This is a genomic window from Phenylobacterium sp., from assembly GCF_022402485.1.
Lineage (GTDB): Bacteria > Pseudomonadota > Alphaproteobacteria > Caulobacterales > Caulobacteraceae > Phenylobacterium.
Genome location: NZ_JAKRSA010000018.1, coordinates 166,707 through 209,476 on the forward strand (window position 1 = coordinate 166,707; position 42,770 = coordinate 209,476).

Here is a 42,770-nt window from a genome sequence, read left to right on the forward strand (position 1 = left end):
AGGAGGCGGGGCTGCTGCTGGCGCGCCGCGCAGACGGTCGCCCCCTGGAGATTGAGCCTGCGCCCCTGGCGCTTCGTCAGTCGGTAGACCGGGGGGAAACGCCCTTCATTGATGTGGTGCGCGCGGCGGGTGTCCAGTTGGACCTGTCAGCCCTGACCGTGTTCGCTCGATGGATCACGCCGCCGGTGACCCCAAAGCGCTTCGACACTTGGTTCTACCTGGCCCATGCCCCGGCAGATCAGCTGGCGGTGTGTGATGGGCGCGAGACGGTGGATGCCTGCTGGTACGCGCCCGAGGCGGCCCTTGGCGCGGCTGAACGCGGTGAGCGGAAGGTGGTGTTTCCCACCCGAATGAACCTCGGCAGGTTGGCGCGCTCAACCAGCGCTGCAACAGCCATTGCCGAGGCCGAAACACGACCGGTGGTCACTGTTCAGCCCGAGATCCATGACGGCCCTGACGGCAGGCGACTCGTGCTGCCTGAGGCCGCCGGATACGGGGCGGTCAGCGAGCCATTCCTGCCAGGGATGTAGGGCCTAGACGAGGCCGGAGGCCGAGACCCGTCGCTCAAGTTCCTCGACCAGGATCTTGCCGACCGGGTGGCTGTCGGTCTTGATGCCGTCGCGGACCGCAGCCTTGATGCCGTCGATGTGTGCATCGATCAGGACCATGGGCGCTTCCATGCGCTTGTCCTTGTCGTCGATCAGCTTGCACAAGGAGCCGGCCATGCGGGTGATCAGCGGGAACTCATAGGTCGTGCCCAATCCCTTCAGGTCATGGACCCGAAGATAGAGAGTCTCCAGAGTCTCGGGCGTGGCACCCTCTGTCCTGACCACCTGACGGGCGGCTTCCAGTTTGGTGACTTCGTCCTGCAGCCAAGCGGCGAAGTTCCCTGAGAGGCTTTTAATCGCAGCTTCAGCCTTGGCGATCGCGCTGGCGTCGACGGCACCAAAACGCCCTCCGACCTTCATGCGAAGCGTATTGGGAACCTGGATCACTTGACCCGTACTCTGCTGACTCACTGCCATCTCCTCTTGGGATGAGTGCAACCGATTCTAGTCAGGACACCTTAACAACGCATGAGGCGGAGTCTCAGGCTGAAAACTGTTCTGCCAGGACCCGCTCTTCCAGGCTGCGGCCGGCGTCGAACAGCATGACTAGGCTGATGTCGCGGTTCTCAGCGACGTGCACTTCCAGAACATCGCGGACCTCGAAATTGTCAGCGACGGCGCTCACCGGCCGTTTATCGGCTTCCATGACCTCGAAACTGACCCGGGCGGCATGGGAAAGCAGTGCGCCGCGCCAGCGCCGGGGCCTGAACGCGCTGATCGGCGTCAGGGCCATGACCTTGGCGTCCAGGGGAATGATCGGTCCGTGCGCTGAGAGATTATAGGCCGTCGAACCGGCGGGCGTCGCCACCAGGGCCCCGTCGCAGGACAGTTCCCCAAGGCGCACCTTACCGTCCACCGAGATCCGCAGCTTGGCGGTCTGGCGGGTCTGGCGCAGCAGCGACACTTCATTGATCGCCAGCGCCCGATGCTGCCGGCGGCGGGAATCCACGGCCACCATGCTCAAGGGGTGGATTAGGGCGCGTTCAGCGGCGTTGATCCGGTCAAGCAGGTCATCGGGGCTGTATTCGTTCATCAGGAAACCCACCGAGCCCCGGTTCATCCCATAGATCGGCTTAGGTGCGCCCATGTTCCCATGCAGGGTCTCCAGCATGAAGCCATCCCCCCCCAGGGCGACGATGACCTGGGCCTGATCCTGCGGCACCTGGCCGTAGCGGGCAGTCAGGATCTGGAGGGCGTCCTGCGCCTCTGGCCGGTCGCTGGCGGCGAAAGCAATGCGGGTCACGAAGGGCTCAGCTCTGAACATGGGCGGTCAAAAGCCGACAGGGCGTCCCGGTTGTCAAACGCCGATCGCACAAGGCTCGCCGTCGGGCGTTCAGGTGCCCCGTGGCGCCAAGGCACTGCGGAAGGCCCGGGCCGCCAGATCCGGCGCGAAGGGGCCAAAGGCGGCCATGGCCCGTCGGTCGCCTTCGGCTCCGCCACCGGGCTTGCCGCCATTGAGATTGCGCACGAGCTCGAGGATGGTGGGAAAGGCGCTGCGATCGAAGTTTACCGCAGCGCAGGCCAGGGCCAGGTGCTCTGGCTGTTCACTGTCCATGGCCTTGCGGACCATGGCTTCAGGGAAATCACCCAGGGTGGCCAGGGCGCCCACAAATAGTGACAGTCTGCCCTCCTGGAGCGCGCGGAGCAGATAGCCCGGCCGCAACTGCCCAGCCCCCACCAGCTTGGCGATGAGCCTTTGCTCCATCTCCTCGCGTTCGCCGTCCTGCTGCCAGACGATGGCGTCGGCAAAGCGGCCGGTGCCTTTGTGGCCGGCATGGGCCTCGGCCACAGCGGCGCCGAGGGTTGAGTCCAGGGCTTCGGTGTCCAGTCGGAAGCGGCTGGCGATGGCCTGCCGCAGGGCCTGGCCGACCCAGACATAGAGTTGCAGCGCCAGGTCCTCGGTGAGTTCCGGGCGGCGCACCAGTGGCGATCGCAAAGCCGCCACCCTTCGGGCGGCCGTAACCAGCTCCCCCACATGCTCAGCGCTGAGGTGGGTCTGCACATTGCCGGCCAGGGCCGTCATGACGGCGGGCTCGCCTTGCTTCAGAATTTCCGAGACCACCGGACTTGTCAGGCCAGGCCGGCGGGCCACTTCGATCTGATGCTCCACCGTAGCTTCGATAAGAAGCCGGATCAGTTCATGGTCATCGAGCAGCGGGCTGGAGGCGATGATCGGGCGGGCGATCTCGATGTCGTCCAGGGCCAGGACATTGATCAGTGCAATCGGCGCCCAGTCGACAGGGGCCAGCTTTTCGGCCAAGCGACGCCGGATGTCCCGCTCGGCCTCAACCACCAGGCTCATGAAAATGGAGTTCAGCAGGTCCTGCACCGCCGGGGCGGACATGATTTCCACGCTGTCGGCGGCACCGCAAAGGTCAGCTACGGCCAGAAGCAGTCGCTCTCGATCGCCAGGTGTCCGACTCCTGGCGAGACTGAGGATCTCTTCTGTTCGCGCAACCACGCTCAAGGCGATCTCCAGAATCGACGCTTACTGCAGGCTAGACTGACCCTGGCACATGAAAACATGCTTAAACGCCGTTGACCCACATTGTCGCAGGTGTCGCCTCGGGGCGTCAGGAGGAGATTGAGATGTCAGCCCCCCTAATCCTCGCCCTGGACCAGGGTACGACGAGCACCCGGGCCATTCTGTTTGATCTGGCGGGTAAGGCCCTGGGCGAGGCGGCCGAACCCCTGGCGCAACACTATCCCGCCGATGGCTGGGTCGAACACGACGCGACAGAGATATTCCAGGCCGCGCTTAAGGTCATGAGGCGGGCCGTGGCCGCGGCCGGTCATAGCCTTGAGGATGTGGCCACCATCGGGATCACCAACCAGCGCGAGACCATTGTCCTCTGGGACCGGACGACGGGGGAGCCGGTTCACAGGGCGGTGGTCTGGCAGGATCGCCGCACCGCTGCGGTTTGTGAGGGCCTCCGCGCTCAGGGGGCAGAAGACCGCGTCACCGACATCACGGGCCTCCTGATCGATCCCTACTTCAGTGGCACAAAGCTGGCTTGGCTGCTGGACCACGTCCCCGACGCAAGACGGCGTGCAGAGGCCGGCGAGCTTCTGGCCGGCACCATAGACACCTGGCTCATCTGGAAGCTGACCGGCGGTGCGTCCCATGTGACCGACGCCACCAATGCCTCGCGCACCCTGCTCTTTGACATCCATGCCCAGACCTGGTCGGCGCCCATGCTGGAGCTGTTCCAGGTCCCCCGCGCGGTCCTGCCGGAGGTTCGCGATTGTGCGGGGCTGTTTGGCCAAACAGTTCCAGAGTTGCTGGGGCGATCCATCCCGATCTGCGGCGTGGCCGGTGACCAGCAGGCCGCGCTGATGGGGCAGGGCTGTATCGCGCCTGGCCAGATGAAGGCCACCTACGGCACAGGCTGCTTCTTGCTGGTCAATACGGGGGCCGCTGCCCCGCGGTCGCGGGCCAGGCTGCTGACGACGGTGGCCGCCCGGATCAATGGTCAGACCACCTATGCCTTGGAAGGTGCGATCTTCATTGCCGGTGCCGCCATTGGCTGGCTGGTGGAGGGGCTGGGCGTCGAGGGGCCAGCCCAGGCCGAGGCCCTGGCCCGGCAGGCCCGGCCGGGGAACGGCGTGGTCCTGGTGCCGGCCTTTACAGGCTTAGGTGCCCCCTGGTGGGACGCCGAGGCGCGCGGTGCGCTGATGGGCCTGACCCGGGATGCCGGCCTCGCCGAGATCGCCCTGGCCGCCTATGACGCCTGCGCCTACCAGACCGCCGACCTGATCGAGGCCATGATGTCCGACGCGCCGGAGGCCTTTGGCGCAGGATCTGAGTTGCGTATCGACGGGGGCATGTCCCGCAGCCCCTGGTTTGCCCAGCGGCTGGCCGACCTCACCGGACAAAGAGTGGCCCGCGCCAGCTACGAGGAGACCACCGCCCTGGGCGCGGCCCTGTTTGCCGGCGTGGGCGCAGGCCTCTATGCCGATGTGGCCGCCGCCGCCGCCGCGCGTCCCACGACTGAAGCCGCCGACCCGACGCTGGTACCGGCAGAGCGGCAAGTTGGACAAAGTCGCTGGCGGGACGCGGTACGCCGGGTCCTGAGCCACGCCTGAAGGCCGCAGCCCTTGACGATCGTCGACGCTGGGGAGAGTTTATCCCCGAAAAACAAGAACCAAGGGAGGCCGCCATGGCCGATGGATCAGCAGGCGTTATCACATCGCTTCAGGGCAAGGTCAGCGCCGAGGAGTGGCAGGCTCGGGTTGAGCTGGCCGCCCTCTACCGTCTGGTCGCCCTGCATGGCTGGGATGACCTGATCTACACCCACATTTCGGCGCGGATTCCCGGCCCGGAACACCACTTTCTGATCAATCCCTACGGAATGCTGTTCGAGGAGATCACCGCCTCGTCTCTGGTCAAGATCGACCTGTCGGGCAACATCCTCCAGGACACCCCTTACTTCATCAATCCGGCGGGCTTCACCATCCACTCGGCCATCCATGAGGCCCGGGAGGACGCCAAGTTCGTGATGCACCTGCATTCGGATCAGGGGGTTGCGGTCGCCGCCCAGAAAGAGGGCCTGCTGCCCCTGTCGCAGCATGCCCTGATCGTTCTGCCGCGGCTGGCCTATCATGACTATGAGGGGATTGCCCTGAACCTGGACGAGCGTGAGCGTCTGGTGGCTGACATCGGCGACAAGACCCTGATGCTGCTGCGTAATCACGGCACCCTGTCGGTGGGGGATTCCGCTGCCGACTGCTGGATTGGCATGTTCTACCTCGAGCGCGCCTGCAAGCAGCAGGTGATGGCCCTGTCGGCTGGTCGGGAGAATGTGCTGTTCGCCCCCGAAGCCGCCCAGGCCGAGGTGAAGTCCCAGGTGGCCCGCGGTATTGGCGGTAAGCTCGCCTGGCCGGGCTGCCTGCGGCGCCTGGATCGTGAGTCGCCGGGTTACGACGGCTGAGGTCCAGGACAGGCGCTGGTGTGAGCGCCAGCGCCCCAGTCCGCCAATTTCATGGGCGACGGGGTGCATCTTTTGCGGCACCGCGCCCGAATATCCAACCAGAGGGCCATACGTTTCCGCTGCGCAACGTATGGCCATCGTTGCGTCATGAGACTCGGCCTATCCCTTACGGCTGAGATTCTGTGCCCATGTTCCTCCTTTTCACGCTCCCCCCGCCGGAGCGACGGAGCCCGCTTTGCTGAGACGCCATTTTTTCCTCGTCAGCGCGCTCGTCGTGCTGGGTCTCATGGTCATTGTCGGGGGCGTGATCATGGGCTTTGGTGGCAGTGAAGCCAAAGGCGGGGGGCCTGGTGGTCCAGGGGGGCGCGGTGGCCCAGGCGGTCCAGGGGGTGGCGGCGTTCCCGTGGCGGCGACCCTTGTTCAAACCTGGACGTTCAATGACGCGGTGGAGCTCATCGGGGTCGCCAAGGGCCGGCAGTCGGTCACCCTGACGGCAGCGGCCACGCAGCTTGTGGACCGTGTCCGGTTCACCGATGGCCAGTATGTGGCCCAGGGCGCGATCCTTGTGGAACTCAAGGACGCCGAACAGAACGCTGGCGTCGAGCAGGCGCGGGCGCGACTGGCCCAGGCCGAACGGACCCTGGAGCGCTGGCGCACCCTGGCTGATCAGGGGTTCGCCTCCAAGGCCGCTGTAGATCAGCACGAGGCGGCATTTCTTACGGCCCAGGCCGATGTGTCTGCGGCTGAGGCCCGCCGCGGGGATCGGCTGATCCGCGCCCCGTTTGCGGGCGTGGTGGGCCTGACCGACATTGCCCCTGGTGCCCTGGTCAATCCTGGCTCGGCGATCGTCACCCTGGATGACCTGTCCTCGGTCCGTGTCGATTTCCAGGTGCCGGAACGCTACCTGTCTGGATTGTCAGCGGGCCAGACCCTCAGCGCTCGGACCGACGTCTATCCCGACCGCGTGATCATGGGCCGGATCGACACCCTCGACACGCGCGTAGATGAGGCCACCCGCGCCATCACTGCCCGGGCGATCTTCCCCAATCCGGACCGGCAGCTGAAGCCGGGTATGATGGTTCGCGTCACCTTGTCCCGCGGCAACCGTCAGGGCCTGGCGGTCCCGGAGGCGGCGATTTCGGTGCTAGGGTCGTCCTCCTCTGTGTTCGTGATCGCTCAGGAGGGCGGCGCAGCCCGGGCTGAACAGCGGCCTGTGGTGGTGGGGTCCCGTCAGGATGGTTTTGTTGAGGTCCGCGAGGGCCTCGCAGCCGGCGACCGGATCATCGCCAACGGCGTCAACAAGGTCACCGGTGGACAGCCAGTCAGGGTGGCTGAAACCCTCGACGCTGCCGATGTCGCCCGGGTCAAACCTGCGAGCGATCGGCCAGGCGCATGACCCTCTCAGACCTTTCCGTTCGCCGGCCCGTTTTCGCCGCCGTCGCCTCCATCATCCTCTGCGTGGTGGGGCTGGCCTCGTTCACCCAACTGACCGTCCGGGAGCTTCCGGCGGTTGATCCGCCGGTGATCTCGATCAGCACCGACTATCGGGGTGCCTCTTCTGAGGTGATCGAGGAGCGGATCACAGAGGTCATTGAGCGGCAGGTCGCCGGCATCGAGGGCGTCGATCGGATGACCTCAGGCTCCCGGGACGGCGCATCGCGGATCAATATTCAGTTCAAGCTCAGCCGCGACCTGGATGCAGCCGCCAATGATGTGCGCGACGCGGTGTCACGGGTCTCGGCGAACTTGCCCCTGCAGGCCGACCCGCCACAGATCCGCAAGGCCGATGCTGATGCTCAGCCGATCATTTTCCTGGCCCTGTCGTCGACCACCCTCAACCGCCTGCAACTGACCGACTATGCCAATCGCTATCTGGTGGAGCGGATCTCCACCGTGCCGGGGGTGGCCCAGGTCGGGGTCAGTGGGGCGCAGAACTATGCCATGCGCATCTGGCTCGATCCCCAGGCCATGGCGGCCCGGGGCATCACAGTCAACGATGTCGAGACTGCCCTCAACGCGCAGAATCTGGAACTTCCGGCCGGCTCACTGGAGGCGGCGGCCAAGGATTTCACCATCCGCGTGGCGCGGGGCTACAGCACGCCCGAGGAGTTTGCGGATCTGCCCGTGCGCACCAGCGGCCAGGGCGGGTACGTCACCCGGCTCGGCGATATCGCCCGGGTTTCCGAGGAGGCCGACGAGCGCCGGCGGCTGTTCCGTTCCAATGGCCGCGACCAGGTTGGCATTCCTGTCACCCGCCAGTCTCAGGCCAATGACCTCGAGATTTCCGACGGCATCCGCGCCATCCTGCCAGAGCTGAACCGCGGGCTGCCCGAGGGCACCCAGCTGGATGTGGCCGTGGACTTCACCATCTTCACCCGGCATGCCCTGGAGGAGGTCTGGTACACCATGGCCATCTGCCTGGCCGTGGTCGGGCTGGTGAACTTCATCTTCCTGGGCACCTGGCGGGCAGCGATCATTCCCACAGTGGTCGCCCCTATCTGTATCCTTTCAAGCTTCATCATCCTGGCCCCCCTGGGGTTCTCCTTGAACCTGCTGACCCTGCTGGCCCTGGTGCTGGCCATCGGTCTGGTGGTGGATGACGCCATTGTGGTGGTGGAAAATATTCAGAGGCGGATCGACGAGGGCGAGCCTGCGCCTGTGGCGGCCCAACGGGGAACGCGGCAGGTGTTCTTCGCCGTGGTGGCCACCACCATCGTGCTGATCTCGGTCTTTGCGCCGCTGATGTTCCTGCCGGGCTATATCGGCCGGCTGTTTGTGGAACTGGCAGTGGCCATCGCCGCAGCCGTGGCCTTCTCGTCTCTCCTGGCACTGAGCCTCTCGCCCATGCTGGCCTCCCTGCTGCTGCGTCCGGCCCGGGGCCAGGGGTGGATGGCGCGGACGGTGGACAATGCCATGGTCCGGCTGCGCAACTCCTACCACGCGTCCCTGGAGTTCTTGCTCGGGCGCCGCTTTGTGGGCTGGTTCACCGGCGGCCTGGTGGTGGTTCTAGCCTTCGCAGCCTTTGGATTGTTCCAATACCTGCCCAGCGAGCTGGTGCCGGAGGAGGATCGAGGTCGGGTCGATATCAATATCTCCGGACCTGAAGGCGCGGGTTACGACTACACATTTGAGGCGGCCCAGAAGATCGAAGCCCGGCTCATGGAGCTCTACGAAGAGGGCACGGTGTCCCGTTACCTGATCTCGATGCCGCGGTTTGGCAGCAGCCAGTTCAATACCGGCAGCGCCAATGTGAACGTGGCCGAGGGGCCTGACGCCATGGATTCCAACGCCCTGGCGGCCCAGCTCAACAGGGAGTTCTCCGGAATAACAGCGGTCAGGGCCACGGCCTTCGTTCGCCCGGCGCTGCGCGGTACGGAAGGCAACAGCGTTGATCTGGTGGCCATCGGGGCTGACTACGACCAGATCGCGGCCTGGCTGCGGCCGATCCAGGCCGCAGCGGAAAACAATCCGGGGCTAACCCGTGTGCGCGTCGACTATGAGCCGACCTCGCCGCGCCTGCTGGTGACCATCAACCGGGAGCAAGCGGCGGCGTTGGGGGTTTCAACCCAGGCCGTGGGGCGGGCCCTTGAGACCATGTTCGGATCTCGGCGGGTGACGACCTATATCCGTGAGGGGCGAGAGTACGATGTCATCCTTCAGACCGACCGCGAGCAACGGGAAAGTCAGGAAGACCTGAACAACCTCTATGTGCGTTCGGAGTCTGGTGCTGTGATCCCCCTGGCTTCGGTGGTGACGACCGAGGTGCGAGGCGATACGCCGGATCGGGAGCGGACAGATCGCTCCCGCTCGGTCGACCTCACCGCCCAGCTCAATCCGGGTTATACGATTGGCGAGGCCATAGCCTTCTTCGAGGCCGAGGTGGCCAAGCAGCCTGGCGGGGTCAGCGTCCTGTGGGGCGGCGGGGCGCGAGACTATCTGGAGGCCGGAGATGCCGTCGGCCTGGCGTTTGCCATGGCTCTTCTGCTGGTGTTCCTGGTTCTGGCGGCTCAGTTTGAAAGCTGGATCCATCCTGGGGTGATCATGCTCACCGTGCCGGTGGCGGCCGTCGGCGGGCTGTTTGGGCTATTGGTCGCGGACTCGACCATCAATACCTACAGTCAGATCGGATTGATCATCCTGGTGGGTATCGCCGCCAAGAACGGCATTCTGATCGTCGAGTTCGCCAATCAGCTTCGTGATCAGGGTCTATCGATCCGCGAGGCGGTGATCGAAGCCTCGACCTTGCGGCTGCGGCCGATCATCATGACCTCGATCTCTGCGGCGGCGGGGTCTGTGCCTCTGATCGTCTGGGGCGGGGCCGGAGGGGAGGCCAGGCAGACCATCGGCGTGGTCATCTTCTTCGGGGCGATCTTCGCCACCTTGCTGACCCTGTTCATCGTGCCGATTTTCTACAACCTGCTGGCCAGGTTCACGAAGTCACCAGACCACATGGCCCGTCGGATCGACGCCTTTGAGGAAGCTGAGCAGGCGCGGGTCGCCAACGCCGCCGAATAGGCGCTCGCCCCGCGCGGCAAAAGAAAGGCCTTCCTCCAGCTGGAGGAAGGCCCTTTCGCCTGAGTGTTGCGGGCTTCTCGCCGGGGCGGCTTGGCGATCAGAGGGTCGCTTCGCCGTCTGTTTGCGCCGCCGGTTCCCCAGCCGGCGTGGCCTCGGCCCCGGGCGCGCCTGAAAATCCGGACTCCACCTTGAGATAGGCGATCAGGTCCACGCGCTTCTGCGGGTCCGATAGCCCCGCAAAGGTCATCCGGTTGCCGGGCAGGTAGGTCTTGGGATTGGCGAGCCAGGCGTCCAGGCGCTCGGCGTTCCACATGAAACCCGCGGTCTTCAAGGCGTCAGAGTATCGATAGCCCTCAACAGCCCCCGCAGCCCGGCCAAACATGCCATGCAGGTTGGGACCGGTCAGGTTTGGCCCACCCTCGGCCACCGTGTGGCAGGACCGGCAAAGGCCAAACTGTCGGCGTCCATTCTCCAGGTCGCCGGTGTTGTACGGGGCGGGCAGGGAGGCCAGCAGGGCCTGGATCTCAGCCTCAGTGCGTTCTGGAACCGGAGCCTTGGCCGCTGGGGCTGGCGCTGAAGACTCGCCACCGCCGCCCGGCCCGCAGGCCGCAAGTCCAAGCAGGCAGGTGGCCGCCAGGGCCGTCTTGGTCCGGTTAAACATGTGGCTACGCAGGTCCCATTGAAAAGCTGCGGCAAGCTAGCCCAGTGGGCGCGCCATGCAATGGCGCCCGGGCCTCACCCGAACAAAAAAGGGCCGCCGATCCGTCCGATCAGACCCCGTTGCATAGATGGGACGGGACCTTGGGCCGCGCGGACTCTTCTTCCCGCATGGTAGTCTGTTCCATGATCAGATTTCCCAACCTCATCGTCTTGGCTTTGCTCCTGGTCGCAACACCAGCGTCAGCGACCGAACCCCTGACCAAGGCGGAAGCCAGTGCGGTTGTCGAGATGCTCCGAACGCGCCCTGAGCCCGCCTTGGAGTCTGCAATGGGCATGAGCTCTGAGCAGCTGGTCGCCGCACTCATGCTCCATGCCCGCCAGGAGAGCGGCCAGATCCTCCGGCCCGCCAGCCTCAACATGCTGTGGACCCTGACACCGGTGGCCCGTGACCTGGAGGCTGAGTGGACCACGGCCCGGGCCAGCGGGCAGGTCAAAGACTGGCTTGCCGGCCTGTCCCCCGCCGATCCCCGATATCAAAGTCTGGCCCTGGCCCGGCGTGACTATGCAGCCAGGGTCGAGGCGGGCGGCTGGCCGGTGCTGTCGACTGGAGCGGTTCTTCGTCCGGGCGATCAGTCCGCCGCCATCATCGCCCTGCGCCACCGGCTCGCCCTCGAGGGATTTCTGGCCACTCCGACCCAGACGCCGGAACTCTATGACGAGGATCTGGCCCAGGCTGTCTTGCGGTATCAGGGCTTGCGCGGCCTTGAGGCCGACGCCCTTGTGGGGCCGGCCACCCTGGCGGCCCTGAATGTCAGCGCCGCAGGTCGGCTGGCGCAGATCGAGGCCAATCTGGAGCGGTGGCGCTGGCTGCCCCGTCCTCTGCCGGCCACCCGCATCGAGGCTGACGCCGGGGCGGCGCGGGCAACCCTTTTTGTCAACGGCGCGCCGGTTCTGGACATGCGCATCATTGTCGGCGCGCCGGCCACCAAGACGCCCATGTTCGCCTCAGAGATCGAGACGGTGGTGCTCAATCCACCCTGGAATGTGCCGAGCTCCATCGCCAATGCCGAGATTCTGCCCCGGGCGGCGCGGGATAGCGGCTATCTCGCCCGCAACAACTTCACCTATCAGGAGGGGCGGTTGCAACAGCGGCCGGGGCCGACCAACGCCCTGGGGCAGGTGAAGTTCGACATGCCCAGCCCGTTCGGCATCTATCTGCATGATACGCCGGCACGCGCAGCCTTCGAGCGGCACCCCCGCACCCTCAGCCACGGCTGTGTCCGACTCGAGCGGCCCCGGGAATTGGCCGCCCTGCTGCTTGCCAGCCAGGGCTGGACCCAGGAGACCGTGGACGGGGTGATCGCCCAGGGCCTGACCCGCCGGGTGGACCTGACTGCACCGGTTCCCGTGCTGATCATCTACACGACCGCCTTTGTCGACGTGGCCGGCCTGCATCTATTGGCCGATCCCTATGGCTGGGACGCCCAGCTTGTGGCCGCCTTGAACAGCCGGGCTGTGGCCCAGCTGGACCGCGACATGGCGTCGCCGGAGAGCGAATGCGCCTCCAACCTCGGCTAAGTGCTGCTAGCCTCAGGGTATAGGAGACCAGATGTCGCTAAACCGACGCGCCCTGATCGGTGCCGCCCTGGCCTTGCCGCTGGCGTCCCCAGCCCTGGCCTCGAGCCTTACGCCACGCCGCCTCTCGGTGCTGAACCTGCACACCGGCGAGCGGCTGGCCACCACCTACTGGGAGGCCGGATCCTATGTGCCGGAGGCCCTTTCGGGGCTGGCCCGGGTGCTGCGCGATCATCGCACCGGCGAGACCCATGCCATGGCGCCGCAGCTGCTTGATCTTGTGGCGCGTCTGCAGTCTGACCTTGGAGCCAGCCAGCCGGTGCAGGTGATCTCCGGGTACCGCTCGCCGCGAACCAATGAGGCCCTGCGCCGGTCCGGTGGCGGCGGCGTGGCCAAACGCAGCCTGCACATGGACGGCCTGGCCATGGACATCCGCCTGCCAGGGATTGACCTCGCCAGGTTGCGCGACGCGGCCTGGGCGCAACAGGGCGGCGGCGTGGGCTATTATCCCGGCTCTGACTTCGTCCATGTGGACGTGGGTGCCGTCCGGCGCTGGAACGGCTGAGATCAACCTCGGCGCGGTTGCCGCCCGGCGGCCTTCCGCGATATGCCCCGTCCCGACAAGATATCCGGGAAAGGGACGCGACGATGACCACCGAAGAACTCATGGGTCAGGAGTTTGGGACCCTTTCGGCGCTGATCGCGGCTCAGGGCCGTGACCGCCCCGGCCATCCCGCCCTGGTGGATGGCGAACGCAGCCTGGATTACGCGGGGCTCAACACCCTGATGGACCGCATCGCTGTGGCCCTGCAGCGCGATGGGGTCGGCGCCCACGAGGCCGCCGCCATCTGCGCCACCACCTCACTGGAATATGCCGCGGTCTTCATGGGGGCCCTCAGGGCCGGTGCTGCGGCGGCGCCGCTGGCCCCGTCCTCGACGGCCGAAAGCCTGGTGATGATGCTCAACGACTGCGGGGCCAAGGTCTTCTTCCTGGACGAGGGCGTCGCCGCCCTGCTGGCACCGGTGGCCGATCAGATCACGGCCAGGCGGGTGGCCCTGGACGGATCTTCGGCCGGGGTGGCCTTCCAGGATTGGCTGGCACCGGAGGCCGCCAAGCCGCAGGCGGTCGAGGTTGGCCCCAATGACCCGTTCAACATCATCTATTCGTCGGGCACCACGGGCACGCCTAAGGGGATCGTTCAGCCCCACGCCATGCGCTGGGGTCAGGTGCGCCGGGGGATCTATTCGGTCGATGCCGTGACCATGATCTCCACGCCGCTCTATTCCAACACCACTCTGGTGAGTTTCCTGCCGACCTTGGGCAATGGCGGAACCGCTGTTCTGATGCCCAAGTTCGACGCCGAGAAGTTCCTCAAGCTGTCGGCCAGGCACCGGGCCACCCACGCCATGCTGGTGCCAGTCCAGTACCGCCGGATCATGGAGCGGGGGGATTTCGACACCTATGATCTGTCGAGCTTCGTGCTGAAGTTCTCCACCTCAGCGCCGTTCTCGCCGGAGGTGAAGGCCGATGTGCTGAAGCGCTGGCCCGGCGGCCTGATCGAGTTCTACGGCATGACCGAGGGCGGCGGCTCCTGCATGCTCGTGGCCCACGAGTATCCCGACAAACTGCACACCGTCGGCCAGCCGATGAACGGCCACGACATCCGGCTGATCGATGAGGACGGCAAGGAGGTCCCCCAGGGCCAGGTGGGCGAGGTGGTCGGCCGCTCCGGGGCCATGATGGTCGGCTACCATAACCAGCCGGGCAAAACCCGGGACGCCGAATGGTACAGCCCTGAGGGCCTGCGTTTCATCCGCACCGGCGATGTGGGGCGCTTTGATGAAGACGGCTTCCTGACGCTCATGGACCGCAAGAAGGACATGATCATTTCCGGCGGCTTCAACATTTATCCCAGCGACATGGAGCTGGAGCTGGCCAAGCACGAGGACGTGCTGGAGTCCGCCGTGGTCGGCGTGCCGTCCGACCGCTGGGGGGAAACACCGGTGGCCTACGTGACCCTGCGTCCGGGCAGGACGGCGACGCCGGAGGGCATCAAGACCTGGCTCAATGCCCGGGTGGGCAAGACCCAGCGCCTGGCTGATGTGGTGCTGATCGACCATCTGCCCCGCAGCCACATCGGCAAGGTCCTGAAGAAGGACCTGCGCGACAGCTATCAGGGGCCCGCGCTCTCCGCGTGAGCGCAGGTCGCCTGAGTGGGATCAGTCCCGGAGCTTGCGGGGCTTGCCGCCCTTGGGACCCTTGGGGGCTGCGGGGTCCCAGGGCTTCTTTGGACCCTTGGGGCCGGAGAAGCCGGCCCCTGGGGGGCCAGACCGCGGGCCCTTGAACGGCGGCCCCTCGGTGCGGGGACGATCCCGGGGCGGACCGCGGTCGGGCCGGGCATCGCCTGAGCCTTCCGGGCGAGGCCCAAAGTCGCGGCGCGGCGGGCGCGTGTCGCCGCCTTCAGGACGCCCTCGGGGCGGGCCGGGCCTGCGGGGCGGGGCTGCCCCAGGTGGTTCGCTGGCCTCGACCGGGATTTCCATGTTCGGACCGGCAGCCTTGATCGCCTCGCGGAAACGACCCTCGGCCTCCTTGGAGATCTCGAACTTGGTTTCCCGGTCAAAGATGCGGATCTGGCCGATGTCCTTCTTGGTCACGTGACCCAGGCGGCAGATCATCGGCAGGATCCACTTGGGATCGGCGTTCTTGCTGCGCCCGATGGGCATGCGGAACCAGATCCCGTCGCTGATCGCCTCGGGCCGCGGCCCCCGTTCAGGCCGGGCGGGCCTTGGCTCTGACGGCGAGCGGTCACGGACATCATCGAACAGCTCTTCCGGCGCGGGCATCCGGGCCCGGTGCAGGCGCACCAAGGCCGCAGCCACCGCCTCTGGACCCCGCTCAGACAGAATTTTCTGGGCCAGGGTCAGGTCTTCCCCGGTCAGGGGCTCGTTGAGCATCGGATCCGCCAGCAGACGTTCCTGATCGCGCAGGCGGATTTCCTCCCCCGATGGGGGGCCGACCCACTCGGCCTCGACCCCGGCCGAGGCCAGCAGCTGCTCGGCCTTGCGACGGCGGGTATAGGGCACCACCAGCACCGAGACGCCCTTGCGCCCGGCCCGGCCGGTTCGGCCGCTGCGGTGCAGGAGGCCGGCCTTGTTCACCGGCAGTTCGGCATGGATGACGAGGCCGAGGTCGGGCAGGTCCAGGCCCCGGGCGGCGACGTCGGTGGCCACACAGGCCCGGGCGTGGCCATCACGCAGGGCCTGCAGGGCGTCGGCCCGTTCCTTCTGGCTGAGTTCGCCCGACAGTTGCACGGCGGAGAAGCCCCGCTCACGCAGGGCGCCATAAAGGTGCCGCACCGCCTCGCGGGTGGCGCAGAAGATCAGGGCGCCGGGGGACTCGTAGTAGCGCAGCAGGTTGACGACGGCCTTCTCGACCTCGTTGGGGGCGACGCGGACCGCGCGATAGGCGATGTCCCCATGGGCCTCATCCCGCCGGGTGGTGTCGATCCGCGTGGCGTCCCGTTGATAGCGGCGGGCCAGGGTGACGATGTCCTTGGCGATGGTGGCCGAGAACAGCAGGGTCTGGCGCTCCACGGGGGTGGAATCCAGGATTTCCTCCAGGTCCTCCCGGAAGCCCAGGTCGAGCATTTCGTCGGCCTCATCCAGGACCGCGACCTTCAAGGACGAAAGGTCCAGATTGCCCCGTTCCAGGTGGTCCCGAAGACGGCCGGGCGTGCCCACCACGATGTGGCAGCCGGCGGCCAGGGCCCGCTGCTCGCGCCGGGCGTCCATGCCGCCGACACAGGTGACGACCCGGGCCTTGGCGTGGGCGTAGAGCCATTCCAGTTCCCGGCTGACCTGCAGGGCCAGTTCACGGGTCGGTGCGATGACCAGGGCGAGGGGGGCAGCGGCATATGCGAAGGTTTCGGCTTCACCCAGCAGGGTGCTGGCGGCGGCCAGGCCAAAGGCCACCGTCTTGCCAGAGCCGGTCTGGGCGGAGACCAGCAGGTCTTTGCCGTCGGGCGCGCCGAGAACGGCGGCCTGAACAGGAGTCGGGGTCGCATAGCCTTGCGCCTCGAGCGCCCGACTCAGGGCCGGGTGCGTGGCGGGAAATGACATCGGAATCCTCTTTCCGGTGGTGAGCCTGCGCCGGGCGGCGCGGGCGTCCTCTGTCTGATATCGCCTGGGGACGAAGAAATGGTGCCGGTTGCAGGACTCGAACCCGCGACCTTCGGTTTACAAAACCGCTGCTCTACCAGCTGAGCTAAACCGGCGAACCTAGCAATATCAAAGAGATCGCCGAGCGACCCCGCCCGTAGGCGTCCCCATTCAGATGGGCGACGCTACGAAAGACCAGACCACAAGACGTTTGTGCGGCGACCGATGCCACGTCGCCGCACCGGCGCCAAGGCCGAAACCCCAGCAAAGCTGCGTGGTTTGGTGCGGCCAATGACCCCGCCCGCCCTTGCGCTCAGCGGCAAGCGCTTGGCGCTGGGGCCGTTACTTGTATAATCAGACGGACAATTCAGAAGCGCCGCAAAGGCTGGAGGACGCGACCATGGTCTATATTTTGGGCGGCTGGCAGAGCGACTTTGCGGTCAATTGGGCGCGCCAGGGGGCTGATCTCGCCGACGCCTTCTCCGAGACGGTGGGGGCGGGTCTGGCGGCGGTGGACCTGGAGCCTAAGGATATTGAGGCGGGCCATGTGGGCAACTTCGTCGGCGATCTGTTTGCCGGACAGGGGCTGCTGGGTGGGTTCTTTGGCCTCGTACACCCCGACTTTGATGGACTGCCCACCGCCCGGCATGAGGCGGCCTGCGCCTCGGGCAGCGTCGCCATTCTGGCAGCCAGCGCGGAGATCGAAGCCGGACGCTATGATCTTGCCTGCGTCGTCGGCCTTGAGCAGATGCGCAATGTCTCCGGCCAGCAGGCGGCGCAGAACCTGGGAGCGGCTGCCTGGACCGGCCATGAGTTCCAGGACGCCACCTTCCTGTGGCCCAGGGCCTTTTCCGACCTCGCCGACGAATATGAGCGCCGCTATGGCCTCGATCCTGCCCACCTGATGCGGATCGCTGAGATCAATTTCAGCAACGCCAAGCGCAATCCCAACGCCCAGACCCGGCAATGGGCCTTTGGTCCAGAGAGCTTCACCCAGAATGACGAGGCCAATCCGGTGGTGGAGGGCCGCACCCGCAAGCAGGACTGCGGTCAGGTCACCGACGGTGCCGCCGTGGTCTTCCTGGCATCGGAGCGTAAGGCCGCCGAATACGCCGCCCGCCGGGGCGTCCCCCTGGAGAGCCTGGCGCAGATCAAGGGCTGGGGTCATCGTTCCGCGCCGATCTCCTACGAGGCCAAGGTTCGGGCGAGCGCCGATCAGCCCTACGTCTTCCCGCAGGTGCGCCGCGCTATTGAGGACGCCCGCCGGCGCGCTGGCGTGACCGCCCTGGATCAGATCGATGTGGTGGAGACCCACGACTGCTTCACCATCACCGAATACATGGCGCTGGATCACCTGGGCCTGACCGCGCCGGGCGAAGCCTGGAAGGCGGTGGAGTCCGGCATGATCGAGATCGGCGGCGCCTTGCCGGTCAATCCCTCCGGTGGGCTGATTGGCCTGGGCCATCCAGTGGGTGCCACCGGGGTCCGTATGGCGCTGGACGCCTGCAAGCAGGTGACGGGGCAGGCCGGCGACTATCAGGTCGAAGGCGCCCGGACCTGTCAGACCCTCAACATCGGCGGCTCCACCACCACTACGGTCAGCCTTGTGGTGGGGGTTTAGGCGCCCAAGGCCGCCTGAGCCCTTGTGACTGAGGCGGGCGTCCCGTAGCTTGCATAGAAAGACTGACCAGAGCCCTGAGCAACGGGGGCAGGGGGAAACATGCTTGATATCGTGACGCTGCTGGCTGTGAACGCCGGTGTGATCCTCATTCTCTTCATCCTGGCCTGGGCGGCCTGCTGGGCGATGCGTGATCCGACGCCGGTAGACAGCCTCTGGGCGCTGGGTATGGGGGTTGTGGCTGTTGCGACCTACTTCCAGACAGGGGGCGATACGGAACGTCGCCTGGTCCTGACCTTGATCTGCGCCGTTTGGGCCCTGCGCCTGGGGGGCTACCTGCTCTGGCGCTGGCGTGACCACGGCCCCGACCGCAGATATGTGCGGATGATGGAGAAGGCCAAGGCCGAGCGGGGCTGGAACTATGGCTACGCTTCGTTCCGGATGGTCTTCGCCCTGCAGATGCCGCTGCTCTGGCTGGTCTGCCTGCCCGTCCAGCTGGGCCAGGTGTCTGATGAACCGGCCAGCCTCGGGGTAATCGGCTATGTGGGGGCCGGGCTCGCCATCTTCGGCATCCTCTTTGAGACTATCGCCGACTGGCAGCTGGTGCGCTTCAAGAAAGACCCGGCCAATAACGGCCAGGTCCTGGACAAGGGCCTGTGGCGCTATACCCGCCATCCCAACTATTTTGGCGATGCCTGCGTGTGGTGGGGCCTGTGGCTGGTGGCGGCGGAAACCACGCCGGGTCTGTTCGCCATCGTCGGGCCGATCTACCTCGTCTACACCCTGACCCGCTGGAGCGGCATGCCCACGGTCGAGGGACGGATGCGCCGGCGCAAGCCTGCCTATGAAGATTATGTGCAGCGCACCTCGCCGTTCATTCCCTGGCCCCCGAAACCTGCGCGCCCGCTGGAAGAGGCCTGACCCAGCAGGCGGGACCGGTCTGCGCGGGTTGACATGGCCGGACGCGCCCTCAAGGGTCCGGCCGCCCCCAGAGCCGAGTGTCCATGCCCCGCCAACGTCTGAGTTCCCCCCTTGGCGTTCCCCCCGAGACCGTCCTGGTCCAGGCCAATTCAGCCACCCGGGCGCTCAACATCCTTGGGGATCGTTGGAGCCTGATGATCCTTTACCTCGCCTTCCAGCGGGTGCGGCGGTTTGAGGACTTTCAGGGGGGTATCGGGGTGGCCCGCAGCCTGCTCAGCGACCGGCTGCGTCGGCTGATCGCGGCAGGCGTTCTCAAGAAGGTCCGCTACCAGGAGCGCCCGGTCCGGGAGGCCTATCATCTCACGCCCATGGGCCGTGATCTCTACAGCCTGGCCCTGATGATCATCGGCTGGGAGAAGCGCTGGTTCTTCGACCCCACCCATCCGGCCCACCAGATCCGCCATGGCTGCGGCAAGACCTTCACACCTGAATACCGCTGCGGCTGCTGTGGGGAGGTGGTGACCGCCCGGGATGTCTATGTGATCGATGGCCCCGGAGCCGGGGTCGAGCCCAGCCAGCCCCCCAGGGCGCAGCGCCGCTCCATCGTGCCGACGGACGGGCTCAATCGCGGCAACCCCATGTTGGACCGCGCCTTCCAGGTGCTGGGGGACCGCTGGACCTCCCATGTGATCGCCTCAGCCTTCATGGGGCGTCGTCGGTTTGGCGACCTGCAAAGCGCCCTGGGGATCGCGCCCAACATCCTGTCAGACCGGCTCTCGCGGCTGGTGGAGCTAGGTGTGCTGCGGAAGGCCGCCTACCAGGACAAGCCCCAAAGGTGGGAGTACCGGCTCACCGATCAGGGCCGCGACCTCTATCCGCTGATCGCCGAGTTGAACCGGTGGGGCGACCGATGGCTGGACGGCGGCAAGGGGCCACCGCTGATCACCTATCACCGGCCCTGCGGCCAACCGCTGATCGCCAAGATCACCTGTGATCAGTGCGGCGAGCCAGCTGGCCTCGACAGCATGCTCTAGGCCGCGCCCTCAGTCTTGCGGCGGGCCTGGGCGGCCAGGGGCGCACCGGCGGCCGGATCGAGGTACTCGTCCAGCCGAATGATGCGGCCGTCCTTGGACTGGACCACTACGCAGGCATGCATGGCGAATGGCTGGCCGTCGGCCAGGACGCCCTCCAGCACATGCTGCTGAAAGAAGCCGTCAGGCAGGATTTCCCGCCGCAGGATTCGGTACTGCCGCTCTGGCAGCGCGCGGATCAGCCAGGCCAGAACCCGCAGGTTCTGGTCTACGGTCTGTTCGATCTCGTCATTGTTGTGCCAGAGCTTGGCGTCGGGGGCATAGATGGCCCGAACCGCCTCGACATCACCGGCTGCGAGGGCGGCAATGAACCGCTCGGCCAGGTCCTGATGATCCTGTGGGCTCATGCTGCGGCCACCCCATTGCGCAGGAACTCGCGGTCGGCCCAGACGCTGTGGGTGCCGCTGCAGATCTTGTGCGGCAGGGCGATCCGCACCACTGGCCCGTCTTCAATCCGCTGCGCGTCAATCAGCACGCACTCTGAACTTCCCCCGGCCTCATCGATGATGAAGCTGACCAGGTAACCGTCATCCTCGGCGGTAGCCCCGATGCGCGGCACGAAGGGGGCCTCGCTGGCGTACTGGCCTTCGGGCAGGGTGAAGGACCAGGACTCGCCGGTCTCCAGGTCGTGCTTGACGAACCCCTTGAACAGGAACCAGCCCGGCTTGGTGGTGGTGGAATAGACGTAGCGGTAGGGCTTGCCGGCATAGCGCTGGTTGAACATCCCGAACTCCAGGATGCGGTCATCCAGGTGATGTTCCTTGGTCTCGCCGGTCTTCATGTTGAAGCGCCAGCGATGCAGCTTGGGCTTGAAGCTGTGCTCGTCCAGATAGGCCATCATGTGCGCCAGACCCCTGGGCACGTCGGGCAGGGGGGCTGGGCAGGGGTCTTCCTGGAAGTAGCCGTCCATGACGATCTCGTCCCCGTCCTCATAGGCGTTCAGCCAGTGCAGGACATAGGTCGGTGCGGCCTCAAACCAGCGGATGTCAGCCTCGTTGCCATAACGGGGGATGACAGCGAAACGCGAGGGCAGGCCCTCATGCATACGCACCACATGGATATTCTGGGTCAGCAGGTTCTGGTCCCAGAACACCGGGAAATCATTGAGGATCGAGTAGTTGGCCGAGAACGCCATATCGTGCGGCAGCCTTGGTCCAGGCAGGGGGACCGGGGTGTAATGCACCCGCTTACCGTCCTTATCGACCACCCCATAGTGCATGTAGGGGGCCTGTTTGGAGTAGTTGAAGAACAACAGCTCGCCCGTGGCCTCATCGACCTTGGTGTGGGCTGAGACCCCGTCGAGGGGCCCCCAGCTGGCAACCCCGCCCTGTTCCAGGGTTTCAGGGTCGAGCCAATAGGCCTCGCCACACTGGTAGAAGGTCGAGACAATCTTGCCGCCATGAACCACCACGTCCGTGCTGGAGGAGTCCTTGAGGCTCCCGTGGGCCCCAAAGCCTGGGCGCAGGGAAACGCCCGGCCCATCGGCCAGACCGCCCCACAGGGACTGGCCCGCCTCCTGTTCGGCCTCAAAGCACCGGGTGCGCACAAAGCGGTTGCGATAGTCGGCCTTGCCGTTCTTGAAGCTGATCATGTGGACCATGCCGTCCCCGTCAAAGGGATGGTAGCGGCCCAGGGGCTGGTGCGCCTGGTTCTCGGTATTGCGCACATAGACCCCGTCAATATCGGTGGGGATGGTGCCTTCCAGGACCTGCAGATCCTCGGCGTTGACCTCCTCATGCAGCGGTGTCCAGGCCCCGTTCAGATAGGGATGGTTGCTCGGCTGCAGCGACGTCGTGACGGGGGCTAGACGCTCCAACTTCATGACCTGGGCTCCTCTAGATCGATCACCCCTCTTCGAGGGTTCGTCTCCAGCCTAGCAGCAGGGTCTTTTTACGCAAGCGACCCTGGGCAGCCCGGGGGTGACCGCGTCTCTCATCATCACCATGAGCAACAGACATGTCGGTTTGGCTTGAACGGGTCAGTGGCTGTGGTCTCATCGGTCTGCGGTCCGGGCCCCTCTGGCGACCTTAAAGGGTTGCGATGTCGGACTGCAGCGGGTGCGTCCGGCTGCGTGATGGGGTCAATGGTAGCCCCCAATCTCCAGACCCCAGCGTTGTCGGGCGCACCCTCAAACGTCGAGGAGCCCATGTCATGAACTACGTCCGAATGAACCGGCTGCGTAACGAGCACCGTTGGCTTGATCATGAGATCCGGCGGGAAGAACGCCGTGCCCATCCTGACATCGAACGCATCCGAGAGCTCAAGCGGCGCAAGCTATCGGTGAAGGACCAGCTGTTCTTCGCCGAGGTCGGACTCTCCACGGTCCGCGCCTGAGCCCGGCCGACCGGGGCCCGCCAGCCCCGGTCGGCCCCATGGGCCGCCTGGCTCTAAAAGTAGCCCCGCCGCTTTTTCGATTCCAGCGAGCTTCCTTCATCCCGGTCGATCATCCGGCCCTGTCGCTCAGAGCGGGGGTCAGCCAGGGTCTCCATGAGAATCTCAGAGGTGGTGACGGCCTCGGACTCGATCGCTCCGGTCACCGGCCAGCAGCCCACGGTGCGGAACCTGACAGTCCGGGTCACCAGCTCCTCGCCCGGAGCGAAGGGGAAGCGCTCATCTCCAATCACGAGCAGCATGTCGTCGCGAATGACCGTCGGGCGCAGGGCGGCGAAATAGAGCGGTGCCAGGGGCAGGCCCCGCACCAGGATGTAGGTCCAGATGTCGCTTTCGGTCCAGTTGGACAGGGGGAAGACCCGGGCGCTCTGACCTGGCCCCAGGCGGGTGTTGTAGAGGCTCCAGAGTTCAGGGCGCTGGGCCCTGGGCTCCCAGCCATGTCCCGGCTGGCGGATGGAGACCACCCTTTCCTTGGCCCGGGACTTTTCCTCGTCGCGGCGGGCCCCGCCGAAAATGATATCGGCCTTCAGCTCGTCCAGAGCCGCCTTCAGAGGCTCGGTCCGCATCACGTCGGTATAGACGGCTGAGCCGTGAGTGAAGGGACTGACCCCGGCCCGCAGTCCGTCTTCGTTGTGACGCACCAGGAGCTTGAATCCGTAGGCCTCGGCGAACTGGTCCCGAAAGGTCAGGGTTTCCTTGAACTCGAAGGTGGAGTCGATGTGCAGCAGGGGGGCTGGGGGCGGCGAGGGGTAAAAGGCCGCGGCGGCCAGGTGGGCCAGAACCGTGGAGTCCTTGCCCCCGGAGAACAGGATCACCGGCCGCTCAGCCCCGGCGATCGCCTCGCGGAAAATGTGGATCGCCTCGGCTTCCAGCCGTGCCAGATGTGGCGGCAGGTCGATGGACGGGTGGGTCGGTGTGGTGGGGGGCGTCATGGGCGCGCCCTACTGTCCCTGACCGAGGCTGAACCCTGGTTGGCCATCAAAGGCGCAGAGGTTCTCCGTCTTGATGAATTCCAGGCCAGCCTCAGCCGCCCGCAGGGTAAGGGCGGCGATGTCCCGCAGGGGAATGGCCGAGCCGCCGTTCATGAAGCGGCACCGCCAGTGATCGACACAGAAGGTCTCCGGCAGGCCTTCAGGCCAGACCTTGACCCCCCGATTGGTGATCATGCGCAGTTCAAGGGGCCCCTGTTCCAGGGTCTTGAGCCGGGCGGCGAGGCTGTTCACGTCCCCTTGCCAGTCGATGAACAGGTCGACACCAATGGTGGTCTTCTCGGCCCGGGGTGCCGGAGCGTGGTTGGAGATCGGCGCAGGCGGCGTCCGCCGTGGCGCGGCAGGCTGTAGCTGCTGCGGGGATTGTCCCATGCGGGCAATGAGCTCGGTGGCAAAGGCCTGGGTGCCCAAGGCCCCGTGGTCCCGCACCATGTCCGGGGTGCCGACGCCATCCTCGATGGCGCTGAGCCAGGCATTGTGGATCCGCGCGGCGGCTTCACCTTGGCCCACATGGTTCAGCATCATCAGACCCGCCAGCAGCAGGCCTGAAGGATTGGCCACATCCTGACCGGCGATGTCCGGGGCTGAGCCATGCACCGCCTCGAACATGGCGCAGCGGGTGCCGATATTGGCCGACGGCGCCAGGCCCACCGAGCCCGCCACCTGGGCGGCGATGTCGCTGATGATGTCCCCGTAGAGGTTGGGTGTCAGGATGACATCAAAGGCCTCGGGGCTATCGGCGATCCGGGCGGCACCGATATCGATGATCATGTGATCCTGAAGGATCTCTGGATAGTCCTGGCCGACCTCCTCGAACACCCTGCGGAACAGACCATCGGTCAACTTCATGATGTTGTCCTTGGTCATGCAGGTGATCCTCCGCCGCCCCTGGCTGCGGGCATATTCGAAGGCGTAGCGGGCGATCCGCTCGCAGCCGGGCCGGCTGACCAGCTTCAGGCACTGGACCACATCCTGGGTCTGCTGATGCTCGATGCCGGCATAGAGGTCTTCTTCGTTCTCCCGGATGATCACCAGGTCCATGGCCGGATGCCGGGTGGCGACAAAGGGCGCATAGGCCGTGCAGGGCCGCACATTGGCGTAGAGGCCCAGGCTCTTGCGGATCGTGACATTCAGCGACTTCATGCCGCCGCCCTGGGGGGTGGCCACGGGGGCCTTGTAGAATACCCCGGTCCGCCGCAGGCTTGCCCAACCCTCGGGCGTAATGCCGGCGCTGTGGCCGTCCCGCCAGACCGTCTCCCCCAAGGGGATGAACTCAGGTGCCAGGCGTGCGCCACCGGCCTCAAGGATGCGCAGGCAGGCCGACATGATCTCCGGGCCGACGCCGTCGCCGTGGGCGACAGTGATAGGGGTCAGAGTTAGGTCCATGTCTGGGTCCTCAAGTTCGGCTTCAACTCAGCCGGGTTTAAGGGCTCGCGGAGGATATCCGTCGTTGATTGTCGCCATACCCGTGATGAGGCTTGGCAATCATCTGGGGCTGGCCACGGGAAAAACCCGCCGCCCCCCTGGACGGCACCTGCGGCAATCAGGTTCAGTAGGGTCAGGCTGGCGACTTCGACCTGAGCATGGGGCGTTGGCTAAATGGGGGGGACGATGGCGGACTGGTCCAACTGGTCGGGAAGCGTGCGCGCGGCGCCGGCCCAATTCGAACAGCCCAAGACCGTGGCAGAACTACAGGCGCTGGTGCGCGGTGCCGCCAAGGTCCGGGTGGTGGGGGCCGGGCACTCCTTCACCCCGCTGTGTGAGACCGATGGTCTGCTGCTGAACCTGTCGGAGCTGGAGGGCGAACTGGTGATCGCCCCGGACCGAAAGACCGTGACGGCACCTGCCGGCTGGAGCCTGAAGCGCCTGACCAAGGCCCTCTGGGATGAGGGCCTGTCCCTGGCCAATCAGGGGGACGTCAATCCCCAGTCCCTGGCTGGAGCGCTCGGCACGGGCACCCACGGCACTGGCCGTGATCTGGGGAGCCTGTCGACCATGGTCCGGGGCTTCAGCTCTGTGATGGCCGATGGTGCCCTGGTGGAGACCAGCCGAACCCAGGACCCCGATCTATTCGAGGCTCAGCGCCTGTCTCTGGGCCTGTTCGGCGTGGCCGTGGCCGCCACGATCGATGTGCTCCCCGCCTACAAGCTGGAGGAGCGGGTCGAAAAGAAGCCCATGGCCTGGGTCTATGAGAACTTCGACGATCTGGCCCAACGCCACCGCCATGCGGAATTCTTCGTCTTTCCCTATGCGGATGACGCCATCGTCAAGACCCTGCATCCCATCGAGGCTGAGGATACGCCCCGGGGCAAACCCAGCAACGAGGAGGATACCTTCCGCTTCTGCTGTGACATGACCAAGGCCTTCCCGTTCCTGGCCGGTCCGATCCAGCGCTTTGTCACCGGTGCCTCGGGCGACGTGCACAAGGTAGGACCGGCCTATCGCATCTTCCCCTCGACCCGGAACATCCGCTTTGAGGAAATGGAGTACGAACTGCCGAGGGCGGCTGGCCTGCCCGCCCTGCGCGAAGCCATCACCTGGATCCGCAAAACCCGGCGTCCTGTGGCCTTTCCCTTCGAGTTCCGTTGGGCGGCGGGGGACGACATCTGGATCAGCCCGTTCAACAAGGGGCCGGGCGCTTCGATCTCCATGCACCAGTACGCCAAGATGCCCTGGCGCGACCTGTTCAGCCAAGCTGAGCCGATCTTCCGCGCCCATGGTGGGCGGCCCCATTGGGGTAAGCGCCACTTCCTGAGCCGCGGGGAGGTCGATATCCTCTACCCCCAGGCTGAGCGGTTCCGCGAGGTGCGCCGACGGACTGATCCCACCGGCAAGTTCCTCAATACCCACCTCGCCGACCTGTTCAGCTGACGAGAACGCCGATGTCCGCTCTTTCCGACGACCGTCGCCTGCATGGCCATCTGATCGGTCAGCAGGGGTCTCGCCGCGCCCTCAACACCCCGGTTCTGGTCCTCGACCTGGACGCCCTGGAGCGAAACATCGCAGCGATGGCGCAACTTGCGGCCAAGGCTGGGGTGCGACTGCGGCCACACGCCAAGACCCATAAGAGCGTCGATGTTGCCCGCCGGCAGGTGGCGGCCGGCGCCTTTGGCCTGTGCTGCGCCAAGCTGGGGGAGGCCGAGGCCCTGGCGGCAGGCGACATCGCCAATCTGCACATCACCTCGCCGGTGGTCTCAGCCCCAGCCATCGCCCGCCTGATGGCCCTGAATGCCCGCAGCCCCGGTCTGTCGGTGGTCGCCGACCATCCCGGCAACGTAGCGGCCCTGGCCGCTGCGGCGTCGCCAGATTGTCCGCTCGGGGTCTTCGTAGATATCGACCCGGGTATCCGCCGCACCGGGGTCGCCTCTGACGCCGCCGCCGTGGACCTCGCCCGCCAGATCGATGCCGCCCCGGGGCTGACCTATAAGGGGGTGCAGAAGTACTGCGGCCGTGAGCAGCACATCGAGTCCTACGCCGAACGCAAGGCTGCCATTGTCGCCCAGACCGAAGCCCTGGCGGCCACCCTTGCGGCGCTGACGGCGGCGGGCCTGCCGCCCCCCGTGGTCACCGGCAGCGGCACGGGCACCCATCGCATCGATCAGGAGCTCGGCGTGTTCACCGAATGGCAGGTGGGCTCCTATGTGTTCATGGATGACCAGTATTCAGCCTGCGCCCTGACCGAGGACGGCGTCTCGCCCTACGAGCGCAGCCTGTTCGTGGACGCCCGGGTCGTCAGCGCCAACAGCCCGATGCTGGTGACGGTGGATGCGGGCTTCAAGGCTTTCTCCACTGACGCTGCCCCGCCCCAGGTGGTGGCCGGGGCGCCTGAGGGCGCGCGTTTCGCCTTCATGGGCGATGAGCATGGGGCGGTGATCGCGCCGGGGATCTCCGAAGGGTTGAGCCTCGCCGACCTGGTGACTCTGGCGGTGCCGCACTGCGATCCCACGGTGAACCTCTATGACAGCTACCACGTGGTCCGGGCCGACACCCTGGCCGACATCTGGCCCGTCAGCGCCCGGGGCCGCAGCCGCTAGGTCCGAAACGCCACCAGGAGACGCCCCATGAGGTTCGAGGACTATCGCCGCCACGATATGACCGCCCTGGCCGGGCTCGTCGCCCGGCGGGAGGTTTCGGCCGCTGAGTTGCTGGAGACGGCCCTGGCGCGGACGGCGGCGGTCAATCCGCAGATCAATGCCATCACCCAGGACCTTTCTGACTTCGCCCGCGGCGAGCTGACCCGCGCGACCGAAGGGCCGTTCGCTGGCGTTCCGTTCCTGCTCAAGGACCTGGGTGCCCAGCTGGCCGGCACGGTGACCACCGGTGGGTCGCGGGCTTTCAAGGACGCCCGCGCCGAGGCCGACAGCGCCATCGTGGCGGCCTATCGCCGGGCGGGCCTGGTGATCTTCGGCAAGACCAATACGCCGGAGTTCGGCCTGGCGCCGGTTACAGAGCCCGCGCTGTTCGGCGCCAGCCGTAATCCCTGGAACCTGGACCATACGCCGGGGGGCTCGTCCGGCGGGGCTTCGGCGGCGGTGGCGGCGGGGATTGTGCCTGGTGCCCACGCCAGCGATGGCGGCGGCTCTATTCGCGTTCCAGCGGCGGCCTGCGGCCTGTTCGGCCTGAAGCCGTCGCGGGGACGGGTGTCCTTCGCCCCGGCAGGGGAGGGGTGGGCCGGCGCCTCCATGCAACATGCGCTCACCCGCTCGGTGCGCGACAGCGCCGCCCTGCTGGACGTGGTCTGTCAGCCCCAGGTGGGCGATCCCTACTTCCTGGCGCCGCCAGAGCGGCCTTTCGCCCAGGAGGTCGGCCGCGATCCCGGTAAGTTGCGCATCGCCTTCACCACCGCCTCCCTCGCCAGTCCTGAACTGGACCCCGAGTGCGCCGAGGCCGTCCGCGACGCCGCCCGCCTCTGCGAGCGTCTCGGTCATCAGGTGGAGGAGGCCAGCCTGCCCGGTGATCGCGCGGCCCTTTCGCAAGCCGCCGGGGTGATCATCGCCGCCAGCGTCGCCGCCGCCCTGGACGCTGAGGCCGAGCGGCGCGGCCGGCCCATCGGCGAGGATGAGGTCGAGTTCACCACCTGGATGAGCTACCGCCGCGGCCGCGAGCTGTCGGCCCCGCAATACGTCCAGGCGGTCGCGGTCGTCCACGCCTTTGGTCGGGCAGTGGCCGGCCTGTTCGCCGACTATGACATCCTGCTTCTGTCCACCACCGGCCGGCCGCCCCCGCCGGTGGGCTGGCTGACCGAGGACCTCAGCCAGTACGCCCGCCGTCTGTTCTCGTTCATGAGCAACACCCAGGCCTTCAACAACACCGGACAGCCGGCCATGAGCGTGCCCCTGGCCTGGAGCCAAGAGGGCCTGCCCATCGGCCTGCAGTTCGTCGCCCCCATGGGCGAGGAGGCGAGGCTGTTGCGTCTGGCGAGCCAGCTGGAACAGGCGCAGCCGTGGTTTGACCGTTTAGCCCCGCTCTGACCCCATGACGTCGGGAGAATTGGCGCGTATCGTGTCGAAATGACTCGACCGCACATCCTCTACGGCCTGCCGCACTCGCTCTATACCGGCACGGCGCGGGCTTATCTGCGCAAGTCCGGCGTCGCCTTTGTCGAGCGGTCCGCCCGCGAGCCGGAGTTCCGCCAGCAGGTTATGCCGGCCATCGGCCGCTCGATCATCCCGGTGCTGGTCACGCCTGAGGGCCAGATCGTCCAGGATAGCGTCGACATCATCGACCATGTCGAGGCGGCCGGCACGGCGCTGAGCGCCTATCCTGACCGCCCGCGCCACCTGTTCCTGGCGCACCTGTTCCAGCTGTTCGGCTCCCAGGGACTGCTGCGCGCAGCTATGCATTACCGGTGGAGCTACTACGACGTCCAAGGCGCGTTTCTGGATCATGCCTTCGGCGTATCGGGCGCCGAGGACGATCCCAGCCGTGGCGCCATGCGCAAGATGCAGAGCTACTTGCCGGGCCTGGGCGTGCGGCCCGACACCATCCCGTTGATCGAGCAGGGCTATCATGACCTGCTGGCCGCCCTGGAAGCCCACCTGTCGGTCCATCCCTATCTGCTGGGCGGCCGGCCCAGTATCGGGGACTACGGCCTGTTCGGGCCGCTGTTCGCCCATCTGGGTCGGGACCCCGTACCGGCCGACATCATGAAGCGCCAGGCACCGGCGACCTTCCGTTGGATTGAGCGTCTGCATGCGCCGGACCTGGACATTCTCGACCTGCCGGCAGCAGACGGCTGGCTGCCAGCCGATGAAGTTCCCACGAGCCTGGAAGCGATCGTGGCGGAAATGGGGGCCGAGATGGGCGCGGAACTGGCCGCCAAGCTCGCCTGGCTAGAGGACCATTACCTGCGCCTGGCCCCGGCCGATGGCGATCCGGTCAGTCCCAAGCCGCACCAGCGGACGCTCGGCGTGACCCCCAGCCGTTATCGTGGGGTTCCCGACGAGGTCGGGGTGCAGCCCTATCTGCTCTACATGGTCCAGAGGACGGAAACCGCCCTTGGCTCGCTGGCCGGCGCAGATCGGATCTGGGCCGACGACCTGCTGACCCGCTCAGGGCTGGGATGTCTCGGCCAAGCCCGGCAGGCCCGGGTGGACCGGCGCAATCACATCGAGGTCTGGGCGCGGCCCTGACTGCCAGGTCCTAGCGGCCCATCCAGGGCTTGGACTTGGATGACGATTGATGGGCGGCGGCCTGTTCGCGCTGGAAGCGCCCGCCCCGGGGCGGTTTCGGCTTGGCGTCCAGGGCGGCCTTCTTCAACCGCAAAGCGCGCTGGATCGAGGTTTCGCCTGCAGGGCCGTCATCGGCGGGGGAGTCGCTCATTTTTTCGGTCCAGCATTGAGGTCAGGACGGGCGGCGAGGAAGGCAGCCTTTTCGGCAGGCGTGAGCACCTTGCCGGGTTTCTGGCGCGAGACCCGAGGTTTGGGCGGGGCATAGACCTCAGGCGGCGGGGCCGGGGCTTTCAGGTCAGACAGTCTCTTGGGCGGCGGCTTCATCGGTCAACAGGGCGTGACGGACCCCCGACTCCAGGGCCACCCCACCTATGACACATCAGCGCCCTGGCGTCCGCCTGCGCATGTTCAGCAGGTAGGCCGCGATGACCCCTGTGGCCACCAGACCGATCAGCAGGGTGGAGATGGCGTTGATCTCCGGGCTGACGCCTAAGCGCACGGCGCTGTAGATGCGGATCGGCAGGGTGGTGGCGCCAGGGCCTGAGGTGAAGCTGGCGATGACCAGGTCGTCCAGGGAGAGCGTAAAGGCCAGCATCCAAGCGGCTGCCACGGCCGGTGCGATATTGGGCAGGGTCACCAGGGTAAACGCTTTCCAGGGTGGTGCGCCCAAATCCCGGGCGGCCTCCTCCAGGGCTTCGTCAAAGGACACCAGCCGGGCCTGCACCACCACGGTGGCGTAGCAGAGGGTGAGCGTGGTGTGGGCGATCATCACCGTCCAGAAGCCCCTGGCCACCCCCACCGACACGAACAGCAGCAACAGCGACAACCCTAAGATCACCTCGGGCATGACGAGCGGCGCATAGGTCATGCTGGAGAACAGGGTGCGCCCCCGGAAGCGGCCGGCCCGCACAAGGCCCAGCGCCGCCAGGGTCCCCAGGATGGTGGCGAGCGTCGCCGAGACAAACGCCACCCGCAGGGTCACCCAGGCGGCCGCCAACAGCTGCTCATTCTGAAAGAGGCTTGTGTACCAGCGGGTGGAAAAGCCCCCCCAGACGGTGACCAGCCGGCTCTCATTGAACGAATAGATCACCAGCAGGACGATGGGCAGATAGAGGAAGCCCATGCCAAGCACGATGGCGGCGATGTTGAAGGCGCTGGGACCCCGCCGCATCAGCGCTGCTCCATCATCTTGGTCTGCTGGCGCTGGAACAGCAGGATGGGGATGACGAGGGTCGCTAGCAGCACGATGGCTACCGCGCTGGCGGCCGGCCAGTCGCGGTTGGAGAAGAACTCCGTCCAGATGGTCTTGCCGAGCATCAGAGTTCCCGAGCCCCCCAGCAGGTCAGGGATCACGAACTCCCCGACCATGGGGATGAAGCAGAGCAGGGCCCCAGCCGCCACACCGGGCAGGGACAGGGGGAAGGTCACCCGCCAGAAGGTCTGGAACGGTGTGCAGCCGAGATCGGCGGCGGCTTCCAGCAGACCGGCCTCCTGCCGCTCCAGCACCGCATAGAGCGGCAGGACCATGAAGGGCAGATAGGCGTAGACGAGGCCGATATAGACCGCCGTATCGGTGTTCAGGATGTCCACCGGGGGCAGGCCGATCTGTTCCAGGGCCATGTTCAGCAGGCCGGCGGGCTTCAGGATGGCGATCCAGGCATAGACCCGGATCAGGAAGCTGGTCCAGAAAGGCAGGATCACCGCCATCAAGAGCGCCTGGCGCACGGTCGGCCGGCACTTGGCCATGCCATAGGCGAGCGGATAGCCCACCAGCAGCAGGATGAAGGTGGCTATGGCGGCGAACTTCAGGCTGGAGAGATAGGCCGCCAGATAGAGGCCATCCTGCCCCATCCGGGCATAGGCCTCGAAATCCAGCGCCCGGACAAAGGCGATCAGGCCCGGCAGTCCGTCCGACCAGTCCAGCTGCGGGGCATAGGGCGGGATGGCCAAGACAACGTCCGACAGGGACAGCTTGGCCACCAGCAGGAATGGAATGAGGAAAAAGACGGCCAGCCACAGGAAGGGGGCCAAGGCGGCGCGGGCCTCTGAGCTGGGCTGACCCCTGGGGCGTCCCAGGCCCTTCCAGGGGCGACGCGGGCGCGGCGCGCCCGTCACGCTCATCGGGTCAGAACCACGGCGGAGTCAGGCGCAAAGGTTAGCCAGACCTTGTCGTCCCAGTCGACGGGGCGGTCCACCACCCGGGCGGCATTGGCCCGGGCCGCCCGGATGGTCCGTCCGCCGGGCAGCTCCACCAGATAGGTGGTCCAGTCCCCCAGATAGCCGATGTCGGCCACAGTCCCCTCGAGGCGATTTGGCCCCGACGGCGGGGGATCGAGGTGCACGCGCATCTTCTCCGGGCGCACCGCCAGCCAGGCGGTGGAACCCAGGGCGATCTCGTCGTCCTCAATGGCCTCCAGGCCGTCGGGCGCTTCGGGGCTCACAAGACGGATGATGTCCCCGTCGTCCTCGGTGACCTTGGCCTCGAACAGGTTCACATCGCCAATGAAGTCGGCCACGTAGCGGGAATTGGGTGCCTCATAGACCTCCGCCGGGCGGCCAATCTGGGCCAGCTGGCCGGCCCGCATGACCGCGATCCGGTCGGCGGTGATCATCGCCTCCTCCTGGTCGTGGGTGACGATCAGGAAGGTCATGCCTAAGCGCTGCTGCAGGGCCATCAGCTCGAACTGGGTCTCTTCCCTCAGCTTACGGTCCAGGGCGCCGAGCGGCTCGTCCAGCAGCAGCATGCGCGGCTTAGGCGCGATGGCCCGGGCCAGAGCCACCCGCTGCTTTTGTCCCCCCGACAGCTGGTCAGGCTTGCGGTGGGCCAGGCCCTCCAGCCGCACCAGGGCCAGCATCTCATCCACCCGCGCGGCGATCTCGTCCTTGGGCTTCTTCTGCTGGCGAAGGCCAAAGGCGATGTTCTGAGCTACGGTCAGGTGCGGGAAGAGGGCATAGGACTGGAACATCATGTTCACTGGCCGCAGGTGCGGCGGCCGGCCAGCCAGATCCTCGCCCCCCAGGGTAATGCGACCCAGGTCAGGCGTCTCGAAGCCGGCCAGCATCCGCATCAGGGTCGACTTGCCACAGCCCGACGGGCCGAGCAGGGCGAAGAACTCCCCCTCATAGATATCCAGCGATACCGCATCGACGGCGGTCTCGCTGCCGAACCGCTTGGTCACCTGGTCGAAACGGACCAGGGGCTTGGCCGAGGGGTCGGCCCAGGGTGCGAAACTCGAGCGCACCGCGCCGATGTTCAGTCTCGGCTTGCCGTTCACCCCGAGGTGATCCTTGCGGCCCTGGTCAAGGTCCAAGGAGTCATTGGCCCGTCTGGACGCGGGTCCAGAGCCGGTTCACCTCGCGGACCAGCTCCTGGCCCTTGGCGGTGGTGACGAACAGGCGCGCCATCACCTCGTCGCTGGGATAGATGCGCGGGTCATCGCGAACCTCAGGATCCACCAGGGCGGTCGCCGGTTCATTGGCGTTGGCATAGGCGGTGTAGTTGGACGCCGTGGCGATCACGTCGGGGCGCAGCATGAAGTCCAGGAAGGCGTAGGCCGCATCCGGATTGGGCGCGTCCACCGGAATGGCGAACACGTCAAACCAGACTTGGCTGCCTTCGTTGGGGATCACATAGTCCACCTCGACGCCCGCACCGGCCTCTGATGCCCGGGCCGCAGCCTGGAAGATGTCGCCGGAATAGCCGATGGCGACGCAGATATCCCCATTGGCCAGGCCGTTGATGTACTCTGAGGAGTGGAACTTGCGTACCGACGGGCGCACGGCCATCAGCATCTCGGTGGCGGCCTCATAGTCCGCCACGGTGGTGGAGTTGGGGTCCTTGTCCAGATAGTTCAGCGCCACGGCGTACATGTCTTCCGAGGCGTCCAGGAAGTGGACCCCGCAGTCGGCCAGCTTGGCGATGTTCTCAGGCTTGAACAGCACGTCCCACGAATCGATGGTCACGCCAGGCAGGCGTTCGGCCACCTTCTGCGGATTGAAGCCGATGCCGACGGTGCCCCACATATAGGGAATGGTGTAGCGGCCGCCCGGATCGAAGGGTTCCATATAGGCCATGATCTTCGGCGACAGATTGCCAATGTTGGTGAGCTTGGAGCGGTCCAGCTCGGCGATCGCGCCAGCCTGGATATAGCGCGGAATGTTGTGGTTTGAGGGCGTGACCACGTCGTAGCCAATGCCCCCTTGGAGCATCTTGGTTTCGAGCACCTCGTTGGAATCAAAGGTGTCGTAGACCACCTTCAGCCCGGTATCGCTGGTGAAGGCCTCCAGAAGCTGGGGGTCGATATAGTCGGACCAGTTGTAGATCCGCACCGTGTCATTGGCGCTCTGGCCCTGACCGCAGGCGCTAAGGCCCAGCAAGGCCGCCACGCTGGCCGCAGCCAGTCCCGTCTTCAAACCCCAAGCCTGCATCCTGCTCTCCTGAAGCATCCCTGATCTGCTTATAAGGCCGATGGCGCAGGGGTTAAGACCCCAATCGTCGTGGGACCCACCGGAAGCGATCTTTGCAGCTCGGCTTGGCACCTTGCGCGGCCCGATGGCCTTCGTCGTCCCGGCGCCATATAAGCCCGCCCTCATTACCCTGAAGAGCCACGAGCGCGCAGACCCATGTCCCGCATCCTGATCACCTCGGCCTTGCCCTACATCAACGGGATCAAGCACCTGGGGAATCTGGCTGGGTCTATGCTGCCTGGAGATGTCTGGGCCAGGTTCAAGCGCGCCCAGGGCCACGAGGTGCTCTATGTCTGCGCTACCGACGAGCATGGCACCCCGGCCGAGCTGGCGGCGGCCGCCGCCGGTCAGGACGTGCGCACCTATTGTGATGAGCAGCACGAGATTCAAAAGCAGGCTGGCGCGGCCTTCCATCTGTCCTTTGACTTTTTCGGCCGTAGCTCCAGCGCCGCCAACCGGGGTCTGACCCAGCATCTGGCCCACGCCCTGGAGGCGCAGGGCCTGGTCGAGGAACGCCTGGACCGGATGATCTACTCGATCGATGACGCCCGCTTCCTGCCGGACCGCTATGTGGAAGGCGTGTGCCCCCATTGCGCCTATCCCAAGGCCCGTGGGGACCAGTGCGACAGCTGCGGGCGGCTGCTGGACCCTACCGACCTGATCGAACCCTATTCGACGGTGTCGGGCAGCCGGAACCTGGAGGTCCGCGACACCCGCCACCTCTATCTGCTGCAGACCAAGCTTGCCGACACGATCCGCGCCTGGATCGACGAGAGGTCACCCTCGTGGCAGCCCCTGGCGCGGTCCATCGCTTACAAGCACCTGGACGAAGGTCTTATCGATCGGGGCATCACCCGGGATCTGCAGTGGGGCGTGCCGGTGGTCGGGCCTGACGGCGCCTCCCGTCCTGGCCTGGAGGGCAAGGTCTTCTATGTCTGGTTTGACGCCCCGATCGAATACATTGGTGCGACAGCCGAATGGGCCGAGGCCACAGGCGGCGACTGGCGGTCCTGGTGGCGGCTGGACGAGGGAGCGCAGGACGTCCGCTATGTCCAGTTCATGGGCAAGGACAATGTCGCCTTCCATACCGTCAGCTTCCCTGGAACCCTGCTGGGCTCCGGCGAGCCCTGGAAGACCGTAGACCAGCTCAAGGCCTTTAACTGGCTCAACTGGTACGGCGACAAGTTCTCCACCAGCATGGGGCGTGGGGTGTTCATGGATCAGGCCCTGGAGCTGCTGCCGGCCGACTACTGGCGCTGGCACCTGACGGCCTATGGCCCAGAGCACTCCGATGCGGCCTTCACCTGGGAGCAGTTCCAGTCGACGACCAATAAGGATCTGGCCGACGTGCTGGGCAATTTCGTCAACCGGATCGTCAAGTTCACAGAGTCCAAATTCGACGGTGTCGTCCCAGAAGGCGGCGTGGCGGGACCTCGGGAAGAAAAGCTCGCCGCCGATGTGAAGGCGGGCCTTGCGACCCTGACGGCCGAGTTCGAGGCCATGGAGTTCCGCAAGGCCGCCCAGGCCGCCCGAGCGCTGTGGGTCCTGGGGAACGAATATCTTCAGGAGGCCGCCCCCTGGACGGCCCTGAAGACCGACCGGGATCAGGCGGCGATGTCCGTGCGGACGGGTCTCAGCCTTGTGGCGCTGTTTGCCCGGGTGACGGCACCGTTCATGCCGGAAGCCGCGGGTCGGATTGCCGCCACCGTGGGGGCCACTGAGCTGTCCTGGCCTGGGGCCGATGAGGACCTCCTGACGGCTGTGGTGCCTGGCCAGGCCGTGGCCTCGGCTGAAGTCCTCTTCCGCAAGATCGAGGATGCTCAGGTCGAGGAATGGCGTGAGCGGTTTGGCGGTTCTGAGGCGGCCTAGGGCCGTTCAGCCAACCAGTTGATCGCGCCTCTTGCGGCGGCGACGCCGGTGGCGAAGCTGGCCTGCAAAAGGTAGCCGCCGGTAGGGGCCTCCCAGTCGAGCATTTCACCGGCGGCGAAAACCCCAGGCCGCGCCTGCAGCATCAGCCGCGCGTCCAGTCCTTCGAACTTCAGTCCGCCGGCGCTGGAAATGGCCCGCTCCAGCCCCATCAGGCCTGTCAGGCGAACAGGCACGGCCTTGATCGCTTCGGCCAGGCCCACCGGGCTGCGGGGCAGGTCGGCGCCGAAGGCCTCGCGCAGCAGGGCGATCTCTACAGGCGAGAGTTTCAGCATCTTGCGCAGGCGGTTGGACAGGCTGTCGCCTGACCGGCCGCCGATCAGCCGTGAGGCCAGGTCGCCCCGGCGCATGTCCGGGCGCAGGTCGATGTGCAGGCGGGCGGGCTCAGGTCCGGCCAGGGCGCTACGGATGGCTGGAGTCAGGGCATAGATCCCGCCCCCTTCAAGGCCATAGGCGGTCACCAGGGCCTCGCCGCGCAGGGTGGTTTCGCCAATGGTCAGGGCCACGGCCTTGAGCGGGGCACCGGCGAAACGGACGGCAAAATCGGCGCTCCAGGCCGCCTTGGCCCCCACATTGGCCGGGGCGAAGGCTGCCAGGGGCACCCCTTCGGCGGCGAGAGTTTTAGCCCAGGCGCCATTGGCCCCGAGCCTTGGCCAGCTCGCCCCGCCTACGGCCAGGACCGTGGCGGAGGGATGGGCGACGACTTCGCCATCCGGTGTGGCGAAGGTCAGGCCGCCGTCCGGCGCCCAACCGGTCCAGTCGTGGCGCGTATGAAACTGCACGCCGGCCTCGCCCAGCCGGCCGATCCAGGCTCGCAGCAGGGGCGAGGCCTTCAGGCTCCGGGGAAAGATCCGACCGCTGGAGCCCACGAAGGTCTCCTGGCCCAGGGCCGTGGCCCAGGCCTGCAGATCCTCCGGCGTGAAGGCCTCGATCAGAGGGTCGAGGGCGGCAGTTGCAGCACCATAGCGGGTCTTGAATGCTGCCAGGGATTCGGAATGGGTGAGATTGAGCCCGCCGCGGCCAGCCATCAGGAAGCGTCGCCCAAGGCTCGGCATCCGCTCATAGACCGCCACGGACAGGCCTGCCGCCGCCAGGGTCTCGGCGGCCATCAGCCCAGCTGGTCCCCCGCCGATGACGGCGACGGCCAGCGTCTTGGGGTCGCTCATGTCTAGAACCAGTTCAGATCTGCGCGGGTCCCGCCCACCTCGACGCCCCTCAGGCGTCCACGTCCGTCCCGGCCAATCGAGACGATGGCGAAGGCCGGTGGCGCGCCGGCCTGTCCCTGGTCCCGGAGAGAGTCCTCCAGGGCTTCAGCCTGCGCCTGATCGGCATAGAAGCGGTCGATACCGATGTCGAGGGTGACGATGGTCTGTCGCGTCTCGGCCACAGGATTGGGGGCAGTCTCTGCGGCGGCATCTGGCGGCGGCGGTCCAGGCGGGGTGATATCCTGCCGGCAGTGTGCTTCGCCCCGGACCACTACTGGACCAAGTTTCAAGGCATCTGCCCGGCTTGCGCCGCCTCCCGTTACCAGGTGAGCGCCGTCGGGGCCCGGGGTGAGGGCGACCCAGCTCTCATCACCACTGTAGTGGGCCTCTAGGTCTGGAGGGCATTCCGCGCCGTCTGGCAGGCGTTGAACCATCTGCAGGGCGGCATAGTGGCCGCTCAACAGGCTGCGGGGATCGAAGGCCTCCATGGCCAGACGGACCTCCTGGCCGCTGGCCCGGGCCGCGTTTTCACGGACCAGCAGGGCGATAAGGGCAAGCACGAGCAGAACCGCCACGGCACCGATGCGAAGGGCCAGGGCTCTGGGGCTGGCGAAGGGTCTCATGGGCCAACCCTCCGACGACGCAAGAGGGTGCCGGTGACCAAGGCCAGGACCGCGCAGCTGGCGAAGACCCCTGCGGCGGTCATCAGGCCCAGGCCCAGATCCATCAGTATGGCGCTGACCGCGGCGATGATGGACAGAACGCCTGCGGCGGTGACCGCGCCCGTGCGATCATGCAGGCCCAGGGCGATGACGGCACCGGAGACCACCAGCCAGGCCAGGCGATGGCCCACGCCGAAGCTCTCGCTCGACAGGCCGGCGGCGGCGAAGGCCACCAGGGCACCGACCGCCATCCAGGCATAGATGACGCCGGCCGGTCGGACCGCCTTTTCGTTCGCCCACCGGCTGGCGCCGGCCGCCAGGGCAAAGGCGGCGGCCAGGGCGAGATAGCCCACCGGTAGAATGTCTGAGGTGGCAAACAGCCACCCCACCACAAGGGCTGGTCCAGCCAGATGGGCGAGACTGCGGCTGCGCCAAGCCAGGGCCAGTCCGACCCCGGCTGGTGCCGCCACTGCAAGCCAGCGCAGGTCGAGGCCTAGCAGACCCGCAGGCCCGGCGAAATCTCCGAGGGCGATCAGGGCCAGGGCGACAATGGCCGCCGCATTGGCCCGACCGGCCAAGGCTAACAGCGCCGCCGCCAAGCCAGCGCCCCGCAGTGCGGCTTGGGGATCTCCGGTCAGGTCAAAGATCTGGCCTGTCAGTCCGATGGCTGCGGCATAGATCAGCGCCGCGACGCCCAGCAGAACATCCCGGGTCAGGGGACGGGTCTTCAGGGCCGCCCAGCCTGCGCCTGCGCAGACCCCGGCGAACAGGGTGAGGATCAGGGCGAACCGCGCCAGACGGGGAATGGCGTCCCAGTTGGCCGCCACGAAGGCGATGGCCGCCAGTCCGGCCAGGATAGTACCCATCACCGCCAGGGCGACGCCGGCGTCGATCCGTCGGGCGTCGGCCACGCTGTCGAGGATCGGCTGGCGCGAGTCAGGGGCCACCAGACCCTGAGCGATCCAGCGATCGAGGTCTTCACTGAGCCGCGCCTTATAGGCCGCCATCCTCGGGCTTCCTCAATCAGCTGGGCTGGAGGCGGAGCGCCTCGGCCGTTCACCCAGGTTTAGTGCAGGCGGTGCTCGGCCGCCTCGTCCGGCGAGATGTCCAGGAAGCCCGGCATGACCGTATTGTATGATGCGGTCCAGTCGAGCTTCACCACGGCGTTACGGTGGCCTTCCCAGACCATGGAGAGGGCGACGTAAAGCACCACGATGAGACCGATATAGCCGATCCAGCGGTATTTGTGCAGCAGGCTGGCGATGTAGGTGGCGGCCACCCCCATCAGGGCGATGGACAGGATCAGGCCAAAGACCAGGATGCCCGGATGCTCCCGGGCCGCGCCGGCCACGGCCAGCACATTATCCAGGGACATGGACAGATCGGCGATCAGGATCTGGATAAAAGCGGCGCGGAAGCTCTTGACCGGTCGGGCGCGGGGTTCAGTGGTCGGGTCGCCGTCCAGCACGGCCTCTGCGTCGGCCTCATCGCCGATCGCCTGATCGCGCAGCTCCTTCCACATCTTCCAGCAGACCCACATCAGCAGCAGGCCACCGGCGAAGAGCAGGCCGATGATACCGAGGAGCTGGGTGGTGATCAGCGCGAAGCCGATCCGCATGACGACGGCGGCGATCAGGCCATAAAGGATGGCCTTCTTGCGCTGCTCGGCGGGCAAGGCGCCGGCGGCGAGGCCCACAGCCACGGCATTGTCGCCGGCCAGGACAAGATCGATCAGGAGGACCTGAAAGAGGGCGGAGAGGGCAGGGCCGTGTTCGGCGAGCAAGGACTCAAACATGCTCACTGATTGCGCCGCGTTATCGCTCTCCGCAACGCTAAATCATCAAGCTCGCCAAAACAGTGGACGGCCCAGGTCAGGCCGGCTCGTGCTCAGGCTTGGCAGCTTCTGCTTCATCGGCCTTGTCGGCCTGGTGATGGGCAAATGCCGTAGCCGCGACCGCACCTGCTGCGGCGGCCGCCAGGGGCGCGGCGAAGCCAGAGCTCGGGGCCGGCTCGGGTTCGCTGCCGAACGCCGAGGTGCCGGAGCCGTAGCCGAAGGTCTGGAACCGGCGACGGCGCTGGGCCTCCCGACGTTTGGCCGCGGCGTTACGCGAGATCGCCGCCAGGATCAGCACCCCTGCCAGCACCGCCAGGGCCAGCAGAATGGTGCGGGTGGACACACCTTGGTTCTCCACGGCGGCACCGGCGTCGGCCGCCGCGGTATTGGCCACATCGGCCGCCTCGCCAGCCAGGTCACCAGCCTTCTGAGCGGCGGCCTCGGCGTCGGGCACCTTAACCTCCCTGTCCCAGAACTTGAGGGGCGCGAGGAAGCTGAACAGTCCGCCGGCCTTGGGGGCGTCGGCCGAACCGGCGGGTGCGGCAGGTGCGGTTGCCGCAGGCGCTGGGGCCGTCGGTGCGGTCCCGGGCTTCATTGTCGGCTCGGGCAGGGGCTTGGCCACCGGCGCCGCAGCGGCTGGGGGTGCGGCCACTGGGGCCGGCCTGGACGGCGCGATCGGCGCAGCAGCCACCGGGGCCGGGGCGCGGACGGGAGCCTGAGCCCTGACCGGCGCTTGGGCCCGCACCGGGGCCGGGGCCACCCGGGCATCGGAGCTGTAGACGCGGCGGGGCGCGGCTTGGGCGGTGCGCACCGGGCGCTCCCCATAGACCCGCAGGCGCTCGGCGCGCGTCATGTCTTCGGGATTGGCGATGGGCCGCATGGTGGTCACCAGCATCCCGTCGGCCCTGCGGAAGGTCACCACGCCTTCATGCCGGGGTGCAGCCCCGGGAAGGGGCTGGCCCTGGTAGACATCCACGGGCGGTCCGCCCATCAGGCCGCTGCCGTGGGTCGTTGAGCCGGGGGCCTCTCCCAACAGGTCAGGTGGGGGGGGTGCCTCTGAATAGTGGTCGCGGCCATGGGCGGTGGGAGCCGACGGCGCGCTACAGCCTGCCAGCGCCAGCAGGCTCACGCCTGCGACAAGGCCCAGCGCCTGATTGCCAAGGATCTTTTGCAAGGTCCTGATCGCCATGGGACGTCCCCCGTACCCGTGTTGATGCCAGCGCCAGCGACGCCGTCGGAAGGTTAATCAACAAATCACGACGCGGCGGTGAAATCAAAGCCGTGAATCGATTGAGGGGAACCGGCTTCCCCTCAGGGGCGAGGCCTTGAGGCCTCATAAAGTGCGATGGCACCCGCCGCTGAGACGTTCAGGCTCTCAAATCCACCTGGCATGGGGATCTTCGCCAGGACATCACAATGCTCGGCCACCAGACGCCGAAGACCCGCGCCTTCCGATCCCATAACCAGCACCGTCGGCGAGCCGTCCATGGCCCTGTCGAGGGACTGCTCGGCTTCACCGTCCAGGCCCACAGCCCGCCAGCCCATGTCGGCCAGCTGGTCGAGGGCACGGGATAGATTGACCACCCGGGCCACGGGAATCTTGTCCACGGCCCCCACGGCGGCCTTAGCCAGCGCACCCGTGAGCTGTGGGGCGTTGCGGTCCTGAAGGATCACCCCTGTGCAACCGAACGCTGCTGCTGAGCGGAGCAGGGCCCCCACATTTTGCGGATCGGTGACCTGATCAAGCATCAGCAGAACTGCACCCTTCGCGGGGACGAAGGATTCCAGCTCCACCGAGGGCAACTCGCCTGGACGCAGGGCCACACCCTGATGCACGGCACCGGGCAACAGATTGGCCAGCCGCTGCGAATCGACGGTTTCGATAACCAGACCGGGAAAGCGCCTGGCGAGGTCTGCGGCCCGCTCGGCGGTGGCGAGGATTCGTTGCGGGGGCTCCCGGTCCTTGTTCTCCAGGGCTGCCAGCACGGCGTGCCAGCCCCAGAACCAGGCTGCGGAAGGGCCCTCAGGCCTTGTGACAGAAGGGGTTTCTCGCCCGCTTCCACGCTTGTTTCGGGGCGCGTTGCGTTCCCGGATCGACGACACTATAAGACGCGCTCCATTTTGAGGCCGGGACAGGTCTCCGCCCGTTCCGGCGTGTTGGCGATGCTTCTAGCAGAGGCCGCAATCCGGGGCGGAGGTAATTTGTTCAGGGCTCAGGACGGTTCCGAGCGCGCGGGGGAATGTCCCGAGTGGCAAAGGGGGCGGACTGTAAATCCGCTGGCGTCAGCCTTCGTAGGTTCGAGTCCTACTTCCCCCACCACGCCTCGGTTCGAACAGGAGTATTGCGGCGTCCCCGCTGCCTTCGGCGCGGGTATAGCACAATGGTAGTGCAGCAGCCTTCCAAGCTGAGGATGCGGGTTCGATTCCCGCTACCCGCTCCAATACACCGCCCTTCACCACCCCGCCCCCGGGCGCATCGCCGGCAGGACCCTGATGGCCAAAGAGAAATTCCAACGCACTAAGCCGCATTGCAACATCGGCACGATTG

The 42,770-nt window shown here is 66.5% G+C and carries 37 protein-coding genes and 3 tRNA genes (1 of these 40 only partly in view); 19 read left to right on the forward strand and 21 right to left on the reverse strand.

Annotation, left to right across the window (positions count from 1 at the left end):
* A protein-coding gene (locus tag MH112_RS06880) for an NUDIX domain-containing protein (protein ID WP_296565660.1) crosses the window boundary here: on the forward strand, positions 1-530 show its 3' portion. It extends 256 nt beyond the left edge of the window; the window shows 530 of its 786 coding nt (coding positions 257-786); its start codon lies off the left edge, out of view; it ends in the stop codon at positions 528-530.
* Between the two features lie 3 nt (positions 531-533).
* Here MH112_RS06880 and MH112_RS06885 read toward each other — a convergent pair whose 3' ends face one another.
* From MH112_RS06885 to MH112_RS06895, 3 genes are all read right to left on the reverse strand, one after another.
* Positions 534-1,019: an Hpt domain-containing protein gene (locus MH112_RS06885; RefSeq protein WP_296565663.1), complete on the reverse strand. Its 486-nt coding sequence runs from the start codon at positions 1,017-1,019 to the stop codon at positions 534-536.
* 70 nt (positions 1,020-1,089) lie between these two features.
* Positions 1,090-1,872, reverse strand: a complete 783-nt coding sequence (locus tag MH112_RS06890) for an NAD kinase (RefSeq protein WP_296565666.1) — start codon at positions 1,870-1,872, stop codon at positions 1,090-1,092.
* 69 nt (positions 1,873-1,941) lie between these two features.
* Positions 1,942-3,069: a DUF2336 domain-containing protein gene (locus tag MH112_RS06895; protein ID WP_365786503.1), complete on the reverse strand. Its 1,128-nt coding sequence runs from the start codon at positions 3,067-3,069 to the stop codon at positions 1,942-1,944.
* Positions 3,070-3,197: 128 nt separating this feature from the next.
* On the opposite strand from MH112_RS06895, the gene glpK reads away from it, so the two are divergent.
* The 4 genes from glpK to MH112_RS06915 all read left to right on the forward strand — a co-directional run bounded on the left by glpK (position 3,198) and on the right by MH112_RS06915 (position 10,054).
* Positions 3,198-4,694, forward strand: coding sequence for a glycerol kinase GlpK (gene glpK / locus MH112_RS06900; protein ID WP_296565672.1), 1,497 nt, complete (start codon positions 3,198-3,200; stop codon positions 4,692-4,694).
* A 74-nt stretch (positions 4,695-4,768) separates the two neighbouring features.
* The gene (locus MH112_RS06905; protein WP_296565675.1) at positions 4,769-5,539 is read left to right on the forward strand and encodes a class II aldolase/adducin family protein; all 771 of its coding nucleotides are present in this window, start codon (positions 4,769-4,771) and stop codon (positions 5,537-5,539) included.
* Between the two features lie 235 nt (positions 5,540-5,774).
* Positions 5,775-6,935 carry an efflux RND transporter periplasmic adaptor subunit gene (locus MH112_RS06910; protein WP_296565678.1) on the forward strand — a complete coding sequence of 387 codons (1,161 nt, stop codon included), beginning with the start codon at positions 5,775-5,777 and terminating at the stop codon, positions 6,933-6,935.
* Entirely contained in the window at positions 6,932-10,054 is a 3,123-nt protein-coding gene (locus MH112_RS06915; RefSeq protein ID WP_296565681.1) for an efflux RND transporter permease subunit, read from the forward strand. Before MH112_RS06910 ends, MH112_RS06915 begins: the two co-directional genes overlap by 4 nt.
* Positions 10,055-10,151: 97 nt before the next feature.
* Here the strand turns inward: MH112_RS06915 and MH112_RS06920 are convergent, their stop codons facing one another.
* Positions 10,152-10,715, reverse strand: a complete 564-nt coding sequence (locus MH112_RS06920; protein ID WP_296565684.1) for a cytochrome c family protein — start codon at positions 10,713-10,715, stop codon at positions 10,152-10,154.
* Positions 10,716-11,047: 332 nt separating this feature from the next.
* Here MH112_RS06920 and MH112_RS06925 point away from each other — a divergent pair, with 332 nt between their 5' ends.
* The 3 genes from MH112_RS06925 to MH112_RS06935 all read left to right on the forward strand — a co-directional run bounded on the left by MH112_RS06925 (position 11,048) and on the right by MH112_RS06935 (position 14,488).
* Complete coding sequence (locus MH112_RS06925) at positions 11,048-12,292, forward strand: L,D-transpeptidase family protein (RefSeq protein ID WP_296565686.1); 1,245 nt, start codon at positions 11,048-11,050, stop codon at positions 12,290-12,292.
* A gap of 31 nt (positions 12,293-12,323) precedes the next feature.
* Positions 12,324-12,854, forward strand: a complete 531-nt coding sequence (locus MH112_RS06930) for a YcbK family protein (protein ID WP_296565689.1) — start codon at positions 12,324-12,326, stop codon at positions 12,852-12,854.
* Between the two features lie 83 nt (positions 12,855-12,937).
* Positions 12,938-14,488 carry a class I adenylate-forming enzyme family protein gene (locus MH112_RS06935; RefSeq protein WP_296565691.1) on the forward strand — a complete coding sequence of 517 codons (1,551 nt, stop codon included), beginning with the start codon at positions 12,938-12,940 and terminating at the stop codon, positions 14,486-14,488.
* Positions 14,489-14,509: 21 nt separating this feature from the next.
* Here MH112_RS06935 and MH112_RS14960 read toward each other — a convergent pair whose 3' ends face one another.
* Both MH112_RS14960 and MH112_RS06950 read right to left on the reverse strand, forming a co-directional pair.
* Positions 14,510-16,408 carry a DEAD/DEAH box helicase gene (locus MH112_RS14960; protein ID WP_365786487.1) on the reverse strand — a complete coding sequence of 633 codons (1,899 nt, stop codon included), beginning with the start codon at positions 16,406-16,408 and terminating at the stop codon, positions 14,510-14,512.
* A 79-nt stretch (positions 16,409-16,487) separates the two neighbouring features.
* A tRNA-Thr gene (locus MH112_RS06950) sits at positions 16,488-16,563 on the reverse strand.
* Positions 16,564-16,847: 284 nt separating this feature from the next.
* Between MH112_RS06950 and MH112_RS06955 the strand changes: the two genes are divergently transcribed.
* From MH112_RS06955 to MH112_RS06965, 3 genes are all read left to right on the forward strand, one after another.
* Positions 16,848-18,068, forward strand: coding sequence for an acetyl-CoA acetyltransferase (locus MH112_RS06955; protein WP_296565693.1), 1,221 nt, complete (start codon positions 16,848-16,850; stop codon positions 18,066-18,068).
* 99 nt (positions 18,069-18,167) lie between these two features.
* Positions 18,168-18,986, forward strand: a complete 819-nt coding sequence (locus MH112_RS06960) for a DUF1295 domain-containing protein (RefSeq protein WP_296565695.1) — start codon at positions 18,168-18,170, stop codon at positions 18,984-18,986.
* A gap of 83 nt (positions 18,987-19,069) precedes the next feature.
* Positions 19,070-20,020 carry a helix-turn-helix domain-containing protein gene (locus MH112_RS06965; protein WP_296565697.1) on the forward strand — a complete coding sequence of 317 codons (951 nt, stop codon included), beginning with the start codon at positions 19,070-19,072 and terminating at the stop codon, positions 20,018-20,020.
* On the opposite strand, the gene MH112_RS06970 is transcribed toward MH112_RS06965, so the two are convergent.
* Positions 20,017-20,424 (reverse strand): nuclear transport factor 2 family protein, encoded by a 408-nt coding sequence (locus MH112_RS06970; RefSeq protein ID WP_296565699.1) that lies wholly within the window; start codon positions 20,422-20,424, stop codon positions 20,017-20,019. The genes MH112_RS06965 and MH112_RS06970 overlap by 4 nt on opposite strands.
* Positions 20,421-21,899 carry a carotenoid oxygenase family protein gene (locus MH112_RS06975; protein ID WP_296565701.1) on the reverse strand — a complete coding sequence of 493 codons (1,479 nt, stop codon included), beginning with the start codon at positions 21,897-21,899 and terminating at the stop codon, positions 20,421-20,423. Before MH112_RS06975 ends, MH112_RS06970 begins: the two co-directional genes overlap by 4 nt.
* Before the next feature lie 329 nt (positions 21,900-22,228).
* Here MH112_RS06975 and MH112_RS06980 point away from each other — a divergent pair, with 329 nt between their 5' ends.
* Positions 22,229-22,411 (forward strand): YdcH family protein, encoded by a 183-nt coding sequence (locus tag MH112_RS06980; protein ID WP_296565703.1) that lies wholly within the window; start codon positions 22,229-22,231, stop codon positions 22,409-22,411.
* A gap of 53 nt (positions 22,412-22,464) precedes the next feature.
* Here MH112_RS06980 and cysD read toward each other — a convergent pair whose 3' ends face one another.
* Complete coding sequence (gene cysD, locus MH112_RS06985; protein WP_296565705.1) at positions 22,465-23,400, reverse strand: sulfate adenylyltransferase subunit CysD; 936 nt, start codon at positions 23,398-23,400, stop codon at positions 22,465-22,467.
* A gap of 9 nt (positions 23,401-23,409) precedes the next feature.
* Entirely contained in the window at positions 23,410-24,843 is a 1,434-nt protein-coding gene (locus tag MH112_RS06990; RefSeq protein ID WP_296565708.1) for an NADP-dependent isocitrate dehydrogenase, read from the reverse strand.
* A 225-nt stretch (positions 24,844-25,068) separates the two neighbouring features.
* Between MH112_RS06990 and MH112_RS06995 the strand changes: the two genes are divergently transcribed.
* Genes MH112_RS06995 through MH112_RS07010 form a run of 4 tightly spaced genes read left to right on the forward strand, consistent with a single transcriptional unit; the run spans position 25,069 to position 30,089 of the window.
* Positions 25,069-26,328: a D-arabinono-1,4-lactone oxidase gene (locus MH112_RS06995; RefSeq protein ID WP_296565711.1), complete on the forward strand. Its 1,260-nt coding sequence runs from the start codon at positions 25,069-25,071 to the stop codon at positions 26,326-26,328.
* 11 nt (positions 26,329-26,339) lie between these two features.
* A complete protein-coding gene (locus tag MH112_RS07000; protein ID WP_296565712.1) occupies positions 26,340-27,491 on the forward strand; it encodes a DSD1 family PLP-dependent enzyme in 1,152 nt (383 codons plus the stop codon).
* A gap of 27 nt (positions 27,492-27,518) precedes the next feature.
* A complete protein-coding gene (locus tag MH112_RS07005; RefSeq protein ID WP_296565714.1) occupies positions 27,519-28,928 on the forward strand; it encodes an amidase in 1,410 nt (469 codons plus the stop codon).
* A gap of 39 nt (positions 28,929-28,967) precedes the next feature.
* Positions 28,968-30,089 carry a glutathione S-transferase C-terminal domain-containing protein gene (locus MH112_RS07010; RefSeq protein WP_296565716.1) on the forward strand — a complete coding sequence of 374 codons (1,122 nt, stop codon included), beginning with the start codon at positions 28,968-28,970 and terminating at the stop codon, positions 30,087-30,089.
* Between the two features lie 10 nt (positions 30,090-30,099).
* On the opposite strand, the gene MH112_RS07015 is transcribed toward MH112_RS07010, so the two are convergent.
* The 5 genes from MH112_RS07015 to MH112_RS07035 all read right to left on the reverse strand — a co-directional run bounded on the left by MH112_RS07015 (position 30,100) and on the right by MH112_RS07035 (position 34,556).
* Entirely contained in the window at positions 30,100-30,279 is a 180-nt protein-coding gene (locus tag MH112_RS07015; RefSeq protein ID WP_296565718.1) for a hypothetical protein, read from the reverse strand.
* Positions 30,280-30,507: 228 nt separating this feature from the next.
* Positions 30,508-31,299, reverse strand: a complete 792-nt coding sequence (locus tag MH112_RS07020) for an ABC transporter permease (protein WP_296565720.1) — start codon at positions 31,297-31,299, stop codon at positions 30,508-30,510.
* Entirely contained in the window at positions 31,299-32,159 is an 861-nt protein-coding gene (locus tag MH112_RS07025; RefSeq protein WP_296565724.1) for an ABC transporter permease subunit, read from the reverse strand. Before MH112_RS07025 ends, MH112_RS07020 begins: the two co-directional genes overlap by 1 nt.
* 86 nt (positions 32,160-32,245) lie before the next feature.
* Positions 32,246-33,439, reverse strand: a complete 1,194-nt coding sequence (locus MH112_RS07030) for an ABC transporter ATP-binding protein (protein WP_296565727.1) — start codon at positions 33,437-33,439, stop codon at positions 32,246-32,248.
* A 4-nt stretch (positions 33,440-33,443) separates the two neighbouring features.
* A complete protein-coding gene (locus tag MH112_RS07035) occupies positions 33,444-34,556 on the reverse strand; it encodes a polyamine ABC transporter substrate-binding protein (protein ID WP_296565729.1) in 1,113 nt (370 codons plus the stop codon).
* 195 nt (positions 34,557-34,751) lie between these two features.
* Between MH112_RS07035 and metG the strand changes: the two genes are divergently transcribed.
* Positions 34,752-36,464 carry a methionine--tRNA ligase gene (metG, locus tag MH112_RS07040; RefSeq protein ID WP_296565732.1) on the forward strand — a complete coding sequence of 571 codons (1,713 nt, stop codon included), beginning with the start codon at positions 34,752-34,754 and terminating at the stop codon, positions 36,462-36,464.
* Here metG and MH112_RS07045 read toward each other — a convergent pair.
* The 6 genes from MH112_RS07045 to rlmB form a co-directional block, all read right to left on the reverse strand.
* Complete coding sequence (locus MH112_RS07045) at positions 36,461-37,687, reverse strand: TIGR03862 family flavoprotein (RefSeq protein ID WP_296565734.1); 1,227 nt, start codon at positions 37,685-37,687, stop codon at positions 36,461-36,463. The two genes, metG and MH112_RS07045, sit on opposite strands and share 4 nt — an antisense overlap.
* Before the next feature lie 2 nt (positions 37,688-37,689).
* Positions 37,690-38,349 carry a GDYXXLXY domain-containing protein gene (locus tag MH112_RS07050; protein WP_296565737.1) on the reverse strand — a complete coding sequence of 220 codons (660 nt, stop codon included), beginning with the start codon at positions 38,347-38,349 and terminating at the stop codon, positions 37,690-37,692.
* The gene (locus MH112_RS07055) at positions 38,346-39,395 is read right to left on the reverse strand and encodes a DUF2157 domain-containing protein (RefSeq protein WP_296565740.1); all 1,050 of its coding nucleotides are present in this window, start codon (positions 39,393-39,395) and stop codon (positions 38,346-38,348) included. Before MH112_RS07055 ends, MH112_RS07050 begins: the two co-directional genes overlap by 4 nt.
* A 59-nt stretch (positions 39,396-39,454) precedes the next feature.
* Complete coding sequence (locus tag MH112_RS07060) at positions 39,455-40,183, reverse strand: TerC family protein (protein WP_296565742.1); 729 nt, start codon at positions 40,181-40,183, stop codon at positions 39,455-39,457.
* A gap of 76 nt (positions 40,184-40,259) precedes the next feature.
* On the reverse strand, positions 40,260-41,396 hold the full coding sequence (locus MH112_RS07065) for a hypothetical protein (RefSeq protein WP_296565744.1): 1,137 nt from the start codon (positions 41,394-41,396) through the stop codon (positions 40,260-40,262).
* A gap of 137 nt (positions 41,397-41,533) precedes the next feature.
* Entirely contained in the window at positions 41,534-42,316 is a 783-nt protein-coding gene (gene rlmB / locus MH112_RS07070; RefSeq protein ID WP_296565757.1) for a 23S rRNA (guanosine(2251)-2'-O)-methyltransferase RlmB, read from the reverse strand.
* Positions 42,317-42,456: 140 nt separating this feature from the next.
* Between rlmB and MH112_RS07075 the strand changes: the two genes are divergently transcribed.
* Together MH112_RS07075 and MH112_RS07080 are read left to right on the forward strand one after the other, a co-directional pair.
* A tRNA-Tyr gene (locus MH112_RS07075) sits at positions 42,457-42,542 on the forward strand.
* 47 nt (positions 42,543-42,589) lie between these two features.
* A tRNA-Gly gene (locus MH112_RS07080) sits at positions 42,590-42,663 on the forward strand.
* The last annotated feature ends 107 nt before the right edge of the window (positions 42,664-42,770 follow it).

What these genes read in the sequence shown, in the direction of transcription:
- MH112_RS07000 (WP_296565712.1), top strand. Translation starts at nt 26,340, where the DNA reads ATGTCCGCTCTTTCCGACGACCGTCGCCTGCATGGCCATCTGATCGGT.
- MH112_RS07055 (WP_296565740.1), bottom strand. Translation starts at nt 39,395, where the DNA reads ATGGCGGCCTATAAGGCGCGGCTCAGTGAAGACCTCGATCGCTGGATC.
- MH112_RS07020 (WP_296565720.1), bottom strand. Translation starts at nt 31,299, where the DNA reads ATGCGGCGGGGTCCCAGCGCCTTCAACATCGCCGCCATCGTGCTTGGC.
- MH112_RS07050 (WP_296565737.1), bottom strand. Translation starts at nt 38,349, where the DNA reads ATGAGACCCTTCGCCAGCCCCAGAGCCCTGGCCCTTCGCATCGGTGCC.
- MH112_RS07015 (WP_296565718.1), bottom strand. Translation starts at nt 30,279, where the DNA reads ATGAGCGACTCCCCCGCCGATGACGGCCCTGCAGGCGAAACCTCGATC.
- MH112_RS06915 (WP_296565681.1), top strand. Translation starts at nt 6,932, where the DNA reads ATGACCCTCTCAGACCTTTCCGTTCGCCGGCCCGTTTTCGCCGCCGTC.
- MH112_RS06905 (WP_296565675.1), top strand. Translation starts at nt 4,769, where the DNA reads ATGGCCGATGGATCAGCAGGCGTTATCACATCGCTTCAGGGCAAGGTC.
- MH112_RS06890 (WP_296565666.1), bottom strand. Translation starts at nt 1,872, where the DNA reads ATGTTCAGAGCTGAGCCCTTCGTGACCCGCATTGCTTTCGCCGCCAGC.
- MH112_RS07035 (WP_296565729.1), bottom strand. Translation starts at nt 34,556, where the DNA reads ATGCAGGCTTGGGGTTTGAAGACGGGACTGGCTGCGGCCAGCGTGGCG.
- MH112_RS07005 (WP_296565714.1), top strand. Translation starts at nt 27,519, where the DNA reads ATGAGGTTCGAGGACTATCGCCGCCACGATATGACCGCCCTGGCCGGG.
- MH112_RS06990 (WP_296565708.1), bottom strand. Translation starts at nt 24,843, where the DNA reads ATGGACCTAACTCTGACCCCTATCACTGTCGCCCACGGCGACGGCGTC.
- MH112_RS06970 (WP_296565699.1), bottom strand. Translation starts at nt 20,424, where the DNA reads ATGAGCCCACAGGATCATCAGGACCTGGCCGAGCGGTTCATTGCCGCC.
- MH112_RS07045 (WP_296565734.1), bottom strand. Translation starts at nt 37,687, where the DNA reads ATGAGCGACCCCAAGACGCTGGCCGTCGCCGTCATCGGCGGGGGACCA.
- MH112_RS06930 (WP_296565689.1), top strand. Translation starts at nt 12,324, where the DNA reads ATGTCGCTAAACCGACGCGCCCTGATCGGTGCCGCCCTGGCCTTGCCG.
- MH112_RS06975 (WP_296565701.1), bottom strand. Translation starts at nt 21,899, where the DNA reads ATGAAGTTGGAGCGTCTAGCCCCCGTCACGACGTCGCTGCAGCCGAGC.
- MH112_RS07010 (WP_296565716.1), top strand. Translation starts at nt 28,968, where the DNA reads ATGACTCGACCGCACATCCTCTACGGCCTGCCGCACTCGCTCTATACC.
- MH112_RS06955 (WP_296565693.1), top strand. Translation starts at nt 16,848, where the DNA reads ATGGTCTATATTTTGGGCGGCTGGCAGAGCGACTTTGCGGTCAATTGG.
- MH112_RS06980 (WP_296565703.1), top strand. Translation starts at nt 22,229, where the DNA reads ATGAACTACGTCCGAATGAACCGGCTGCGTAACGAGCACCGTTGGCTT.
- MH112_RS06960 (WP_296565695.1), top strand. Translation starts at nt 18,168, where the DNA reads ATGCTTGATATCGTGACGCTGCTGGCTGTGAACGCCGGTGTGATCCTC.
- glpK (WP_296565672.1), top strand. Translation starts at nt 3,198, where the DNA reads ATGTCAGCCCCCCTAATCCTCGCCCTGGACCAGGGTACGACGAGCACC.
- MH112_RS14960 (WP_365786487.1), bottom strand. Translation starts at nt 16,408, where the DNA reads ATGTCATTTCCCGCCACGCACCCGGCCCTGAGTCGGGCGCTCGAGGCG.
- MH112_RS06935 (WP_296565691.1), top strand. Translation starts at nt 12,938, where the DNA reads ATGACCACCGAAGAACTCATGGGTCAGGAGTTTGGGACCCTTTCGGCG.
- MH112_RS06925 (WP_296565686.1), top strand. Translation starts at nt 11,048, where the DNA reads ATGAGCTCTGAGCAGCTGGTCGCCGCACTCATGCTCCATGCCCGCCAG.
- MH112_RS07060 (WP_296565742.1), bottom strand. Translation starts at nt 40,183, where the DNA reads ATGTTTGAGTCCTTGCTCGCCGAACACGGCCCTGCCCTCTCCGCCCTC.
- MH112_RS06920 (WP_296565684.1), bottom strand. Translation starts at nt 10,715, where the DNA reads ATGTTTAACCGGACCAAGACGGCCCTGGCGGCCACCTGCCTGCTTGGA.
- MH112_RS06965 (WP_296565697.1), top strand. Translation starts at nt 19,070, where the DNA reads ATGCCCCGCCAACGTCTGAGTTCCCCCCTTGGCGTTCCCCCCGAGACC.
- metG (WP_296565732.1), top strand. Translation starts at nt 34,752, where the DNA reads ATGTCCCGCATCCTGATCACCTCGGCCTTGCCCTACATCAACGGGATC.
- cysD (WP_296565705.1), bottom strand. Translation starts at nt 23,400, where the DNA reads ATGACGCCCCCCACCACACCGACCCACCCGTCCATCGACCTGCCGCCA.
- MH112_RS06995 (WP_296565711.1), top strand. Translation starts at nt 25,069, where the DNA reads ATGGCGGACTGGTCCAACTGGTCGGGAAGCGTGCGCGCGGCGCCGGCC.